Source organism: Enterococcus sp., assembly GCF_032555305.1.
Taxonomy (GTDB): Bacteria; Bacillota; Bacilli; order Lactobacillales; family Enterococcaceae; genus Enterococcus_A.
Genome location: NZ_JAWGOQ010000013.1, coordinates 1 through 57671 on the forward strand (window position 1 = coordinate 1; position 57671 = coordinate 57671).

Annotated in this window: 57 protein-coding genes (1 of these 57 running past the window's edge); 6 read left to right on the plus strand and 51 right to left on the minus strand. The window is 41.8% G+C overall.

Annotated features, from left to right (window positions below; genetic code table 11):
- Window positions 1-85: 85 nt before the first annotated feature.
- From E6139_RS10875 to E6139_RS10930, 12 genes are all read right to left on the minus strand, one after another.
- A complete protein-coding gene (locus E6139_RS10875) occupies window positions 86-283 on the minus strand; it encodes a hypothetical protein (RefSeq protein ID WP_316403098.1) in 198 nt (65 codons plus the stop codon).
- A 234-nt stretch (window positions 284-517) separates the two neighbouring features.
- On the minus strand, window positions 518-1270 hold the full coding sequence (map, locus tag E6139_RS10880) for a type I methionyl aminopeptidase (protein WP_316403099.1): 753 nt from the start codon (window positions 1268-1270) through the stop codon (window positions 518-520).
- A 107-nt stretch (window positions 1271-1377) separates the two neighbouring features.
- Window positions 1378-2031, minus strand: coding sequence for a deoxyribonuclease I (locus tag E6139_RS10885; RefSeq protein WP_316403100.1), 654 nt, complete (start codon window positions 2029-2031; stop codon window positions 1378-1380).
- 42 nt (window positions 2032-2073) lie between these two features.
- A complete protein-coding gene (locus tag E6139_RS10890; RefSeq protein WP_316403101.1) occupies window positions 2074-2703 on the minus strand; it encodes a CatA-like O-acetyltransferase in 630 nt (209 codons plus the stop codon).
- Window positions 2704-2829: 126 nt separating this feature from the next.
- Window positions 2830-3333, minus strand: coding sequence for a hypothetical protein (locus tag E6139_RS10895; RefSeq protein WP_316403102.1), 504 nt, complete (start codon window positions 3331-3333; stop codon window positions 2830-2832).
- A 195-nt stretch (window positions 3334-3528) separates the two neighbouring features.
- On the minus strand, window positions 3529-4401 hold the full coding sequence (locus tag E6139_RS10900) for a class II fructose-bisphosphate aldolase (protein WP_316403103.1): 873 nt from the start codon (window positions 4399-4401) through the stop codon (window positions 3529-3531).
- Window positions 4395-5453 carry a zinc-dependent alcohol dehydrogenase gene (locus E6139_RS10905; protein WP_316403104.1) on the minus strand — a complete coding sequence of 353 codons (1059 nt, stop codon included), beginning with the start codon at window positions 5451-5453 and terminating at the stop codon, window positions 4395-4397. The genes E6139_RS10900 and E6139_RS10905 overlap by 7 nt, the downstream gene beginning before the upstream one ends.
- A 76-nt stretch (window positions 5454-5529) precedes the next feature.
- Entirely contained in the window at window positions 5530-6387 is an 858-nt protein-coding gene (locus E6139_RS10910) for a PTS system mannose/fructose/sorbose family transporter subunit IID (RefSeq protein WP_316403105.1), read from the minus strand.
- Window positions 6387-7154 (minus strand): PTS mannose/fructose/sorbose/N-acetylgalactosamine transporter subunit IIC, encoded by a 768-nt coding sequence (locus E6139_RS10915; RefSeq protein WP_207110403.1) that lies wholly within the window; start codon window positions 7152-7154, stop codon window positions 6387-6389. Before E6139_RS10915 ends, E6139_RS10910 begins: the two co-directional genes overlap by 1 nt.
- Window positions 7155-7178: 24 nt before the next feature.
- Complete coding sequence (locus E6139_RS10920; protein ID WP_316403106.1) at window positions 7179-7652, minus strand: PTS sugar transporter subunit IIB; 474 nt, start codon at window positions 7650-7652, stop codon at window positions 7179-7181.
- 32 nt (window positions 7653-7684) lie between these two features.
- Entirely contained in the window at window positions 7685-8107 is a 423-nt protein-coding gene (locus tag E6139_RS10925; protein WP_316403107.1) for a PTS sugar transporter subunit IIA, read from the minus strand.
- 30 nt (window positions 8108-8137) lie between these two features.
- A complete protein-coding gene (locus E6139_RS10930; RefSeq protein WP_316403108.1) occupies window positions 8138-9211 on the minus strand; it encodes an alcohol dehydrogenase catalytic domain-containing protein in 1074 nt (357 codons plus the stop codon).
- Window positions 9212-9594: 383 nt separating this feature from the next.
- Between E6139_RS10930 and E6139_RS10935 the strand changes: the two genes are divergently transcribed.
- Window positions 9595-10368 (plus strand): DeoR/GlpR family DNA-binding transcription regulator, encoded by a 774-nt coding sequence (locus tag E6139_RS10935; protein ID WP_316403109.1) that lies wholly within the window; start codon window positions 9595-9597, stop codon window positions 10366-10368.
- Window positions 10369-10448: 80 nt separating this feature from the next.
- On the opposite strand, the gene E6139_RS10940 is transcribed toward E6139_RS10935, so the two are convergent.
- Window positions 10449-10955, minus strand: a complete 507-nt coding sequence (locus E6139_RS10940; RefSeq protein ID WP_316403110.1) for a DNA-3-methyladenine glycosylase I — start codon at window positions 10953-10955, stop codon at window positions 10449-10451.
- A gap of 160 nt (window positions 10956-11115) precedes the next feature.
- A complete protein-coding gene (locus tag E6139_RS10945; RefSeq protein ID WP_316403111.1) occupies window positions 11116-11472 on the minus strand; it encodes a VOC family protein in 357 nt (118 codons plus the stop codon).
- Window positions 11473-12046: 574 nt separating this feature from the next.
- Here E6139_RS10945 and E6139_RS10950 point away from each other — a divergent pair.
- Window positions 12047-13513, plus strand: a complete 1467-nt coding sequence (locus E6139_RS10950) for a helix-turn-helix domain-containing protein (protein WP_316403112.1) — start codon at window positions 12047-12049, stop codon at window positions 13511-13513.
- A gap of 39 nt (window positions 13514-13552) precedes the next feature.
- On the opposite strand, the gene E6139_RS10955 is transcribed toward E6139_RS10950, so the two are convergent.
- A complete protein-coding gene (locus E6139_RS10955; protein ID WP_316403113.1) occupies window positions 13553-14254 on the minus strand; it encodes a DUF975 family protein in 702 nt (233 codons plus the stop codon).
- Between the two features lie 83 nt (window positions 14255-14337).
- Window positions 14338-15204, minus strand: a complete 867-nt coding sequence (locus tag E6139_RS10960) for a LysR family transcriptional regulator (protein WP_316403114.1) — start codon at window positions 15202-15204, stop codon at window positions 14338-14340.
- 116 nt (window positions 15205-15320) lie between these two features.
- Here E6139_RS10960 and E6139_RS10965 point away from each other — a divergent pair, with 116 nt between their 5' ends.
- Window positions 15321-15881, plus strand: a complete 561-nt coding sequence (locus E6139_RS10965) for a chromate transporter (protein ID WP_316403115.1) — start codon at window positions 15321-15323, stop codon at window positions 15879-15881.
- Between the two features lie 2 nt (window positions 15882-15883).
- Complete coding sequence (locus E6139_RS10970; protein ID WP_316403116.1) at window positions 15884-16432, plus strand: chromate transporter; 549 nt, start codon at window positions 15884-15886, stop codon at window positions 16430-16432.
- Window positions 16433-16561: 129 nt separating this feature from the next.
- On the opposite strand, the gene E6139_RS10975 is transcribed toward E6139_RS10970, so the two are convergent.
- The 14 genes from E6139_RS10975 to E6139_RS11040 all read right to left on the minus strand — a co-directional run bounded on the left by E6139_RS10975 (window position 16562) and on the right by E6139_RS11040 (window position 33361).
- Complete coding sequence (locus E6139_RS10975; protein WP_316403117.1) at window positions 16562-17305, minus strand: ABC transporter permease; 744 nt, start codon at window positions 17303-17305, stop codon at window positions 16562-16564.
- Window positions 17292-18026, minus strand: a complete 735-nt coding sequence (locus E6139_RS10980) for an ABC transporter ATP-binding protein (RefSeq protein WP_316403118.1) — start codon at window positions 18024-18026, stop codon at window positions 17292-17294. Before E6139_RS10980 ends, E6139_RS10975 begins: the two co-directional genes overlap by 14 nt.
- 126 nt (window positions 18027-18152) lie before the next feature.
- Complete coding sequence (locus E6139_RS10985; RefSeq protein ID WP_316403119.1) at window positions 18153-18863, minus strand: helix-turn-helix domain-containing protein; 711 nt, start codon at window positions 18861-18863, stop codon at window positions 18153-18155.
- A gap of 31 nt (window positions 18864-18894) precedes the next feature.
- Window positions 18895-19314 carry a hypothetical protein gene (locus E6139_RS10990; RefSeq protein ID WP_316403120.1) on the minus strand — a complete coding sequence of 140 codons (420 nt, stop codon included), beginning with the start codon at window positions 19312-19314 and terminating at the stop codon, window positions 18895-18897.
- A 2-nt stretch (window positions 19315-19316) separates the two neighbouring features.
- Complete coding sequence (locus tag E6139_RS10995) at window positions 19317-19745, minus strand: LytTR family DNA-binding domain-containing protein (RefSeq protein ID WP_316403121.1); 429 nt, start codon at window positions 19743-19745, stop codon at window positions 19317-19319.
- Between the two features lie 69 nt (window positions 19746-19814).
- The gene (locus E6139_RS11000) at window positions 19815-20915 is read right to left on the minus strand and encodes a class C sortase (RefSeq protein WP_316403122.1); all 1101 of its coding nucleotides are present in this window, start codon (window positions 20913-20915) and stop codon (window positions 19815-19817) included.
- A gap of 83 nt (window positions 20916-20998) precedes the next feature.
- Window positions 20999-22711 carry a SpaH/EbpB family LPXTG-anchored major pilin gene (locus tag E6139_RS11005; RefSeq protein ID WP_316403123.1) on the minus strand — a complete coding sequence of 571 codons (1713 nt, stop codon included), beginning with the start codon at window positions 22709-22711 and terminating at the stop codon, window positions 20999-21001.
- A gap of 98 nt (window positions 22712-22809) precedes the next feature.
- Window positions 22810-24393, minus strand: coding sequence for a SpaA isopeptide-forming pilin-related protein (locus E6139_RS11010; protein ID WP_316403124.1), 1584 nt, complete (start codon window positions 24391-24393; stop codon window positions 22810-22812).
- A complete protein-coding gene (locus E6139_RS11015; RefSeq protein WP_316403125.1) occupies window positions 24390-27791 on the minus strand; it encodes a collagen binding domain-containing protein in 3402 nt (1133 codons plus the stop codon). The genes E6139_RS11010 and E6139_RS11015 overlap by 4 nt, the downstream gene beginning before the upstream one ends.
- 482 nt (window positions 27792-28273) lie before the next feature.
- Window positions 28274-29932, minus strand: a complete 1659-nt coding sequence (locus E6139_RS11020) for a MutS-related protein (protein ID WP_316403126.1) — start codon at window positions 29930-29932, stop codon at window positions 28274-28276.
- A 254-nt stretch (window positions 29933-30186) separates the two neighbouring features.
- Window positions 30187-30945, minus strand: coding sequence for a permease prefix domain 1-containing protein (locus E6139_RS11025; protein ID WP_316403127.1), 759 nt, complete (start codon window positions 30943-30945; stop codon window positions 30187-30189).
- Window positions 30935-31273, minus strand: coding sequence for a PadR family transcriptional regulator (locus E6139_RS11030; RefSeq protein ID WP_316403128.1), 339 nt, complete (start codon window positions 31271-31273; stop codon window positions 30935-30937). The genes E6139_RS11025 and E6139_RS11030 overlap by 11 nt, the downstream gene beginning before the upstream one ends.
- 170 nt (window positions 31274-31443) lie before the next feature.
- Window positions 31444-32385: an NAD(P)H-binding protein gene (locus E6139_RS11035; protein ID WP_316403129.1), complete on the minus strand. Its 942-nt coding sequence runs from the start codon at window positions 32383-32385 to the stop codon at window positions 31444-31446.
- A gap of 100 nt (window positions 32386-32485) precedes the next feature.
- On the minus strand, window positions 32486-33361 hold the full coding sequence (locus E6139_RS11040; RefSeq protein WP_316403130.1) for a LysR family transcriptional regulator: 876 nt from the start codon (window positions 33359-33361) through the stop codon (window positions 32486-32488).
- 174 nt (window positions 33362-33535) lie between these two features.
- Between E6139_RS11040 and E6139_RS11045 the strand changes: the two genes are divergently transcribed.
- Window positions 33536-34453 carry an ABC transporter ATP-binding protein gene (locus E6139_RS11045; RefSeq protein WP_316403131.1) on the plus strand — a complete coding sequence of 306 codons (918 nt, stop codon included), beginning with the start codon at window positions 33536-33538 and terminating at the stop codon, window positions 34451-34453.
- Window positions 34446-35216: an ABC transporter permease gene (locus E6139_RS11050; RefSeq protein ID WP_316403132.1), complete on the plus strand. Its 771-nt coding sequence runs from the start codon at window positions 34446-34448 to the stop codon at window positions 35214-35216. Before E6139_RS11045 ends, E6139_RS11050 begins: the two co-directional genes overlap by 8 nt.
- A 70-nt stretch (window positions 35217-35286) precedes the next feature.
- Here E6139_RS11050 and atzF read toward each other — a convergent pair whose 3' ends face one another.
- The 21 genes from atzF to E6139_RS11155 form a co-directional block, all read right to left on the minus strand.
- Window positions 35287-36978: an allophanate hydrolase gene (atzF, locus tag E6139_RS11055; protein ID WP_316403204.1), complete on the minus strand. Its 1692-nt coding sequence runs from the start codon at window positions 36976-36978 to the stop codon at window positions 35287-35289.
- Window positions 36979-36989: 11 nt separating this feature from the next.
- On the minus strand, window positions 36990-40616 hold the full coding sequence (uca, locus tag E6139_RS11060) for an urea carboxylase (RefSeq protein WP_316403133.1): 3627 nt from the start codon (window positions 40614-40616) through the stop codon (window positions 36990-36992).
- Between the two features lie 11 nt (window positions 40617-40627).
- Window positions 40628-41338: an urea amidolyase associated protein UAAP1 gene (locus tag E6139_RS11065; protein WP_316403134.1), complete on the minus strand. Its 711-nt coding sequence runs from the start codon at window positions 41336-41338 to the stop codon at window positions 40628-40630.
- The gene (locus E6139_RS11070; RefSeq protein WP_316403135.1) at window positions 41338-41997 is read right to left on the minus strand and encodes an urea amidolyase associated protein UAAP2; all 660 of its coding nucleotides are present in this window, start codon (window positions 41995-41997) and stop codon (window positions 41338-41340) included. Before E6139_RS11070 ends, E6139_RS11065 begins: the two co-directional genes overlap by 1 nt.
- A gap of 53 nt (window positions 41998-42050) precedes the next feature.
- Window positions 42051-42848 (minus strand): ABC transporter ATP-binding protein, encoded by a 798-nt coding sequence (locus E6139_RS11075; protein WP_316403136.1) that lies wholly within the window; start codon window positions 42846-42848, stop codon window positions 42051-42053.
- Window positions 42849-42862: 14 nt separating this feature from the next.
- A complete protein-coding gene (locus E6139_RS11080; RefSeq protein WP_316403137.1) occupies window positions 42863-43672 on the minus strand; it encodes an ABC transporter permease in 810 nt (269 codons plus the stop codon).
- A 15-nt stretch (window positions 43673-43687) separates the two neighbouring features.
- On the minus strand, window positions 43688-44749 hold the full coding sequence (locus E6139_RS11085) for an ABC transporter substrate-binding protein (protein ID WP_316403138.1): 1062 nt from the start codon (window positions 44747-44749) through the stop codon (window positions 43688-43690).
- A gap of 18 nt (window positions 44750-44767) precedes the next feature.
- Entirely contained in the window at window positions 44768-45121 is a 354-nt protein-coding gene (locus tag E6139_RS11090) for a P-II family nitrogen regulator (protein WP_316403139.1), read from the minus strand.
- 11 nt (window positions 45122-45132) lie between these two features.
- Window positions 45133-45459: a P-II family nitrogen regulator gene (locus E6139_RS11095; protein WP_316403140.1), complete on the minus strand. Its 327-nt coding sequence runs from the start codon at window positions 45457-45459 to the stop codon at window positions 45133-45135.
- 321 nt (window positions 45460-45780) lie between these two features.
- Window positions 45781-46521, minus strand: coding sequence for a 2-dehydro-3-deoxy-phosphogluconate aldolase (gene dagF / locus E6139_RS11100; RefSeq protein ID WP_316403141.1), 741 nt, complete (start codon window positions 46519-46521; stop codon window positions 45781-45783).
- Between the two features lie 12 nt (window positions 46522-46533).
- Window positions 46534-47625 (minus strand): DgaE family pyridoxal phosphate-dependent ammonia lyase, encoded by a 1092-nt coding sequence (locus tag E6139_RS11105; protein ID WP_316403142.1) that lies wholly within the window; start codon window positions 47623-47625, stop codon window positions 46534-46536.
- 16 nt (window positions 47626-47641) lie between these two features.
- Window positions 47642-48493 carry a PTS system mannose/fructose/sorbose family transporter subunit IID gene (locus tag E6139_RS11110; RefSeq protein WP_316403143.1) on the minus strand — a complete coding sequence of 284 codons (852 nt, stop codon included), beginning with the start codon at window positions 48491-48493 and terminating at the stop codon, window positions 47642-47644.
- Entirely contained in the window at window positions 48493-49245 is a 753-nt protein-coding gene (locus tag E6139_RS11115; protein ID WP_316403144.1) for a PTS sugar transporter subunit IIC, read from the minus strand. The genes E6139_RS11110 and E6139_RS11115 overlap by 1 nt, the downstream gene beginning before the upstream one ends.
- 173 nt (window positions 49246-49418) lie before the next feature.
- Complete coding sequence (locus tag E6139_RS11120; protein WP_316403145.1) at window positions 49419-49916, minus strand: PTS sugar transporter subunit IIB; 498 nt, start codon at window positions 49914-49916, stop codon at window positions 49419-49421.
- 12 nt (window positions 49917-49928) lie between these two features.
- Window positions 49929-50336: a PTS sugar transporter subunit IIA gene (locus tag E6139_RS11125; protein ID WP_316403205.1), complete on the minus strand. Its 408-nt coding sequence runs from the start codon at window positions 50334-50336 to the stop codon at window positions 49929-49931.
- 100 nt (window positions 50337-50436) lie between these two features.
- Window positions 50437-53256 carry a sigma 54-interacting transcriptional regulator gene (locus E6139_RS11130; protein WP_316403146.1) on the minus strand — a complete coding sequence of 940 codons (2820 nt, stop codon included), beginning with the start codon at window positions 53254-53256 and terminating at the stop codon, window positions 50437-50439.
- A 66-nt stretch (window positions 53257-53322) separates the two neighbouring features.
- Entirely contained in the window at window positions 53323-53934 is a 612-nt protein-coding gene (locus tag E6139_RS11135) for a Type 1 glutamine amidotransferase-like domain-containing protein (RefSeq protein ID WP_316403147.1), read from the minus strand.
- A gap of 105 nt (window positions 53935-54039) precedes the next feature.
- Entirely contained in the window at window positions 54040-54777 is a 738-nt protein-coding gene (gene truA / locus E6139_RS11140; RefSeq protein ID WP_316403148.1) for a tRNA pseudouridine(38-40) synthase TruA, read from the minus strand.
- Window positions 54778-54902: 125 nt separating this feature from the next.
- A complete protein-coding gene (locus tag E6139_RS11145; RefSeq protein ID WP_316403149.1) occupies window positions 54903-56090 on the minus strand; it encodes a MalY/PatB family protein in 1188 nt (395 codons plus the stop codon).
- The gene (locus E6139_RS11150; protein WP_316403150.1) at window positions 56083-57150 is read right to left on the minus strand and encodes an aminopeptidase P family protein; all 1068 of its coding nucleotides are present in this window, start codon (window positions 57148-57150) and stop codon (window positions 56083-56085) included. The genes E6139_RS11145 and E6139_RS11150 overlap by 8 nt, the downstream gene beginning before the upstream one ends.
- Window positions 57151-57163: 13 nt before the next feature.
- On the minus strand, window positions 57164-57671 hold the end of the coding sequence (locus E6139_RS11155; protein WP_316403151.1) for a PTS sugar transporter subunit IIC. 818 nt of this gene lie beyond the right edge of the window; the window shows 508 of its 1326 coding nt (coding positions 819-1326); its start codon lies off the right edge, out of view; it ends in the stop codon at window positions 57164-57166.

Consider the following 57671-nt stretch of genomic DNA (forward strand, 5'->3'; position numbering starts at 1 on the left):
TTTCGTCAATTTCACGAAAAGACCCTTGCACTTATTATACTAGAAATCCCTCTGAAACACTGAGGTTACAATAAAATTCAATGATTCAGTAGACATTAATTAAGTCAGGAAATGCCTTCATACAGAAAAAATTTCGCACGAGGATTGCAACTCCGTATTCGATCAATGAATCAACATCCTGAGTTCGATCGAAGTAAGCCCTTACACGTTTGCTTAAATTTTCGACTTTCATTAAGAACAGCTGCCTCTCAGCTAGCTTCGCAATACCAACGCCAACACCCATGATCCAAAACCCCCATCTATTTTTATGTAATCGCCACCGTGCTTTTATATTCATTATGATATAACTTTTTTGTATGCTTGTATATATAAAAACAGATATACCTTTATTTATTAATATTAGTAAAAACTTTGAATTAATAAGCTTTTAAAAACAACCCAAATTATTTAACCAAAAATATTCTATTGAATAAATAACAAAAAGAGGACTCGATTATCCGAGCCCTCTTTTTGTTGATTATGCTTCTTGTTCAGTCATGATTACTGGACCATTTTTAGTAATAGCAATGGAATGCTCATACTGTGCACAGTAACTGCCGTCTAATGTGCGAGCCGTCCAGCCATTGCCATCAATACCGGCTTCCCATGTTCCAGTGGTAATCATTGGTTCGATCGTGATGGTCATACCTTCTTTTAGTCGCGCTCCCTTGCCAGCCGTACCGAAATGGGGGAAGAAAGGTTCTTCATGGATTGTTGGACCAATGCCATGCGCAAGAAAATCCTGTACTACACCATAGCCCTTAGCTTCTGCATAGGTCTGAATCGCGTGACCGATATCGCCAACTCGATTGCCGACCTGTGCTTGAGCAATGCCAATCATCAGAGCCTCTTTCGTGACATCCATCAACGCCTGATGTTCAGGTGTGATCTCACCGACTGCATACGTCCAGCAACTGTCAGAAATAGCACCGTGATAGTCGACACAAAAATCAACCTTTAATACATCACCTGATTTCAAACGATAATTCGATGGAAACCCGTGACAGATTTCGTCGTTCACGCTGGTACACGTGGCGAATTCATAACCCTCAAAGCCGATTTGCGCAGCTGTTGCGCCTGCTGCCTCAACTTTTTCTTGTACAAACTGATTGATTTCTTTAGTGGTGATTCCCGGCTTGATGATATCCCGTAATTGTTGATGAATTCCAGCGAGAATCGCCCCAGATTCTTTCATCTGGTCGATTTCCCGTTTTGATTTTAATGTGACCATTTCATTACTCCCTATAGTAATAGTATTTTTTAACCTACGACGTTGAATACTTGAAAAGTTATAACACGAAATGTATTTGAAGGAAAGCTTAGACACTTTTTTGACGTCTAATCAACCTCAGAACTTAATCTCAACTTAAAGTTTTTCAAGGGACCACTTTGCCACAGCTCATCATTTTTCAAATAAACCTGCCCGTATTCAATGATCCAGCCATGAAGATTTTGGGCTTTGAGGGTATCCATCGTTTCCGGCCAACTGATTTTGCTTTTTAACTGTTTATATCCCTTAGAAACAAAACCAAATTTTTCAAACATCCGCTGCGCGTACTTATCCGCGATAAAGGTCGAATGGTCAAAGACATACACCAATAAAGCATCGGCGGTCTCTTCACCGATGCCCTTGATCGCTAATAATTCTTTGCGTAATTCGGCAAAATCTTTCCGAGACACTTGCGCTAGATCAAAGTGATAGCCCTCCAACCATGTCAGCAACCCAATGATCGTATTTGACTTCCCCTTATTAAAGCCGCTCGGTCGAATCAATTCCTGCAATTGCTCTTTATCTAAAGCCAAAATCTTTTCCGGCAAAAACTGCGTCGCTTCATTCAAATTAGCTAACGCATAATCAACATTGCGCCAATTTGTATTTTGAACCAGTACCGCACCAAGTAAAATTTCCCATTTATTATCCGTGTTCCACCAGCGTTTATGGTCCATAATTTGGCTAAACACCGTATATAATTCTTCAATATTTGTGATCATTTTTATTCCCCATCAGCAATTTTTTCTTTATAGCCAAGTATATTAGAAATCATCCAAATAAGCTTGCAAAGTATCTGCCAGCTTACCAATGTGCAGACCATCGACAAACGAGTGATGCGCCTGAACAGAGAAAGGCAACAGCGTTCGGCCGTCTCGTTGAAAATACTTGCCCCAATCAAATAATGGTGTGGCATTATCCGTTTTACCAGAATTCGTATGGGAAATATGAGTATAGGTCACCCATGGCATTGGCGAAAACTGAAACACATCGTTGCCTAATGGACCAGTGAAATACTCCTGTTGCTCCTCTGCTGTTTTAGCAGCTAACGCTACATATTCCTCCAGCGTTTCTGTTAATGGAACATTTACTACCTTGAACAGCTCGGTCTCTTTATTCAGATAAGTAAACGCAGTGTCGATCTGATCAAAGAGCACAATATCCCCATCCACAAAGCGATAGCGGAATTCTTCAATTTGGTTGGCACACACCGAGACACTGTAAACCATCGCAAACGTAAAGGAATACTTTCGCTCTCGCATCTTATTCAAAAAATTCGTGATATCCAGCTCAAAAGTTACACAAAAAGCTGGCTCTACGCTATTTCTAAATACCCGACAATGCATCGCTCGTTTCCAATTCTTCTCATCAATCCGCACAAATTGATTTCCCATTTCGACACCTTCCTCATTCTTTTCTAATGTTTCTTTTTACTATAAAGTAGAACGAAGGGAAAGGCAAAAAAGCGGATATGACGCTCTGATCGTCATATCCGCTGTAAATCTATTTTCAGATCTGTTTTAAAATTTCATGAAACTATCCTCTGTTTCTTCATTCTCTATTTTGCTGCTTTCTCCAATTATTTCTTCACTCTTAACAGCATGGCGATGCTTGATCCATTCAGTCCGTCCAGAGTACCTTAAGCGATTAACAAATAAAGAGGCTGAAAAAATAGCTAAATCAACACCAAAAGATTCTAGATGACTGCCGCTATCCCCCAATGATTCGATACTCAATCCTGATGTCACCAGTAAGTTGATATCATTGCCCGTTTTATTGAAGTAGACCACCCGAACAACCATCTGGACTATATGCAAGATGACAATAATTACAAAAGCCATCGCCATAGAATCAATCGTAACTTTTTTGACTAGCTCATCATTCTTCTTTCGAATCTCTCGAACAATAAACACGGTGCTTGAAAATAGTGCATAGATCATTAGAATACTTACTACATCAAACATCGTTCTAATAAATGGGTTTGTTTGCCCACTTAAATAGAAAAAACTAATTATCCCGATCACCTTTTCCATCTCCTAAGTAAAGATATATTTACCTATAGTATAGATTAATCTCATGGGAAGTAAAGATATATTTACATAAATCATGATAACAATGTTTTCTCTAAAGGTATATTGAGTTTTTCCATTCCTCTCTCTTTATACCCATAGTTTCTTAGAGACAAAAAAAGCGGCTAGCTGTTAAGCTAACCGGATCGATTATAAATGATTGAAAATTCTTAACGCACCACAGATATTTTCTTTGATCGCTGCTGTAGCTTTTAAGGCCAAAGCATCAAAAAATAGCTCTTTATTCTGTCTTTTACTCGCCTCCATTTTTACAGCTGTACCTGCCGCTAGATTCATGTACGTGTAGTAATTTATTTTACGAATTCCTGCATCAATTGCCAGTTTATAATCCTCATCTGAAACCCCTGATCCGCCATGCATCACTAATGGAAAGTTGTTGGTCGCCGATCGAATAGCCGAGATTCGTTGAAAATCTAATTCGGGTTCGGTGAAATATTTTCCGTGGACTGTTCCAAATGAAATAGCTAAGCTATCCACTTTGGTAGACGCAACGAAACTTCTCGCTTGATCTGGATTCGTAAATAGATCTTTATTTCCAAAAGCACCCAACTCAGATTCGCGTCCTTCACCGCTGCCTATCGCTGAATTCGTCATCTCTCCTAATTCAGCTTCAACAGAAACATCCACACTATGCGCAATTTTGACTAGTTCTGTTGTTTCCTTAACGTTTGTTTCGTAGTCCTTCAGCGACGCATCATACATGATCGAGGTGAACCCCATTCTAATAGCTTTTACACATGCGTCTAGGCTAGAACCATGATCCAAATGGACTGCGACAGGGACCTTAGCTAATTTCGCATAGTGAATCATCACTGGTCCAATCTCCTCTAGTCTAATTAGATTCTCGTGAACTTCAGCATGTTGAATGATTACCGGCACTTCCAGCATTTCTGCTGCTTGGATCACACCTCGTAAGGACTCTAAATTTGGTACATTAAAAGCTCCCACAGCGCACTTTCTTTTTTCAGCCTCCATCAGTAGTTCCTTAGCAGTTACTAGCATACATCTTCACTTCTTTCTTGTTCAAAATTAACTATGATACGAAAAGCTTCGGTATTTACTGCCTCCTCAAAGGCCGATTCGATCTGACTCAGCGGATAGATTTTCGTGATGAAAGGTTTCACATCAATGATTCCCTGACTGATCAAACGAGCAGCACGGAGGAAATCACGTTTATTGGAATTCGCCGTCCCTATGATCTGCTGTCCTGTTTTATGGATGTGATCAAATTTGATTCCCACCGGTTCATCCGGATAGTAGGAAGAATATAAAATCATTTTTCCCGTATTAGATAAGATGTCCAACAACTCAGGAATTAAATCGGACATCGGAGTCGTATTAAAAATGATTTGTGCGCCTAAGTTTTCCGTATAAGCCCGCACTTTTTCGACCAAATCTTCCTGTACAGGATTAACAACGTGGGCTGCACCCAACTGTTTCGCTAACTTCAGACGTGCTTCGTTCGGATCAGAAACAATCACGATCGCTCCTCTTTTTTGCGCCAACTGCAAATGAAGCATCCCCATGATCCCTGCCCCAACAACTAAAACATAATCACCAAAGTTCACCTCTGCAGTCTCAACACTGTGCAAGACACAAGATAATGGTTCGGTTAAGGAAGCTTCTTCGGAAGAAACATTTTGATAACTGAAAATATTCGCTGGGGCGACCACAAGGTATTCGGACAGCCCGCCCATCCCCCTATAAGGCAAACCCGGTTGCTGCTTGCTATGATCAAAGTTCAGACAATTTTGTTCTTCACCTACGCGGCAATAATGACAATGACCACAGGCTAAGTTCGTGCCAAAAACAACCTTGTCTCCTACTTGCCAAGTTCCAGCTGCCGCTTCACCTATTTTTACGAGCTCTCCTGCAATCTCATGACCGCCTATAAATGGATAGCTGACTTTTTTCACTCCAGTGTACACGCGCTGTTCCCAAGTACAAATGGCACAAGTTTCAACCTTCAGCAAAACTTTGTCCTTCGGTACTTCTGGTAAGGGTGTCTCTTCTACTACCAACTTTTTCACATCATAAAATACTGCTGTTTTCAAAATCATTCGCCCCTTCTTATCTATTCAAAAAACGACGTCAGATATATTACTCTTCCCTTCTAACGTCGTTTTTCACTTATATTGAGTTAACAATCAAACCAAGTGCGGCTAAAATCGCTCCGCCAATAATTTGAATAACTAGAACTTTTGTTGGAGTATATTTTTTATGTTTCAATAAATAATACGTCAGCAACGTCACTCCCAACGGCAAGATTCCTTTTACCAGCGCATCCAGCACATCTGTTTGGATAGATAGATTTTCTTTTCCGCTTAGATGGACACTTAATGGTGTGGCGATCTTGACGAAATTCGCAGCTAACGATCCAATGACGATTGCCCCCAATGTCTGTGAGAAGGTCATGATATAGGACAAGCGGCCGCCAGCCATCATTTTCTGAATTCCTTCTTTTCCTTGCTCATAACCTTGAATCCATAAGAAGTAAGCAATGACCGTCATAATGATCCAATGAAGGGCAAAGAATAAGACTGGACCCATAAAAATATTTCCATCCGCTCCAAACGGTAAGGTGAAGGACAACAAGATCGGGATCAAGGTTCCTTGCCATAAGGTATCACCGATCCCAGCTAACGGTCCCATCAATCCTGTTTTCAATCCATTGATAGTCTGATCATTGATGTCTGCTCCCAGCGCCCTCTCCTCTTCCATCGCGATGGTCATTGCCAATATCGGACCGCCAAAGGAAGGTTCTGTATTGAAAAACTGCATATGGCGTTCTAAGGCAGATTTCATTTCATCTTCGTCTTTGCCATATAATTTCTTCAAAATCGGGCTGAAGGCATGGACGACACCAGTTGCCTGCAGCCGTTCATAGTTATAATTCGCATGAGAAAAGAAGGTCCAACGCCAGAAAGCTTTCACAACATCCTTTTTCGTTAATAGCTTTTCTTTTTTTATTTCCGCTGCCTGTTCCATTATGCCAACCCTCCATTTTTATCTTTCAAATATAATTCAGTGAAGACATAGCCGATGATTCCGGCAAATACGGCGATCGGCACAGAAGGTAGTCCCGAATAGATCGCTAACATAAACCCAAAAGTAAAGAATAAAAGTGTGCCCTTGCCATTCATCGCCCGCAAATTCATGGCGATCCCTAGGGCTGGTAAAATACCGCCAATAGCCGAAAGAACATCCAGTGGCCGTCCACTCAAAGCATCCACGATTCCTTCAACTGCATCAGCCCCTAGATAGGCAGCTAGTGCAACAGGGACAACTGTGATCAAAAGTAAAAATAATTGCGGTGGAACGATATGAAGCCAGTTGATCCGATCAATTTTTCCCTCTTCGGCTGCTTTATCCGCCATATGCACAAATGTAATATCGACCGTCATGTGGGCTACCCAGATCAAAGTCCCTAACAAACCGATCGGTACGGCTAGGGTCACAGCGACAGCGGGTTCGACTTTAGCCGCCATCGCTAAAGCGGTTCCAAGAGTTCCCGCAAGTGCCGGATCCATCGCAACCGTTCCGCCTGCTGAGATAAAGGCTAGATAAGGCAGATTGATCGCAGCTCCAATGATACAGCCCTGTACCGGATCACCCAAGATCAACCCTACAACAGTCCCATTTACTAGTGGACGCATCCAACCATGTGTCCCGACTAGTGAAAGCCACGGTGTTCCATTGATTCCAAGATAATAAACGACACCGATTAAAATTGCTTGGATTAGACTAATTTTCATTTCTCCACTTCCCTCACGATTTTTTTATAGCAATCCTTCAATTGCTTGTGAACCTTGGTCTGGAATAACATGGATCTTCATTTTCACGTTTTGACTCACGATATTTTTGAAGGTTTCTTTTTCCTCTTCCGATGCCGAGATGTTTTTATGGAAGGTTTTGCGATCCTTGCGCGCACCCATCCCGCCAATAATGATCTCATCAAACTTCACGCCATTTTCGATCAGCTTCCAATAGGTCTGCGGCTCTTTTGCTAATACAATAATCCGATGACCCTCTGGAATATTCGCCAGCAATGCTGTCCCCTCCTCAATGGTTAAAATAGATAATTTTATTCCATTAGGTACAGCCATCGACATGATTGATTTTGTAAACTCATCACCTGCCGTCGCGTCGTCCACGATGACGATATGATTTCCTCCGGTAAATTGCAGCCAAGCAGTCATTACCTGCCCATGAATCAAACGATCATCAATTCGTGCTAATACGATTTCTCCCATTTTTAACACACTCCATTCAACTATTTATCAATTCACATTTTTTCTAACTTAGTCATTTCATCCAAAAACTCTTTGATGCCGTCTTTTCCGGCCGTCATCGCTGCTTGATACATCGTTTCTAAATCGGCACCAAGCATGCGCTGGTTAAAGGCTTCGATAATCATCGGTAAATTCACTCCTGAGACCAGCCGATAGCTATGATCCTTCAGTTTGTTAAATGACATCGCCGCTTGGTTGTAGGGACTGGCTGAAAACAGATCGACCAACACCAATACACCAGCCCCCTTATCCAGCTCACAAATACCTGCCTGAATTTTTTCACTAAATTCACCAATGTCGTCTCCGTGTTTTAGACCTAGAGTTTGGTATTCTTGTTGGTCGCCCATGATAAGGCTAAGGCTGTCCATGATCCCTGTTGCCATCTCACCATGAGTCACGATCAATATTCCTGTCACATTTCCACCTCTTTTTTTATTTTGCATAGCTTACCAGCTAAAACGCATCACTGTTTTGTTCCAGCCAGGATTTTCAACAAATTTTTCCATGGCCTTCCTAAAATCATCCCCAGTTGAAATCTCGATCACTTGATCAGGCAATATTTTACTTAAGGCTGTTCGATATTCCAGCCGTTTCATTCCAGCTACTACTGCTTCAAAATCTGCTGTGGATGAACGGCTGCTTCCATGCGCAGTGATCCCCTTTTCCAAAATATCGCGTGTATCAATCGGAACCAGCTCCTCTGTGACCCCCATAAAAATGATATCCGCTAGCGAATCCGCGATATCGATTGCTTGATTTAACGCGCTCTGGCTGAATTTCCCACCTGTGCATTCGATTAAGATATCAAATCTTTCTATTGAGTTTTTGAAATCATAAGTCAATACATTCTCCGTCCGTGCAAAGTCAAAATGGGCAAGCTTATCGTCCGCCGCACCGAAAACCACGAATCGTTCTGCATCAACGCCGTACAAGTATTTCAACATTACAGCCGTAAAGTATCCCACAGGGCCATCGCCAAAAAGGGCTACACGGGTATTCGCTTTTTTCAGCTTGTCCTCCACATGACTGATTGCATGATGGGAAACAGACGATAGTTCTGCTAAAACAGCAATTTCATTGGGAATCTCATCTGGAATTTGTACTAAACAGTCCTCTGGGTGAACTAACCGACTTTGTGCCATCCCGTCATAGCCGCTGCCTAAAAAAGCATTACCTTTCGAATAATTCACAGGAATATCTGGTTTTTGATCAATCTCTGGATGCAGGATTTGTCCCGGTATATTGGGAACGACTACCACTCGATCACCTACCGCAAATTTTTCCGAATGACTTTCCTTAACAATTCCGATACCTTCATGTAGCAGAGCCATCGGCAATTTTTTTGCTAAAGCCTCAGGACGTCGCAAACCTGCAAAATATCTTAAATCCGCATGACAGATACTCGCATATGTTGGTTCAACAGCCACCCAACCTTCGGGGATTCTTCTCGTTTTACTCACTTCGTCAATCATTCCTGGTTCAACCAGACTGAAAACCTTTGATTCAACCACTTGTTCCATTTATTTCCCTCCTCATTTACGAGCGCTCGTTATATCTCTTTATTGCTCGTTTACGAGTATAGCACCACAAAGTGCCTGTGTAAACGCTTTATTTTTAAAATATCATTCTCTTCTTGCAAAAAAAGCTACAGATAAGTTTTTCAAAACATCATAAAAAAACAAAAATATTTTCTAATTGCTGATTCAAATTCATTTAATCATCCAAAGTTCAAACCTAATTATAATTTTTATTGGATATTTAGCTCGAACAAGCTCATTATTGCTCGATTGATTAGCAAACATATTGACACCTTCCGCTATTTTCCATAGACTGTAGAGTGAGAAAGTTTTCAATGATGGGAATAGCTCATATATACACGGAAAAAGCGAGAGGATGAAACAGCATGTTAACAGGAGAGCGCAGAATAAAGTTACTAGAAGCAATCGAGAACAAGCAATTTATCTCCGTTTCCCAACTGTCAGAGATCTTTCAAGTTCATGAAACAACGATTCGCAGAGACCTTGATGAATTGGAATCACAGGGGCTTGTTGTTAGAATCCATGGTGGGGTGGTTCCTGCCAGTATCAAACAGGATGAACCAGTCTTTGAAGACCGTGCAACGGAAAATATACTTGAGAAGACACGTATTGGAAAATATGCGACCAAATATATAAAAAGCGGCGAAGCCATCATCTTAGATTCTGGTACCACTACTTTACAAATCGCTAAAACACTAAACGAAATGCCCCATCTGCAAGACATTACGATCATTACGAATGATGTCAATATTGCATCTGTTCTACGATCAAATCGTAGCATAACCACTATCGTTACTGGAGGGACACTGTTTCATGATAGTTTTATGCTGAATGGTCAGATCGCTAACGAATCCTTGCATCAGTTGAGCGTTGATAAAGCCTTTATCGCAACACCGGCTCTCAATGTTGAAAAGGGGCTGACCCATTTCAACGAACTGCTAATTGCTACCAAAAAAAATATGATCGATGCTTCCGCAAAACAAATCGTTGTTACTGATCACACAAAAATCGGGCGGCGTGCTTTGTACACCTTTCTTCCAATTGATCAAATCGACTTGCTTATCACTGATAATCAAACAGATAAGAAGCTAATAGATGAGATGTATAAAAATGGCATCAAGCGAATAGAGAGCATTTAATCATAGAAAAACGCAGTTGATTTTGTAGTAACTTACAAAATCAACTGCGTTTCTTTCGTTCAACGATTTTTACTTATCTATTATTCCATCACCCGATCCTGCATGATCCCCGCTGCTTTCAAAAACATACAGGTAATGATCGGTCCCACGAAGCTGAAGCCTCTTTTCTTCATATCCTTTGCGATCACCGTCGCTTCCGGCAAAGTGTTCGGGACCTCATCCGCCATTTCGTACTGATGAATGACAGGCACTCCCCCTACAAAATCCCACAAATAATCAGCAAAACTATCGTACTCCTCAAGCAGTTTGACGATCGCCCGCGCGTTTTGGACGACTGCTTTAATTTTCCGCGGATTGCGGATCATCTCTGGGTCTTTGGCGATCCGCTCGATATCATCTGGAAAGAAGGCGGCTACTTTGCGAAAATCCATCCCGCAAAAGTTTCGTTCGAATACGTCTCGTTTGCTGGCAGCCGCCTGCCAGCTTAATCCAGCTTGAAAAACACCAATCGTCAACAATAAAAAAAGCATTTGATCATCATGGGTCGGTTCGCCCCAGCGATCGCTGTACCATTGAGATTTATTCATTGTCGTTGCACCACCTTTAATTCATTCATCATACAGCTATCTTCGTTTAAAGGTACAATTATTAATCAAAAATCCGAAGAGGAGACTTATTTGCACTTTGTAAACTATTTTTAACGGGCTAAGCCAGATAGAAAAACCGGCTTTTCAGCCGGTTCGTTCACTATGCTTCTTTGTGACACACTGCTTCAATATTAGAGCCATCTGGATCAAAAACGAAGGCACCATAGTAATTCTCATGATAATGGGGTCGCAAACCTGGAGCACCGTTGTCCACTCCGCCAGCCTTCATCGCTGCTTCATAAAACTCATCAACCGTTGCCCGATCCTTCGCACTAAAAGCCAGATGGATCTTGTTAGGCTCCATTGCTCCGATCCATAAGTCCCCGCCATCGGCTCCGAAGCAAATGGCATTTTCCATCTCGATCTTAACCTGATAGCCTAACGGTTTTAATGCTGCTTCATAAAACGCTTTGCTTTTCGCTAAATCAGTAACACCAATACTCAAATGATCAATCATATACTGCACCTTCCTCTTCGTTAAATTACTTTCAGTATAGCGGAAAAAACGTTTGCAACCAAGAGAAGTTCCAGATAATGTATTTTCACACTCAATATGGGCTTCACTATCATTTTGACAACCCGCTTTGTTCGTATCGACGTCTCATTAAGTAAATCAGAATAAAAACCGATAGTCGTTTTTTCTGAAATCAAAAGTCACCCACTTTTTCCGATAGCAGGATAAAGTATTGCTGTTAACGCCTTTTTACTTAATCAATGGCTGTTTTTTTTTTGAAAAAATCAGAGCCCATAATTTGAACTGATTTTAAAAATTTTGGTGTCTCTATCCTAATGACGAACATTCGATGAAAAAAAGTGAATTTTTTTAGGAAAATCACTTTCGACTTGAAGACTAATTCACAAATCGGTCAACAATTAGTATTAATTGACGAATTTTTAATGTCAATAAGCTATTTCCATCAAGAATTAGGTCAATAAGGCTATGCTAAAATTAATTTATAAGCAACATTTAGTCTGTTTTAAATAATTATCGCTTCAAAATAACGGAATAATAATAGAAAGGCGTGGAAGTTATGTTTAGAGAACTGTTCTTAACCAATCAGCAGCAGAAAAAGATCCATTTTTTCAAGCTGATGGAAGGCTATCCAGAAGGAGAATACTCTGTCCACACACTTAGTCATAAATTTGAGTGCAACTACCAGTCCTTTTTACAGATGCTGCGAGAACTTAACGAATCACTCCTTGAACTAAATGAAGCGCCTCTGTTTATTGAAACTTCGAAGATTTATTGGAAGAGTGATCCCGGTCGTTCCAATCGATTTTTGATCTCACAGGTCAAACACTCCGTTCCGTATCGTTTTATCGTGAATTCTCTCTTTCAACCTGAAAAAAGTCTAGCGGATTTCAGCAAAGAAACTTATGTCAGCGAGTCCACGATTTTACGTAGAATGCACCCTTTAATCGATTATTTAACCGAATGCGGGATCCAGCTGAACTTTTCAAAAATGGAGCTCACTGGGCATGAAGCAGTGATTCGCCTGTTCTATATCAAGACGCTTTGGTCTGCATCATTTGGTGAAGATCTGGCGAAGTGCAAATTTGATTTTACAGCCGAAGACAATCTGATCAGAGATTTGATGTCCGTCTTCTCTTTACATATCCATCCGAAATTACTTCGTTTGATGCTTTGTGTCTGCCGCCTGCGCAATGAACAAAAAAAATACTTAAACGAAGCTCCTTTTGACGATCTCTTATTTTCTCAATCGACCCAAATGCTTGAAATCTACCTTTCTAAGATTTTAGATTCTTCGGTCCAGGTCAAAAGAAATATCGAGTTTTTTAACTATCTGATTTACTACTATCCTTACTGTGTGAAAAAAGAACCTCACTTGGTCAACCCGTTAATGATTTACTACAATCGAAATGTTGAGGAGCGGGATCCTTTGTGTTTGGCGATCGACAGCTTTTATCGCTATTGCTCTGGGGAGCTGCTGCAAAATGTATTAGGCGAACAAGAAGAAAAAATATTGTTGAACAACATTGCCCGAACCTTCCTGGGCTATTCGATTCAAAAGAAAAAAATCCCGCTGCTTTTTGAAACAGGCAATAAGGAACAGTTTGTACAATCCGAGCTATACGGCAGGCTCTATCCAGCAATCAAAAAAGCGATCAAAAAACTAAGCCGCCGCAGGAAACTGGAGTGGCTGGCAAGAGTAAATGACTCGCTTTCAAAAACGCTATGCCTAAGTCTCTTACCGCTTTTTATCGCCAATGATGAAAAAATCCGTGTCGGATTAGTCTCCATACCTAACTATCTTTACTTACAGCATGTCGTCAAATTTCTAAATAATTTAAATTTCATCGAAATTGTTTTCCAACCACAGCCAGACGAACCGATCGACCTATTTATTACGACGTTCAAGGAATTACTACCATCCCAAAACAGCGATTATTATTTGATCAATGTTTTGAATGCTGATTATACATCCGACCTGCTGCCGCAGCTGTTGGCGATCCAAAATGAAAAAAGATTTGCATAAAAAAATCGTCTGGCTCGATTTCGAGTCAAACGATTTTTTTTAGCTATTTTTTTGCAGGTCTTCATAAAACGCTGCTTTTGTAGCAGACATATACGGTGCCAACCATAAATAGGCGATTCCTAAAGTCAGGGCTGTCACGAAATACCAGCCGATAAAGGTCACATCCAGCCAGAACAATCGGCCTTTATGTCCATCCATCAATCGGCGACTCGCCGTGATCGTATCCAGTACTTTTGGTTTCTCACCCGTTTGCTGGATGTGATCGTAATAGATGAAAAAGCTTTGCGAATACGCATAGGATTTTACGATCCCTGGAATAACGAACAAGATCATCCATAAAGAAGTAAAGATATTTGTAAGGATCGCTAGTAGGACTACGCCGCCGATAAATACACCTTGGAACCCGCGAAACGCGTCTTTAAACGGTTCGATCCCTGCACGTTCTCCTCTTAATAGATCCAAGTACGTCCAAGAAATTCCGCTCATAAACAATGCGCTAATAATTGACGAGACAAGGCTGGTTCCCCCGCCGCCAGTATTATTTTGCTGATACTCGGTAACAGAAGAAACGATATTGTCTCCTGACCCATTAATAAAAAACCAAATGATACCTGATACTACGATGAAAAAGGTCACAGCCAATCCCAATAATGTCGGAATCAAATTTAATATTACTGCTTGTCCCCATTTGCCTCTCAATGCGGCTTTCGCTTCTGCTTTTAGCTCAGCAGTCGTTTTCATAAAAAATCCCCCTCTCTTTCCCCTCATTTTAGTATATCAGAGCGGACTTAGAAAGCTTTTTGCTGAAACAAAATGAAAGAAGCCTACTCTATTTGATTCAGCATTTGCCAAAAACTAGCAAGTAGACGAGATTGGTATCGGCTTTTACGAACCAGGGCAGAAATATCATTCGTCAGCTTCCAGTCTGCTACCTTGATTTCTTTCAGTTTTCCCAGTGCGATCTCGCCCTTCACTAAGCGATAAGGCAGAACAGACAGTCCAAAACCAGCTTTGACTGCTGAAATGAGTGTCTGGGAATCCACACTTTCCCAGATTGGAAAAAGCTTAAATCCTTGAAGTACCGCCGCTGATTCAAAAGTTTCCCGCACAGCACTCCCTCTTTCCCGCAGCAATAGCGGCTGCTGCAAAAGCTCCGCGAAGCTTAATTTTGCTTGAGTAAATGCCGGCCCAGCAATTACACATAAGCGATAATCTGCAATTTTTTTTGCATCGAAAGAAGGCTGCAGGATATGGCCTTCAATAAAAGCCAAATCCACTTCCCCTGCTTCTAAACGCGCAATTGATTCTGAAGCAGGAAAAACCTGCACATTGAAATGCGCCTCTGGGTATTCCGCATTGAATGTTTGCAGCAGCTGCGGCAACTCGGTCTGTGCGTAAGTAATGCAGGAAGCGATTTTTAACGGCGGTTGTTTGTCCAAATTCGGCAAATGCGCTTCGACAGCCTCAAATTCTTCCAATATCGGCTGTATCTCCCGCAAAAATAATTCGCCAGCCGGTGTCAGCTTGACGCTGCGATGCAGACGCTCGAAAAGCTGCGTACCTGCTTCCTCCTCCAGATCCTTAATTGCATGAGAAACGGCTGATTGGGTCAAAAATAAATGATTTGCTGCTTTAGTAAAATTATTCGTCTTCGCGATCTCACGAAAAATGACGCACTGTTTGAAGTTCATACTAGCTCCTTTATGATGAATTGAATTCATATCTACCTATTAATATTATCATTTCACACATGGCAAACCAAGCCTTATACTAGAAAGATAGTAGTAAGAGAAGAAAGGTTGTTTACATGTCGAAAATCAGATTTTACTCATGGTTAGCCGGGATTAATCTATTCATTAGTACCTTCACCTTTGGCGGCGGCTACGTGGTCGTTCCCATGATCCGAAAATATTTTGTCGAGAAAAAGGGCCTGTTTACCAACGACGAGCTCATCCAAATGGCCGCTGTTGCCCAATCCTCACCCGGTGCCATCGCCATCAATCTAAGTGTATTAGCCGGGAAGAAGGTCGCTGGGACACTCGGGGTCTTCATCAGTGCGATCTGTGCGGTCATCCCGCCGTTAGTGATCATCGGCTTGATCTCAAATTGGTATGCGGCTTTTGCGGCGAATCAAGCCGTCATGGCCGTCTTAAAAGGAATGCAGGCATGTGTGGCAGCGCTGATTATCGATATCGTAATCGATATGTATCAGCTGATCCGCCAAGAAAACTCTAAATTGTTGAGTGCCTTGGTTCCCATCGCATTTATCGGAAATGCCTTTTTCAATCTTAATGTCATTTACATTTTATTATTCAGTGTTGGAATCTGCCTGCTCCATACGTATTTCCAACAAACAAGGGAGGCATGATGATGCAATTATTTTGGACATTTCTAAAAATCGGCTTGTTCAGTATTGGCGGCGGCTATGCCATCATTCCGGTGATTCAGGAACAGGTTGTTCATCAACAAGGTTGGTTAAGCGAACGCGTCTTTAGCGATATTATCACCATTTCCCAGATGACTCCCGGTCCAATCGCCGTGAACACCTCCACCTTTGTGGGGATGCAGATCAATGGAGTCACTGGCGCAATTGTCGCGACTGTTGGTTGTATTTTAGGCGGCGCCGTTATTTCCATTAGTCTATATCAGTTTTTCCAAAAGCATAATGAATCACTTTACGTCTCCACTGCTCTGGAAAGCTTGAAAGCTTCTTCGGTTGGTCTGATCATGTCGGCTGGCTTTACGATCCTGCTGCTGACCTTTTTCGAGACCTCGGAATTCTCCAGCAGTATTCTCTCGCAGTTTGACTGGAAGGCCGCTATTTTATTCGTTGTCTCTCTAGTAATCCTGCGTAAATTCAAACCAAATCCGATCCTTTTGATGTGTTTAGCCGGTGTCGTAGGGTTCTTTATCTATTAAAAGCGCCAGATAAAAATCTCTTAATAAATAACTCTAGCGATCAGACAGCTAGCACAAATAAAAAATGCAATCCGGTTCGATTCTTCTAAACCGGATTGCATTTCTATTTATACTTGAAATACTTTGCAGCTACTCCCAACGGAAGAATCGTAAGCTGAAGATCACTCCTGTCACAGTCACGACCCCTAATACTAGAATGGGAATCCACACCGAATCAAGCGGGCTATTCAAGGAAGCAGCCTTCATCAACTTGATTCCTTGTGTGAGAGGCAGAAAGTCCATCACTGACTGCGCCGTCTTGGGCATGATCTCGTAAGGAATCGTAGCTCCGGAAAAGAACAGCATCGGAAAATACACCAGCGTACATAGCAGGTCTGCTCGCTTTGCGTCTGGTGCGATACTGGCCAGCAACATGCCTAAGCTGTATATCGCCAGCGTGACAAACAGAAAGCACAGTAGGAACAATCCCACATTGCCCGGCATACGATAGCCCCACAGCAACTTGCAAATCACAAATAATGAAGCCAAAGAAATCAGCGACATCACAAAATTAATGACAAATTGCACCAACAATAGCATGATTGGACTAATCGGCGTGACCATATACCGTTTCAAAACTTTTTTAGCGCGATAGTCAGACAACTGCAACGGCATCCCCATTAGGCCCGTAGCACAGATGGAAATAGCCGAAAACGCCCCAAAGGATTCAGCAATCCCGCTATAAACAGATCCGCCATAAACTGTGCCGCTTCTCATCACCAGTCCTATCACGACCGCTACAATAATTGGAAACGCGATCCCGAATACGGGAATATTCATATCCCTGATACAAAGCTTGAACTCCGATTTAAAAATAGTCCTAAAGACTTTCAACTTCTTCCAGCTCCTCTCCTGTGTGCCATAAATAAGCTTCTTCCAACGTACTACAGGGGCTTTGATCGATGATACTTTGTACTGTATCCAAAGCAGTAATCTCTCCTTGCTTCAAAATACAGATTCGATCACAGAGCGCCTGCACCTCATCCATGTAGTGTGAAGTTAAAAAAATGGTGAGTCCGCGACGTTTCAGCTCAGTCAATATTTTCCATACATCCCGCCGAGCCTTCGAATCAAGCCCAGTCGTCAGTTCGTCCAGAAAGACGAAATCCGGATCTGGAATAAGCGCCAGCAAAACAGACAGCTTTTGCCGCTCGCCGCCAGACAGCTCAGCTACTATCCGCTTCTCCATTCCGGCGAGGCCAAACAGTTTCAACAGGTCCCGCCAATCAGCTGGCTTCTCATAAAGCGCCGCTGTCACTTCGCAAATCTCCGATACGCGAATCTTACTATGATACCCAGTCTGCTGAAATTGAACTCCTACTCGTTCAAATACCTGCTTCCGCTCTTCCGCCGGGTCCATCCCCAATAATCGAATCTTTCCAGTATCCGGTTTTCTGACATCCAGTATGCATTCGATTGTGGTTGTTTTCCCCGCGCCGTTATGTCCAAGCAAGCTAAACACCCCTCCTTTTTCCACACGAATGTCCAAATCATGGACTGCCGTCACGCCCTTGTAGCTTTTACTAAGACCCTCTACAATCAATGGTACTTCCATATGATGACCCCCTTCTTATATTCATCATACCGTTGTACCAAATACGTTTCTTGACCCTCCTTGCGAAAATAAAAAATGCCCAAAAGTCGATGAACAACTTTTGAACATATACTATTATTTGACGTTTTAAGACAACAGCGCTTCTTGTTCCCGCTCCTGTTCATAATATTCCAATGCGGTACTAGTTAAGAGATAACCTTCACCCCAAGAAGTTTGAACCGTTTCTCCCGCCACGCCGTCTTTTTTGAAGGCGATGCGCAATTTCTTGATTAGAATCGAAAGCTGCGCTAAACGTGATTTCGTTGCGCCGTCCTTCCACAGACACTCGCATAATTCTTCTCGTGAGATAACTTTGCCATTCGCTTGATAAAGCTGCTCTAACGCACGCCGTTCTAATTTTGATAAGGACAACGAACCAGTCGGAGTAGTTTCATTCCCGTCACTGATCCGACTTCCCACCAATGATAAAATGACTTCCTGTGAGGTTGGACATTTTTCCCACTGACAAAGATTTTCCCGTAGTTCTTCAACAGTCGCCTCCTCGCTGATCCAGCCATGAATTCCTTCTAACTGCTTCTCTGGCTCTCTCTCCAGCTTCCGCAAAATAATCTTTGATTCCGGCAGCAGCGTCAAAAGCTGCTGCAGCTCGTTTTCTGAGATAGTTTCACTGAGAATGATATAGTCGAAATAATTAATCATCGGCAGCCTTTTAGCCTGCTGAGTCATTAAATAGAACATGTTTGAGCAACAAAAGACTTCATAATTCAATCGCTGCAGCTTCGCTTGGAGTTTCTGCTCCACTAAAATATTTTTTGTTAAAAGCAATACAGATCCCATTTTCTTCACCTCTCTTTATCGATCGTTTGATTTACTCATCATCTCGTCGCTGAAATTTTTTCTTAAGTTGTTTGTTCATTTGTTCGGTCATTTTGGTGCTGACACTAAATAGAATGCCCTTTCCGATAAAGAAACCAGCAAGTATTACTACAAAGGCAAAAACCATGGTTTTTGCCGGAACATTCCAGACAAAAAACTGACTGCAGCCGATGAATGCTGAAAAAAGAATGAAAAGATAAGCTACTTGAATCCAAAGAATTCCAAGAAAATCTACCAGCGGATCGATGTAAAAGATGCCGCAGCCAACCCCGGCGATCAAAGAAAAAATCAGGATGGAAAAAACATTTTCGTTCGTTAAATTTGCGCCCGTAAAGAGAGCAAAAACGATACTCAAGGTAAATATGAATGAAAAAATAATCGTTAAATCACGGACAACAACCCATTTATTCATACTCACTCCTCCATCCCTAATTGATTTTTTAAGTTTCGAACATAATTTCTAGAGATAGAAATTTTTTCATCATTCTTCAACTTTACGATCAAACGTCCGTTGAAGGTTGGACTGATTAATTCAATTTTTTCAATATTCAGAATGACCGACTTAGAGACGCGTATATATTGTGTGTCTTTATATTTTTCTTCTAATTGGTAGAGTTTTTCTTTGATCTCAAAGACTTCATCTTTCGTGTATAAAAAAACTTTTTTCTCCACTGCTTCAAAGTAATAAACGTCCTTCAATTTTATCTTTTGCAGATGTTCATCTTTAGTTACCCACAAAAAAGCATTTTTTACCTGCAGAGAATTGATCAAGCGCAGTAAATCATCATCTAATGATTTTACCTTTAGGACGAGTTCTTCCTCTCCTTCGTCAATGATATCCACTTTAATTTTGATAGAAAAAACCTCCCAACCTTACCAGAATATTATACATAAAAAACAAATATAATTGTTTTAATTCCTTTTGTTATTTATTTTATATGAAAAGTCTGTTTGATTGATTTTATCTATCCAAAGGAAATACTGTTGTTTTTTCCCGATCAACACGTATTTCCCTCCTCTTACATCAACCTTTTTCATCAATTCTTCAGAATCCGGCTGTAATACAACAGGTTCACCTGCCTCAAACACAGGCTTATTACTTTTTTTATAACACAGTTTATAATTGTCATTTTCAGTATTAACAATTGAAATAGTATAGCAATGGTGTGCGATGATCTGCTTTTTGATTCGCCGCCAAAATAGATACAGGATACCCAAGAGAGCAAGGATGCCCAAGGCGATCACCAAGAATAATAGCCACTTTTGTTTTTGCTTGAGAGCGGCTAATTCTTGTTTGGCTTTAGCCGGCAGCTTCGTTCGTTCACCTGTCACTAATAAGCGATGGGAATTGACCATATAGGGCGTACAGGTAAGCAGCGTTACTAAATCTTTATCGGGCTCAATTCGCAGCTGCTCGGTTTCTTCCGGTTTGACCACTTGAATTTTTTTCACCTTGTACGCAAAAGTATTCCCGCCTATCTCGATGTAAAAGAGGTCCTTCTTTTTTAACTCGGGCAAATCGCTAAAAAATTTCGCCTTTGACAACCCGCGATGGGCAGAGATTACCGCGTGGGTATTTTTTCCGCCGATCGGATAAGAGGTTCCCTCTAATAAGGAAGATCCTCGTTCAAGAAAAAAATCACTGGTCCGATCGAAAATTGGCAAGCTGACATCGATCTTAGGGATCGAGATAGTGCCAATCGTATGATCCGATAAATAATCAGGATTTTTCGAAAAATCCTTTTCATCCTCTTTGCCGGAAAAAGGATCTCCGCCAGCATTGATACCTTCTAACGCCAGCTTGGCATTTTCTTCTAGCATCATTTTTTGCGAAGCTGCCATATTTTTTTGATCCTCGCGATTGGCTTTTTCCTGCGCGTCCTCAATAATCCGCTGATCAAGATACGACATGACTGTATTTCCCACAAAAGGATAGGCAATGGCCCCAATCCCAAATATCAAAATCAGCATCATGAGGACATCGATGACGATCTTTCTTTGCCATTTTTTCATTGAGCCACTCCCTTTAATACAAAGGCCGAGATTCAAATCACAAGTGATTGATATCCCGGCCTATGATTGATCATTTGTTTGTCTTAATCTTCAGCTGTTTCTTTGTTGCGTAAGAAGTATGCGCCAACCGCTAGGACTGCTACCACACCAACTGCGATAATCGCATAGATGCCGTTGCCGCCAGTACCTGGCAAAGTACCTTTACGTTTGTTCTCTACTTCAGTTTGGACTACGATTGTTGATGTGTAAGTACCATAGTCAACTGTAAATGGAATATCTGCTGTTAATGCTACATAATTATTATTTGGTGCTTTTGTTTCTTCTAACCAATATTGAACTAATTCTTCGCCCACTGTTGCTGGGTGTGACGGGTCACCGATTGAAGAGCTTCCTGGTACTGTTTCTAAAGGTAAAGCTGTTCCACTTGCATCGTGACTCACTGTTCCTTCAAGACCTGAAACAGTGAATAACCCGCCGCCTGCAGAAGTCAAAACTAAAGCGTCTGTCTTAGTTGTTGACCAACGAGAAGGGCTAGTTGGTGTTGCTTTAGCGATCATGTACTCAGTCACGCCATTGTTTTTACGTTTAACGATAAATTCTGCGCCATCTAAAGATGATCCATTGTCTTGGTCAACTTTTTTGAATTGACGTCCGTAAGTAATTACGTTATCGCCTGTCCAAGGTAAGGTTTGTAACCCATTCGTTGGATTATTTTCATATTGTAACGTTGCTTGGTTATCGATCCATGTATCTGGAACTGTATTTTCATCTAAATACATGCGGTATTTGAAGACTAATTTTTTCCCAGCGTAAGCACCAAGTTTTGTAACATCCGGTGTTTGATTTGCCAAACTATCTTTATCATTAAAGAATACGTGGAAGATATTGTCATAACCTGTTTTGATCGGTGTTCCACTTGGATCTGCGACTACTGAGAAGTCCACATCACTGATTGCTGTTAAAGTAACTCCATCTGCTTCTACTACATAAAGTCCTTGATTATCTAAATAGTGCAAGTTTGGTTGTGACTCATCACGTAAGAAGAACTGCGTATAACGATAAACTGGATTCAATGGATCGTTATTTGCTAATCCATCGATGCCTACTGGTACATCAAACGTGATTTTAAATTCGATTGGTTCGCCAACAGTGAAATCATCTTTGATTTCTTTTTCTTTTTCTACATCAATATCATCTGTTTGAACGTTTTTTGGATATAAGAAAATTTCAGAAAGCTTGTCATTGGTAGGTGTTCCATCTGCATTCATCTTGTAGACTGGGAAAATCACTACCATGTTGTCTGCTTTATTTGCATTAGAAACGTTGCTTGGACGAGACGTTTCAACGAATAGATACACAGCATCTTTTTCTACAGAATTTACGTTTACTTTATCTGGCAATGTAAATTTAGTATGACCTGTCGCATCCGTGATTTGCTCGGCAGCTGCTACAGATAGTCCAGCTTCTCCAGCCGCTGCAATCTCATCACGCAAATCATTAACTGACTTAGATGGATCTGCCGCTGCTAGTGTGTAGAATTTTTCTGTTGCATCATAAACCGTGAAACCAACATCTTTTAATGGACGTCCGCCATTATTCGTATGCCAGTCTTCGTCTTTTTCCCCGGTATTTTGAATATCCGTTGGTTTGGTATCATAAGCACCCTTATAAATATTTACATCTACATCCGTTGGTGCCGCTTCAGCTACCAGCCCGCTGCCTAATAATCCAGTAAAGCTGCTTGCCATGAAGATAATAACGCCCAATAATCCCCAAATCTTTCTCTTAATTTTCATGCCTAATACTCCTTTTTCATTTTAATGTATTTATTTTTCTTTCAGAAAAATCAGTTTGATGTTCAAGCCGTATACCATTCCTCTAAGGTGTTAAAGCATCAAGTGGAACTGGCATCCTTTTTCATTTTTCTTAAAATAATCACTGTGAGAACACAGATAAAACCAATAACTAATAAATAAATCGATTGAGTCATCCCGGTTTGCGGCAATCGTCGGTCAGGCAACCGATACGTTAATCGCTCGAATGTCCCTGGTGTACCGTCGTTCGGACTGCCAGTTGGCGGTAATTCCTTATTTTCACCCTTCTTATTAACGATCTTCAGCGGTTCTTTGGTTTCGCCGCTGGCTTCATTAATCTCAAAATCAATAAAGTGATTTTCTGGTAAAAAGTAGCCATCTGGTGCTTTGACCTCTAACAAGGAATAGTTGCCATATTCCATTCCGTCTAGCTCAAAGAACCCTTGCTCGTTTGAGGTCAAAATCAATAGCTCATCCGTGTGTTCATTGCCATACTCGGCTGTGACCCATTCTTTTTTCTTCGTTAGATAAAGCGTGTCCTTATTCGCAACGACAAAGCTTGCATCTTTTAACGCATCGCCGGATTTCTCATCGACTTTCTGGAATTTTTTCTTTCCAATTACGCGATTGTTGTAAACAACTGGCAGCTTATCCTTTTGCGATAAAGCGCCGACTTCGATTCCATTGATTAAGATCAGTTGCCGCTGATCTTGTGGAATCTCCACCGAAATTTTGCGTGCTTGGTCTGATATTTCGTATCCATCAACTGTTGCGACTTCTTCAAACTGATACGTGCCGCTTTTCAGTCCCAGATCGGGGCGGACGATTCCGTCTTGATCAGAAACCATTTTTTTCACACGCTCATCTTTTAAAGGCGAGTCGGTGACATCTTTTTCAGAAAGCCAGTCGCTGACTGAGCCGGCGGTGGTCCTTAAATAGAACTTTTCACCCTTCTCATTCTTCGATAAAACAAAGCTTGCGCCAGCTAACGGTTTCGTCGATCCGTCATCTTCTTTCGCCATTTTGACAAAATAAGGTTCACGAATATACGCTCTGTTTTTGGTATAGACATGTGTTGCACCTGATGCGAATAATTCGCTGTCTAAAACTAAATAGCTGGATAATCCGTCATGATCGACGGGTAAACTATCGCCACTGTCTAATTCGACGATCAGATAGATTTGCTTGTTGCCTGTTTCCAACGAAACGGAAAGCAACCCATCTTCAGTTACATTATTTCCGCTGCTATCAGTAAAGCTGCCCTTTGCTGTTTCTTTGGTTTGAAGGAATTTGATTCCTTGATAACGAGACTGGATAGTTGCAAGTTCTGCATGATTCGGTGTTGCTAACACTTCCAACTCGTTGCGTAGGACGTTGACCTCGTCAGCGATAAATTCTTTGGCTTGATCCAAAGGAGTATTTAAGCTGTTGAGGTAATCACTAACTTCAAAGATGGCAAAGGTCGAACCGTTGACGCCATATGAATCCTTCAACAGATCCGCATTCCCCAGCTCGCCGCTTTGATTGATTTGGCTAGGTGCTTCTTGATTTACAAATAATCGTTTATGGAGATGGACCTGTGATTCGGCTGCGTTCGTTGATTGAGTCCAGAAAAGACCAACCAGGCAGACCATCAACAGAGAAAAAATATGCTTCATTTTCATCGTCCATCACCTGCCTTTTTTTGCTTGAATTGTTCATTCGCAAAATAGAGGAGCACGATCATCAAGGAAACGACTGCCATTCCAATAATCAATGAATGACCATTGCCGCCAGTTTCAGGCATTGTGCCCTTCGGATGATTTTCAACCGTTACGATATTTGCTGAAGCTAATTGCCCGCCGGTGATCGTGAATGTTACGGGTTTAGAAAGCTGTACATAGCCAGTCGGTGCTTGGGTTTCTACAAAATAGAAGGTTCCTTCCGGCATGCCAGTAATCACTAATTCCCCTGCTGGTGTCACGACATTTTCTAATTGGAAATTCCAAGTCGAGCCCGTTTTGACCGCCTTGTAGGTTCCTTTATCATTTGTTCCATCGCCAACTTCCAATTCTTCCGGAGCAAAGAAAGTCGTACCTGCACTACCAGTAGCTACTTTAAATTTCGCGCCCTTCAAGTTCTTATCATTCGTGGCATCTTTCTTCTCCAGCGTTACGCCGCCTTCTGCACGATCATTGGTTATATCATAGGTAATCGTTACACCCTCATCAGTAATCTCGCTGACAGCGGTCTTGCCGTCACCGACAATTTTGTACCCATCTGGTGCTTTGGTTTCCAACAGGTAGTACTTCCCTAAAGGCAACCCGGTGATGTTGATCTCGCCTTTCGTCCCAGTACTTTCAATAAATTCATATTTTTTGCTGGTCGTATTGTATTTGTACTCATAGTCCTTACCAGTAACAAATTTCGTCCCCATTTTGGTTTCCGAAGTATCTGGATTGACTAAATACAATTCAAATTCAGCACCATTTAACAGTTCGTTATCCGGATTCTTTTTCGTCAGTTTCAGCTTGCCGGCTTTTTGTCGATTCTCTCTCGTTACACTGACCTCGTCACCATCAGCGGTGATTTCAGCTGAATCAGACTTGCCATTGTCGTCATACGTATAACCGTCTGGTGCTGCTTCCTCTTGGAAATAATACTCATCAATTGGCAACCCTGAGACAGTGATTTCTCCTTTTATACCAGTTGATCCGCCATCTTCTACCAATTCATAAGCTTTACTTGTATCGTTGTATTGATACTTATAATTTTTACCCGTTTCCAATAAAACCTGCGGTGTAACCAGCTCACTGCCATCTTTCTTGCGCAGAGTGAACTTGGCGCCATTCAGTTTTTCGCCAGTATCCGCATCTTTTTTGACTAAGGTAATTTTCCCTTTTGCCAGCACATTGTAGGCACTTACCGCAACGCCTTCTGCGGCGCTTTTATCGATCGTAAAATAATATTTACCAGACTCATTTTTTCCATCTGGTGGAACGATCTCCAACTTATCCGTGTATCCTGGATTAGGATTGTTCAGCTCGACCAAACAATAATTTCCATCTGTCAAATTCTCGTAAAGCAAGACACCGTTGCTATCTGTTTTCTTCTTTCCACCTGTAATCGCGACATAGGTATTTGAACCAGGGGTAGTTTCTTTTCTTAACTCAAATTCGACATTTTTTAGGATAACTTGAGTGTCCTTATCCATCTTCTTCAAACGGAACGTGGTCGGCGGCACACGGGTTGCACCACCACCCCAGTTACTGACAGTGACTTTGCTTGCATCACTCTCTTCACCAGTAGAATTAGTTTCCCAGTAGACTGTTGCTTTGTTCTCGATGATTGATCCTTCACCTAGAGTGGTTTTAGCGTAAATTCGAGCAACAATATTGAAAGGATAGTTATCGTAGGTCTGCCCGCTATCATGACTAAAATATTTCTCGTAGGCTTCTTTGGTTTTATCCCCACGTGACGCACTCATTTTTCCGCTATCCACAGCTGCTTGGATAATATCCCAAATCCGTTCTTTGGCATCTTTCGTTCCATTACCGAATAGAAGCAACCCATTACTTTTATCATTAGTCAGATTCGGTAAATCTTTGAAGTTCATAATTAATTTGTTCCCAGAAGTCACGCCGTAACAGGGATAATTATTACTTTCAATCAACGCTTCAAACTCACTATCAGATTCAGCACCTTGTGTCAGTAGTTTCAGAGGCATCGTAGTTGGTGCATTGTCTTGTCCCACCATTTGCACTTGTCCAATTGGATCCTTCGTCATTTCGCCATTATCATTCACAGCATAAATGTTCATATAGATACTATAGCTGGACAAGGTGAGGGATGAATCGAGCTGATCTTTCAAGACAACTTTTTGGTACAAAGTAGGTGTATCACCTTCAAGTGCCTTTTTGTAGTTATCCATCATAAGCGGCATATTCCAATAAACTTCATTACTATTGTTTGTGGCAGAACCGTTTTTGGTGATCGTTTTTTGATCACCGATCGGTGTATCAGAGATAGATTCAGATGGCTTTGGATCAATCACAATCGGATAACTTCCACTTTGATTGTCACCAATTGAACCACTGCTGTCTTCCTTACTCGCGGTCCCAAAAGCAGTTGCATAGCAGTCGTCCAATCCATTCCAGCCCGTTTCGACGACCTCATTAAAAGTAATTTTTAAACGTTTTTTTGTACCTGTCGTTTCTAACGTTATTTCACCAATTTTATCGCCACCGCTCTCATAAAATGGAACGCTGTTGCTGACTGTAGAAAAATTGAAATATTCTTCCGGTAGTTCAATAAAAATGAAATCATCCTTTTTCAAATTCACACTGGAGTCAACTGTAAACGTATAATCAAAGTAGACACCATCACCGACCTTGATTGTCGGTTGTGGACTTTGTACTACCGTGTCCTTCACGATGTAAATGTTTTCACTACTGTTTCTCTTGATATAAATATTGTTTAACAACATATCAGTAATTAAAGTTGTTTTGTCACTTCCAGAAAGTGGTGTGATGCCCCCACCTAAGGGTTTTATTGTCTGACTGCTTTCACTCGTCTTCTTTTTGGTGGTACTTTTCTTACTCGTTGTTTCTTTGGTTGGCTGCTCTTGCTTCAGAGCCAGATAAAATTCGTACGCGTTAAAGAAATTCAATGTTACCTGCGACTGCGAACGTACCTGATCAGCTAACTTAAAGTCAAAACTCACTCCTTCAACCGAAGCCTGTTGGTTGCTTTCATTAGTGATCTTTAGTTGATTATCTTCAATTAAGACAGTGACATCTTCGTGTTGATAAAGCTTCTGATCATTTGTCGTGATTTCTGCTGGAAGTCCGTAAGTGCCCTCTTCGTTTTCCCCAATGACCAGATCAAATTGCGCAACAATTGAAGTATCTAGCTCTACTTCTTGCGAAAGACCTTTCCCTTCAAGATCCGTCAGCTGTAGATTCTTTACAAAAGGTTCTTCTGACGGCTGCAGGTTCTCAGCGATCGTTTGAAGCGGAAAACTAGATAAGACGATCAGCAGGATTGAAAGTATCGCCCACCAATGGCTTTTGTATTTGTTCATGATACCCTCCTTTCCCTTATGACTTTTCTAACCCCTTTTTCCATTGATCCCCTCCACTCCATCTTTTGATGTACTTATTTCCCAAGCAAAATTTAAGTAAATAATTATGTTCATTCATTATTATGATTACTTAAACTTATGGGCTTATAAAATAAATACAGAAAATCATTTTAAAATCATTTTTATTATATTCATACTATTTTTATAAGACAATATTTCCGGAATAAGATGCGTTTAATTAGAACAAGAGGTTAAAATTAAGTCATAAAACTCATTCTTTCGTGCGAAAATTAAGATAATAATCTAAAAATATTATTCAAAACTCTAAAAATATTTTTAGATGGATTAATTTTTAATTACTTTAATACAATTAAAGAAGTCCCCAGTTTTCTCAAATATATATAAACAAGATAATAGGAAATAAATATATTTTTATGCGCAAAAAAGAAGCCGTATCCTTCCACTTGGATACGACTTCGTGATTAGAGCTTTTCCCATTCTCCTGATTCTCGATAGCTGTCCGCATAGGCTTCAGCCTGTTCAACGATTTCCTGGTCATAATGACAATAGGCCAACAGTTTGATCGCATTGCTACCAGTCGTCACACCCTCTCGCAAGGTATAATCGAACAAAATATCATCCGCTGTGATCACTTCTCGGAAATGATAATTTTCATAGCGGGTACCTAAAATCTGACTCAGCTCCACATCATGAGTCGCTAAGCAAATAAAGCAATTCAGCTCGGCGAACTTTTTCAGAATGATCGAAGCGGCAGCGATTCGTTCGATCATGTTGGTTCCTTTAAACATTTCATCCATGAAGATCATGGCGTAGTCATTGGATTCTGCGATCTTTATCAAACGCTTCAATGATTTTATTTCCGCCATATAAAAACTGTCTCCAGTAACAATGTCATCCTTCAAATTCATCGAACTATAAACGTGACAAGGTTTAAAAGTGTAACTTTTCGCCAGACACGTATTGAAGAGCTGTCCGAAGATCGTATTTATCGCTAACGTTCGAGCAAACGTTGATTTTCCGCTGGCATTTGAACCTGTGATCAATATCTTATTTCCAATACTGCGGGAATTAGGAACGGGCTCTCTCAATAGCGGGTGGATGATTTCCTCAAAAGTCACCTCATTTGTATCGCTGAAATACGGCTGACAATAATAAGGCAAGCTTTCCCGATAGGAAGCTAGAGAAATACACAATTCGACATACCCAATCGTCTCATATAATTTCAATGCCTCCTTGCGATATTTCTGAAACATTCGGACCATCGCATAATACGCATAGCCATACAAAGAAAAGTACGAAGTAATGATCATCATCAGGCTATTGGATGAGCCAGAAACTTGAACAAGATAATCCGCTAATCCCGTGATATTTTTGAAGACCTTTAGATTCTTACGCAATTGTTCCGTTTCTGCTTTAAAAGCAGGCAAATCGAGCTTCACCATCACCTTAGCAGCCCGAACCATTCTGGTAAACATCCCCATCGCTTCAAAGGCTTGATAGATTTTCCGCAAAACAATCGAAAACAAAATCAATCCCAAGCAAAAGCTCAAACAAACGGCCAAGACACCATAATCAATATCGATCGCCAGCCAAATCAAACTCCCGACCCCGATCACTGTTACTAAAACAATCGGCAGCATCGAGATTTTTGGAAACTTGCTGGGCTCTAATAATAAATCAACCAATTGATTATTCGTCTTCCGTCCAATGCGATAAAAAGCAAATTGCAGCCGTTCACGTGCCTCAGCACTCTCACTCATGCACTGAACAGCTTCTTCAAAATGAGCCAAATCTGGATTTTTCTGTTTTCTGAAGAAATAATAGCTATATTCATCACCAATGCTGGACTGTGTATTTTTTATCTGTTTGAAGATCTGATCCATATTCAGATCATTAAAGGTGATATCATCAATCGCCGACTCGTCTGTTTTCTTGTGCTGATAATACTTTTTCATACTGGCATAGTCCCGTTCATCCAACTTCCATTCAGGCTGCTTGCCGTATTCCTCCTTGATTCTCGCTTTGATTTTTAGATTCCGGCGATACAAGAAGTAAAAATAAAATAGAAAGAAAATCCCAACAATCCCTAAAGCAATTCCGTAATACCCGATAACTCCCAATAACTTACCCTCGCATTCCTTTTAGAATATCTTACCATTCAAACCGTGTAATCAAAATCCGTCCTCAACAGAATTTTGCTCACGCAGCTAGCTCAGAGGTATGGTATTCATTTCTCGTTTCGCATACGATTTCACTAAAGCGCTCAGCACCTTGGATCACTTAAATTTCTAGTAAAATTAGACTGCGGTAGATACTGCGAAAAGTGAAACTCGCAAAAAGACCAATCATTTTCTGACTGGTCTCAGCTTATCAGTTATATCGCCATCGCAACTGGCTTAAAGCCCTCTAAACCAATGATCACAAACGGCGAACCCTTCTTGATCGCAGCTTCCTTGCACTTTATCCGAATCCTCTTGCCATCAACGATTCCCTGACCTTTGTAAGAAATATCCGTGGCGGCTACGCCGATCTCCCAAAGTAATTTTTGTTCCTTGCGATCTCTCAACACAGCGATCGAATACCGTTCGATAGTCATCAGCACACCGAGTAAAATGATCAAAAAAATTTTCAATTGGATAGTTCCAACTGCTGGCACGATCGCGATGGCGAGGATCAGTCCGCTATTCACAAGACCGCCGCCGTCCCAATTATCGGCCCACGCATAAAACAGCGAAGCATCCGTATATTTTTCAAGAAAGCAGATAAAAAATCCAGCTAACGCAAGGATTCCGGCAATACCGTAAAGAATAAATACGGGTGCAGAGTTCGTGATTAGGCTGCCGCCCCACAGGAAAGGAACCAAATTCAACCCCACTGCCCACACAAGATAATAAATCGTCATTCCCCACTCGATCCCTGTGCGATGGACTTGATTCAATTTAGTCCCAATACTAATTGGATCGCCTAGCTGGTTCAACGCTTCCTCTGCGGCTTCTTCTTCACTGAAACCTCGGCTGACCAAAGCTGCTTTATGATCTTCAATATGCTCCTCGTATTCGCGAATGATTTCTTTGCGAGCACTGGTCACTTTGATACATTTCGCAAGCGTTCGTAAATATTCATTAGTGTCCATAACTCACACCACCTAAAATATCTGAAACGGTGCTGGAGTATGTATCCCATTCTTTGATTTTGGCTTCTAAGTAGAGTTTCCCTGTTTTGGTCAATTGATAATATTTGCGCTTTTTGCCATTCACTTCATTCTCATAGCTTTTAAGATATTTCGTCTTTACTAATTGGTGCAGGAGTGGATACAAGGTGCCGGTCTTCAACTCGAAAACATTTTGAGAACGCAGGGCTAAAAGCTCGATCATTTCATACCCATACATATCCCTTTCAGAGAGCAAACTTAAAATCAACATCGTCGTACTGCCAGAAACCAAACCTTTGTCGATCATCATTTCCACCTCCATATGTAGATTATCTACCTATATTATATGTCGATGATCTACATATGTCAAAGGACTCTTACTCTTTCTTAAATTTATACTTTTATTACGTTGTTCGCCGAAATCCGTGCCAAAAAATAGACCACAGATTTTAAAATCTGTGGCCTGTTTTACCTTATAAATTAAACATCTTTCGAATGGCGTTCACCAACTTGGAACTCAGCGGCATGCTCAAACATATAGCGAACGGTGATAGGTGTATCGCCAGTCAGTTTTTCAAAATCATCGGTATGCTCCGCCATCTTATTTTCACGAATCGCTTGAGCAAAAGTGACCATCCCTTCAGAAGAGAATGGCGCTTCGGAATCTTCCTTGAACGTTCCTTCAGTCGTGCGTGGAACCCCCATCGCATCGAATACCGCATAATTTTCTTCATCTGAGATTTCTTTATAACTAACTTTATTGCCAGTAACGTCATTCCCCACAGCAATAAAATCACTGATTGTCATCAAATCTTTTCCATTGATATTCAAAATTTGATGATGCAATGCTTCATTGATTAAGGCATACGCGACAGCTTTGGCACAATCCTTTCTAGAAATATACGCCATCTTCCCTTCACCTTGACTGTTAGTCAACACACCATCGCCTTTTACATAGGTGAAGTAATTTGTAACCATTGCTTCAGCATATTGGGAGTTGCGCAAGAAGATATAATCAAGTCCGCTTTCTTGGATATACTTTTCCGTAAATGCATGATCTATTTTTTCAATACTAGGATTTTCAGGGTCAGCCGCATTGACCAGCGAAGTATAAATAATCTTTTTCACTCCCGCTGCTTTCGCTGCGTCAACCACATTTTTATGAGCGGCTTGCCGTTTTGCACCCACAAAAGGCATTGAAATAAGTGCTAAGGTTTCTCCCCCAGCAAATTTTTCAGTTAATCCTTCCAGATGATTAAAATTCGTTTCACGTGTCTCTACTCCCTGTGATGAAAATCGCTCTAAAGAAGCTGGATCATATCCGCAAAAAACCAAACGGTTCTTTTCTGCCATTTCCAATAGATACTCGGCTGCCTGTCCGCCTAGGTTGCCATCTACGCCTGTCAAAATCAATTTATTCATTGAATAAGCCTCCTCATCTTTGATAAGTTAAGCTTATGTGATTTACTGATCAAATGCCAATACATCTATTTAATAGCCTATAAGCAAAACTTATCAACGCTTACTTCAACAAATTAAGTAAGCGCTGGACAGGAGCATTTTGTGTTGTATCTAAATAGGCCAGAACGATCTCGAATCGATGATGAGAATCCTCAATTGGCAACAGCTTAAGATCCATCTCTTCGCCGATCAAGGGATAGTTTTCAGGAAAAAAGCCCACCATTTCACTATTTTGAATCAGAAAGATTTCTGTTTCGATATCATCCGTTACTTTAGCGATATTCGGCGCATAACCATCCTGCAAGGCATGATCCAGCATCAGATAGTAAGATTTTCCAATGGTTTCTGGCGATAGCATAATAATTGATTGTTCATACAGCTCTTCAAGCGATAACGACTCTTTGTTGAAGAAAGGGTGCTTCTTGCCGACGACTGCACAGTAGTCTCCATAATACAAAGGGAGTGTTTTGATTTGATTTTCTTCAAAAAAATCTGAGTCAAAACTAATCGCTAAATCGTAGCGATGATTCAAAAGATTTTCAGCGACACCTTTCAGTGGAACCTTCTCCACATCAAGTAAAATATTTTCTTCCTCAAGCTTTTTGTCCTGTACTACTTGAGAAAACAATTGAATATCCATGATGGAGGTATATTCGATTCGAATCCGATTTCTTTGTTCATTATAATCAGACATGCGCTGCGTCAACCGATCATATTGCTGCATTAGCTGAAGTGATTCCTGATAGAGAATTTTTCCAGCTTCAGTCGGTTTGACTGGAATTGTTGAACGATCAATTAACTGACAAGCAAAGTGTGTCTCCAAGAAACGAATTTGTTGAGTAATACTTGCTTGAGAGACGAAATTCTTTTTTCCCGCCTTCGTAAAGCTGCCTGTCTGGACTAAATCAATGAAGTATTTCAACTTTTCTAAATACATAATCTTTCCCCCGCTTCCTCTACTCCATTTTACCAAACACGGTTCCGGCTCTCCAAAAGGATGATAGAATTTTTTTGTCAAAAAAATTCAGAAAGTAATTAAGCTTTTCGGGTTTGTGATCACGAAAATGAATGATAGAATAGAGAATCATACTAAACAAGGAGAAACTTACTAATGACCAATGCACTTGAAATAAAAGATTTAAAAAAAGTCTACGCCACTGGTGTTGAGGCTTTAAAAGGAATTGATCTGACGGTTGAGGAAGGCGATTTTTATGCCTTGCTGGGTCCGAACGGTGCTGGAAAATCAACGACCATCGGAATCATCACTTCTTTAGTCAATAAAACCGCCGGCAAAGTAAAAGTTTTCGACTATGATTTGGACACAGAGCTAGTCATGGCGAAGCAGCAAATCGGCTTAGTCCCGCAGGAATTCAACTTCAATCCGTTTGAGACTGTCCAACAGATCGTTGTCAATCAAGCCGGCTATTATGGGGTTCCCCGTAAAGAAGCCCTGATCCGCAGTGAAAAATATTTGAAGCAATCTGATCTATGGGAAAAACGCAACGTCAGAGCCCGGATGCTATCCGGTGGGATGAAACGCCGCTTAATGATTGCCCGTGCGTTGATGCATGAACCGCGCTTGCTGATCTTGGATGAACCAACAGCTGGTGTCGATATTGAATTGCGCCGTGAAATGTGGACATTCTTAAGAGAGTTGAATGCCAATGGAACCACGATCATTTTGACCACTCACTATTTAGAAGAAGCCGAGATGCTTTGCCGCAATATTGGGATCATCCAATCTGGTGAACTGATCGAAAACACCAGCATGAAATCTTTACTATCGAAATTACAGTTTGAAACCTTTATTTTTGACCTTGAACCTTATGACAAGCAACCAGTAATCACTGGCTTCAAACATACCTTTGAAGACGATCAAACCTTAGAAGTGGAAGTCGTACGGGATCAAGGGATCAATGAATTGTTCGAACAATTAACAAGTCAAGGAATCAAAGTCCTGTCTATGCGGAACAAATCCAACCGCTTAGAAGAACTATTCCTGAAAATCACGGAGGAAAATCATGTCTAATCTCTATTTTACTGCCCTTAAAAGTCTGGCAGTCAAAGAAACCAATCGCTATCTGCGGATCTGGGTACAGACTTTAGTTCCGCCAGTCATCACCACCTCGCTGTACTTTGTCATTTTCGGCAATTTGATCGGTGGACGAATCGGTGATATGGCCGGCTTCTCTTATATGGAATTTATTGTTCCCGGACTGATCATGATGTCGGCGATCACCAGCTCATACGCCAATGTCTCGTCTTCCTTCTTCTCGCAAAAATTCCAGAAGAATATTGAAGAAATCTTGGTTGCACCTGTTCCTACTCATATCATCATTTGGGGCTTCGTAACTGGTGGTGTTGGCCGAAGCGTTCTAGTCGGATCATTAGTCACGGTCATTTCATTGTTCTTCGTACCGCTGCATGTCTATTCATGGGCGATCGTTGTTGTTACCTTATTGATGACCGCTATCCTGTTTTCATTGGCGGGATTATTGAACGGGATTTTCGCTCAATCCTTTGATGATGTATCCATCGTACCGACCTTTGTTTTACAGCCATTGACTTATCTTGGTGGAGTGTTCTATGCTATCTCGATGCTGCCGCCATTTTGGCAAGCTGTCTCAAAAATCAATCCGATCGTTTATATGATCTCCGGTTTCCGTTATGGCTTCCTTGGCGTAATGGATGTCTCGATCGTCGTATCAATGTCGATCTTAGTATTATTCATCGTGGTTCTTTACAGCGTTTGCTGGTATTTAATTGATCGCGGGCGTGGGTTAAGAAGTTAAATTAAAACAGCAGAATTTGAGTCAATCATAGTTGCTCAGATTCTGCTGTTTCGTTGTTATTCGCGTATACTCAATGCAGTTTTACGTTCTCTTCTGATTGATAAGTTCTCCAAGAACCATAATGCGTAATATCTTTTCGTTTATCTTTTGGTACTTCTTGGCAAATAAACCCTAATTTTTCTATCCCATTCTCTAATTTAACTTTTCCGATCCCTAGCGGAAAGGGAATGGTTTGTACAAAATCGCTGAGAGAATTATTCGGCAACCGCCAGACTTCAACCGCGATTTTTTCCCCGTTGCCTTTGTCTTTAATCAATCCTGGTTTACAAGGTTCTGTCGCTAATTCGTACAGACGATAATCTGCCGAAGTTTTTGTTTGATAACAAAATTCTCCACCGATTGCTCGCAAATCATTTTCTAAAGGGAATCCTCTCATGTGCAGCCCACAGACAACCAATTCCACCTTTTGCTTGTCATACTCAATTTCTTCCGCAAAATTCTTTAGCATCCGCTCCTCTTCTGGTAATGAAAACAAAGTAATTCCGAACGGTAGTCTACTTTTTACCGGAGCGGGCAACGCCATAGCACTCAAGTTCAGTAAATTACAATGATTGGTATAAAGCCCCATTTGACTATTAGTCGCAATAGGATCTGCTAAGACCTGATCGATTGTCCAAGTGCCCGTGCAGGTCGGTAAAATCAATAAACGATTCATCAAGCTTTTTTTAGTCGCTTTTTCTACTTTTTTACAAAAATGCAGCGATTCAAACAAAGAATTTGCGGAGTAATTTTTCTTTCTAGCTTCTTGCAGAATTTCCATTAAGGGTTGTTCCAAATCTTTTTCATGAGTAGCAGCAAAATTTCCAATCGCAACTTCTCGTTCGACGACAAATGGTCCCTCATATAATAATCTGGAAACAGCTTGGAGGTCCGTCATATCAAAAACCTCAACATTGATTCTTTCTCTAAGGTATGAGAGCATTTGCCCCCAGGCTTCCTCATAGTCTTTGGCGAAAGGACCGAAAAAAGTGAGCTTATTAGGTAGTAGAATGGTTTCTGGCATTGCTTTGCCTGATCCTTCCGCTGAATCTGATTTCGATAATACGTGATCGATTTGGTGAATGTCCTCCATAGAATTCGCAAAAAGTGATACACAATCAATTGATTCGCATGCGGGAACTACCCCTACTGTTGAATATCTGCCAACAGCAGCTTTATAGCCGATAATCTCATTTAGCGCCGCGGGTACTCGGCCTGAACCGGCAGTATCAGTCCCTAATGAGAAACAGACTTGACCCAAAGCCACCGAAACTGCCGACCCTGAACTGGAGCCCCCACTGATCATTTCAGGATTCAGTGCATTTTTGGTCACACCATAGGGAGAACGCGTCCCTACCAAGCCAGTCGCAAATTGATCTAGATTGGTTTTTCCAATGGGGATTGCGCCAGCTTGGATCAGTGCTTCCACCACTTCTGCCGATTTTTCGGGAATATAGGAAAACGCTGGACAGGCAGCCGTAGTGGGAACACCACGCAAATCAATATTGTCCTTGATGGCAAAAGGAATCCCCCATAAAGGCTTCTCAATCAGAGAGAACCTTCCTAACTTTTTCACATACTGCATAATCTCTTCTTTAGTCAGCAGATGAATCCAAACATGGTAGTCAGAGAATTTCTCGGCAGAAAGCAGTGCTTGGTCAACAACTTCCTCTACCGTCAAACTCTTTTTCAAATATCTTTCGTGCAACTGTCGGATGGTCATTTTTTTCAAAATTACACCCCCTCAATGAAAGCCAAGGATTCACCTGATTGTAAAACATCGCCTTGCTTGATTAAGATTTCCGAAATTTTCCCATCACATGGGGCATTGTAGGCAACTTCTGTTTTCATACTTTCAGTAACAACTATCGGATCCCCGCTTCTGACAAAATCGCCCTCATCCACTAATATTTTCCAGACACTTCCTGGAATCGAACATTTCAACACTTCGCTGTTTTCTGGAACCTCTAATTCGGGCATCGCTTTGTTATCCACTACCTCTGGGATAAACTCTAGTAATCCCTTCGCTTGCCAAGCTTCACGTTCCGCGTTGAAGGCCCGTTGCTGTCGCTCTTTTACACGACGAATCGCCGCTTCCTGTTCCGTGACCGTTTCTAAATAGTCCTTAATTGAAAATTCTGTTTCCTCAATTTCGATCGAATAGTTTCCTTGAACAAAATCCTTTCGATAGCGTTCCAGCTCTTCTGGTGCGACTAAGAAAAACTGCAGTTGATCAAAATAATCTAACAGCCATGGTTTTTCTGCGCTGAAGAAGGGCGTCTCCTTTTGCAGATTCCACATTTGGATCGTGCGTCCAAACAGCTGGTAACCTCCCGGACCCTCCATCCCATAAACGCAGAGATAAGCACCGCCGATCCCTACCGCATTTTCTGGGGTCCATGTTCTAGCAGGATTATACTTTGTTGTCACTAAGCGATGGGTTGGATTGATGGGAACCGCCACTGGCGCACCCAAGTAAACATCGCCCAAGCCCAAAACCATATACCGCGCGGATAGAATTGTTTCTTGAACCTTTGACTTCTCCGGCAGCCCATTGATTCTGCGAATGAACTCAATGTTGTCTGGACACCAAGGAGCATCGCCACGGACATTGTCCTGATAACGTCCCATGGCCTTCACTACCTCAGGATCATTCCAAGAAAGCGGTAATTTAACCACGCGTGAAGGAAATACAGCATTTTCCAGATCTGGCAAGTCATTGTCAAAACGCACGATGTCTTGTATCACCTCTTTTAACGATCGCTTACTGGTGTCGACCTGTATTTGTAGACTGCGAATCCCTGGCGTTAGATTGATGGCTGGCAACGTACTTTTCTTTATCTCGCGATACAGTGCATGAATCCTGACTCGTAAAAGAAAATCCAAATCCATCTCGCCATACTCCACTAACAAATAGCGATCACCTGATAAGCGGATCGTCAGCTCAATACCACTTGCATTTTTTTGTTGATAAAAAATCGGATACTCCGGTCTTTTTTTCAAATAATCCGTCTGTTCTTCTTTTTCATTTCGATATAGCTGCTTTAATATTTGTCTGCTCAGCGGCTGCTCTAACAACGCCTCTTGTTCCTGATTCAAGGCATTAGCTGTATCGATATCCACTAAACAAAATTGAAGCGTATCGCCCGGCTTCAGCTGGCCAATCTTCCACAAATCACTGGTAATGACCGTTGCTGGACAAACAAAGCCTCCTAGGCTGGGACCATCCGGCCCAAGTATGATCGGCATGTCTCCTGTAAAATCAATCGTTCCAACAGCATACGCATTGTCATGAATATTAGAAGGATGCAGCCCAGCTTCCCCACCATCTTCTCGTGCCCAATTTGGGGATGGTCCAATCATTCTTACCCCTGTTCGCGAACTATTAAAGTGGACCTCCCATTCTGCCGCACAAAACTCTTCTAAAAAGCCGGGATCAAGAAATTCATTCGTACAATGAGGACCAGGAGTCGCATAAAGCTTCCAATTTTGGTTCTCTCTAGTTATTTCAAAAGCTTCATTTAATGGTGCTGGTTTATTTTCAGAGGATTTCTTTGCCAAAGGATGCAGTATGTCTCCTGTTCGCAGCGTTCGCCCATTTTTCCCACCAAAATTTCCAAGCGTAAAGCATGAAGCACTTCCTAGCACCTTGGAAACATCAAAGCCTTGTTCAATCGCTAAGTAGGTTCTCATTCCTGATACCATTTCACCAAAGCTCAAAATCTGTCCGGCTTTTACTTGAATAGGCTGAAACATCGGGATTGGACGACCATCCAACTTTGGCTGCAGATCTGCCCCGGTTAGAGCGATCTGCATTGCTCCTCGAAACAACCATTTCCCACCAGACAAGGTAAGCTCTATGACTGGCGCCTCCATTGAATTGCCTAATAGTTTATTAGCCAAGCGACTCGATAAAGCATCCATCGCCCCTGATGGAGGAACGCCAACGCCCCAATAGCCGATTCGTCCAGGAAAATCCTGAATTGTACTATGAAATCCGCCATCCAATACTTCTAAAGCTGGAATATCAATTGATAGATTCTCCAGTGTTTTTGTCGTTGACCAACTATTTGTTTCGTTTAAATAAGCATAAACCTCTCGTAGAAAAGGGAGATTGGTTTCAATTCCGTAGATGTTCGTCTCTGCCAGACTCTGCCCTAATTTTTCTAACGCCTCTTTTCTAGTTGTCCCATGACAAATTATTTTCGCCAGCATGGGATCATAAAAGGAACTGATGTCTGAATGATTCGAAATAAACGTCTCTGTCCGCGCGGCTTCACTCCACACGACTTCATCAATATGCCCGACACTTGGACGAAAATCATGATAATAGTCCTCCGCATATAATCGCGCTTCAAAGCTGCTTCCATGAGGAACAAGCTTAACCTCAGACAGTTCCGAAAATCCATCAGCCGCCTCTTTGATCATCCACTCTACCAAATCGATCTGAAAGACCTCTTCAGTAATCCCATGTTCTACTTGAAGTCTCGTATTAACCTCCAAAAAATAGAACTTTTCAGTAGCGACATCATAAAGAAACTCGACCGTTCCGACATTTCGATACCCTACCGATTCTCCAAGCTTCTTAGCCGCCTGCTGCAGCTCATGACGTGTAGCAGCCGATATCCCATAAGCAGGGCATTCTTCAATCACTTTTTGGTTGCGGCGCTGCAGGGAACAATCTCTTTCCCCAATCGTCACCAATTTTCCTGTAGCATTTCCAAATATCTGTACTTCAATATGCCGAGCGTCAGCGATATACTTTTCTAGAAATACACCACTATCACCAAAGTTAGTCTTTGCCTGATTTACCACACTCTCATAGGAATTTAGCAGCTCCTCTTGATCAATGCAGACCTTCATTCCAATCCCGCCGCCTCCAGCAGTACTTTTCAGCATCACCGGGTAGCCTATTCGGTCGGCTGCTGCTTTCAACTCTTTTTTTCCAGTTAAAAGCTCCGTGCCAGAAATCATTGGTACCCCGACCTTCGACGCATAGTCTCTTGCCAAATGCTTCAACCCGAACTCTCGAATATGTTGCGCCTCAGGACCAATAAAGGTTATTCCCTCAGCCATACATTCCTCTACAAAATCAGCATTTTCACTCAGAAAGCCATATCCAGGAATAATCGCGTCGGCTTGGCATTTCTTCGCCACTCTCAAGATCTGTTGACTGTCTAAATACGTTTCATCAACCGTTCGCCCTTCGAGCAGATAACTTTCATCGGCCAATTCAACATGCAGGCTCTTCTCGTCTGCCTCTGCATAAATCGCAACGGATGAGATCGTCATTTTTTTTAACGTTCGGATGATTCGAACGGCTATTTCTCCACGATTTGCAACCAATACTTTGTTAAACATCTGATCATCCTTTATTTTATTTGGTCTTCAGCCAAATTATTTTCAAAAGCTCTTGTATTTTCAGCACAAGCAGTAACTACCGGATCTAATAAATCTGCGGACCAGCCTTCATATATTTCCAGTTGAAATTCCCCTCTTGGATATTCACTCGCTGAATCTAAGGGATGGGGGGTATTTGAAAGGATAAGTAATACCGATGAATCTGCCCTGAGAACCACTTCTTTATCCAATGTCTTTTCAGGGATATAACTCAGCTTGCCATCATCGTCTGAAACAACTTTTGAGAACAGGTTGACTACTGACGATAAATCACGACGATCCAGCCCTCGGCGAAACAGCTCAATCGAGAAGTTGTCATAGCTATTTCGCTGCCTCTCATTCCGTTCAAGCTGATAGGTTGATTCACCAAACTTTTCTGAGATTTTAGTCTTAGTGGTATGACCACAAACGGTATCATGCCAGCCAAAAGTATCCTTCATTACACTCAACAGCATCTTTCCGTTATCACTCATCAGCAGATTGTCTTTCGAAAGAAAAAAAGTGTGCTGCGCCTTTAACGAATCCGGCATATTGTATTTTTCTTCTGGATGCTCCCCATGGTACGCTCCCATCACTAGATTACAATTCTCCTCTTTAGCGACTATTCGAACATACTTGCCAGCGCCTACATATTCCGACCATTTCTCACCAGGCAACAGTCTTTTCGTATACAACAGCTTCATTACGCTTCTCCTTTCCAAATCAACACCTCTATCGGCGTGGGGTTATAAGCATTACAGGGATTATTTAATTGCGGACAATTACTGATCAACACAACGACATCCTCCAAAGCTTCCAGCTCGACATAGAATCCTGCTCCAGATACACCATCCTTAAAATCTAAGCATCCTTCTGGGGCTACCGGTACATTCATAAAGAAATTGATGTTTGGTGCTAAATCTCTTTTTGAAAATGGATATCCTGACGCAAAGCGGCTCATTTCCAGCATGAATGTATCGCGACAAGCATGCATAGATACCTTTTCTCTTTGATAGCGCACAGTATTACTTTGACAAGAACAAGCCCCGCCGATCGTATCGTGCTGACCACAGGTATCCGCCGTAATTTTCAACATTTTTTTCCCAGATTCGCTTACTAAAATCGTTCCCGTACTCAAATAGAGACTCTCTTGCTCTTGGATTGTCATCGAAGCACTATAATGATCGGCTGGATCATCTGCTAAAAAGAAGAGGGTATCTGCTGCCTGATTTCCTGCCTGATCGACAATGCGCAGTGTATCGCCTTTGTTTATCCTCTTCATAAATCCGTCCCCGGCTAAAATTTCTTTTTTATAATCAGAATTTTCTGACTTTTTTTCGCTTAACGTAGGGATGAAAACCATCGTGAATCACTCCATTCTTCTATAGTTAATCGTTCCATCAACGGCCACTTTGGCTACCGATGAATAATTTCGTCGATCTCTTTTTTAATCGAGATAAATTGCGGATCATCCTTTAAAGCTAATCCTCTTTGGTAAGGTAAATAGATCGGTATCGTTTCTTTGATTTCACCTGGACCGCTGCTCATAATCACCACTCGTTGCCCTAAAAAGGCGGCTTCTTCAATGTCATGGGTAATGAAAAGAATCGTGGGACGTTCGACTTCCCAGATTTCTCGCATCAGTAATTGCATCGAGCTTTTCGTCTCTGGGTCCAAAGCGCCAAACGGCTCATCCATCAATAAAACCTCCGGACTATTTGCCAACGAACGGGCAATCGCTACTCGCTGCTTCATCCCGCCTGAAAGTTCTTTGGGTAAGCTTTTACGAAATTTTTCCAACCCAATAGCTTCTATATAACGATCAACGATCTCTTTGATCTTTTCCTTTGGCTTTTTAGCGATTTTCAGTCCAAAAGCAATGTTTTCCTCCACATTCAACCAAGGAAATAAGGAATACCCTTGAAACACCATTCCGCGATCTGCTCCAGGACCAACCAATTCTCGGTCATTTAACACAATACTTCCCGAAGTCATATCATCTAGTCCGCCCAAAATTTTCAACAAGGTTGATTTTCCGCAGCCTGAAGGCCCAACGACACATAGGAACTCATTATCCAAGATGTCTAAATTAATATTTTTTAAAGCGACGACCTCATTTTTCTTTGAACGATAGATTTTATTGACCCGTTCAAAGGAAATTTTACTGCTGGCAATTTTTGCTTCTAATCCAAATTCTCCAGTTATTGCTGCCATCTTTTCCACACTCCCTACTCTTCAACCCAGCGAAACAGCACTTTGTTCAATAAAGCGAAGGCTCGGTCCGTAATTAATCCCAATAGTCCAATCACTAAAATCCCCATAAAGATAGATGAAGTATCCAGGAAACGCTGTGCTTTCAAAATGTTGTAGCCCAGTCCGGAATTCGCTGCGACTAATTCAGCGACAACTAAGTACGTCCATGCCCACCCCATGATCATCCGTAAACTTTCCATTAGCTTCGGCAGCATCGCAGGCAGGATTACTTTAAAGATCACAGTTGTTGATTTCCCGCCGAGTGTGTAGGCAGCATTGATCAAATTGGATGGCACACTTTTTACATTGTCCGCCACCATTGGAATGAGCTGAAATAGAATCCCTAACAGGATGACAGCCACTTTCGCATTCTCACCGATACCGATCCAAACCATAATCAGCGGAACAAAAGCAGGCACCGGCAAATACCTGAAAAACTCTGTTAACGGTAAGATGAACGCTTCAATTTTTGAAAAGGAGCCTACTAAAATCCCTAATGGAACTCCAATTAGTGTCGCCAGCAAAAAACCTTTAATGATTCGAGAAAAGCTTACCCAGGTGTCTGCCGCCAGCGAACCGTCCTTCACTCCATTGATAAACGCTTCGATGACTAACGCGGGTGCTGGCAAGAAGATTTGACTAACGACTCCGCTGCTGCTCAAAAGCTGCCATAATGCCAATACTAAGATAAAAGCTGCCGCTGCAATTACTGTATAGTTTTGTTTGGAGATTACTTTTCTGAGTTTGATTTTACTTCCCGTTCTCGGCAAAGTTTTTATATCCATCCTATCTCCCCCTGTCTATTGCTTCTTAGTATCTGGAACGTTTTTATCGGGAGATTCTTTATACAGCTTATCGATGTATGTCGAATCAAAAATACTCGCTGGATCAGATAGTTCCGTCGATACCATTTTCTGCTTCAGTAAAAAGTCTGCGGTTTTTTCTGCCGTGTAAGGCAAGTAGGAATAATCCTCGGCCTTCGTATTAAAGGCTTCGTAATTGTCCTTGATTGAAAACAGTCGCGCTCCCGCCATGGCAGTTGCCATTTCCTCAGTGCTTATATCCGCCTGCTTCGCCATGAAAGCCAATGCTTCATCTGGCTTCTCTACATAATCCTCCATCCCGTCAAAATAAGCATTGACGATTTTTTGAACATCGTTGGACCGATTCTTTAATAGGTCACCGCTGACCATCAATGTATCTGGTATCAGTCCTGGCGTTTTTGATGAATCAAACAACAAGTTAGTGTCGCCATCAGAAGCTGCGTAGCTTAAAGACGGTTCCCATAGACTAGCCGCATCGACTTTTCCCGAAATTACCGCAGGTCCGGCATTTTCTACTGTCATATTCGTCAACTTGATGTCCGATTCCTTTAAACCGGCCGTCTCCAAAGCATTCAGTAAAAAGAAATGCTCAATCGTTCCAATTTCGGTAGCTACCGTCTTCCCCTTTAACCCTTCTAGAGAAGTAATGCTAGATTGGGCAACGATCCCATCTGCCCCGGATGAGTTATCATTCACTAAAACTACCTTAAAATCGACTCCCTTGAGTGCTGGTGAAATCGTATCGCTCAAAGCCGCACAAACGCCATCAATCTGTCCACTGTTGAAGGCCTGAAGGGAATCGCTATAGGTGTTGAACCAAACAAGTTCCACATCTACATCATTTTTTTCAAACTGCTTAAAGCCTTCCACGGCATACCATGTATACCAACCTGGAAAAGCACTGACACCAATCTTAATTTCCTTATCCGCTGATTTCTTAGCGGCGGTTTTAGCATCACCGCTACTATCATTCCCACAACCGACCAATATTACGATTGCTAAAACGGCCATTACCAAATAACCAACAATTTTTTTCATTTACCATACACGCTCCTTTTAGACTAAAGCTTCCTTACCTGTCTCGTTTGTTCGAATTCGAATCGCTGAATCCAATGGTGTTACAAAAATTTTCCCGTCACCTTTGTTTCCTGTCTTATTGACCTTTAGGATTGTCTCAATCAAATGATCTAAGTATTTTTCTTCAATATAGATATCAATCATTCGTTTGCTTACGAACGGATATTCTTTGACAAGTTTTCTAACATCAGAATCATTGATATCAAAATTCTGTTGTTCTTTTCCCCTGCCTAAAACACGATAGGTATTCAGCGAAAAAAAGTTTTCCTTTATCAACGCTGCTTTTGTCTCGTAATACTTGTTATCCCGTATAATCACCGTGACTAGCTTCATTCACTCAACTCCTATAATTTTTCTAGACCACTACTGACTGTAATAGCTCTTTCAACCGGCAACACGAATATTTTTCCATCGCCAAATGATCCTTCTGCACCTGATCGACAGACTTTTTGAACTAAATCGATAACCGCTATTTCATCCTCATCCTCGACAACAAGCACGATGGTCTCTTTAGGGATTTCGTCATAATAAACATCTCCCAACTTGAGCCCACGTTGTTTTCCTCTTCCCAATACACTGTACCTAGTTGCCGAAATAAACCCTTTTTCAGCAAGCTCACTCAACACCTCATCTGCTTTTTCTGGTCTTACAATCGCTCGAATCATTTTCATACTTCTCATCCCTTCTAAAAAAAATACACTGTTCGACCTCTTGCACTCAGAGGCCTAACAGTGCTAAGCATTTTCCATATAAATCACCGACCCCGGCAGGTAAATGATTCTGGATATTTATCAACATCATAAAGAATATCCAATGATATTTCAATAGCGTATGTTACATTATCTAACATGAAAAACAAGTTTTTTTAAAAAAAGAACATTTAACGTGATGTTTCATAACACGAAAATGTTTAATTCATCTATTTTAGTCCAGAAAAAAGCAGATAATGAGTTTTTGACAACTCACTATCTGCTTTATTAACAATAAGAAGCCTAAGTCAAAATTGCCTGACTCATCTGCAACAACTTCTCCACATCTTCCGGACTTGTATTTCCTGTCTTAGGATCAATAATCGAACTATAGACATGAGGAATAATTTTCTTAACTCCAGCGTCGATCGCGATTTGCACGATTTCCGCAAAATTATTCAAATCTATCCCGCCGGTTGGCTCCAAGTAGAAATCATATTTAGCGCAAGCTTCAGCAACTGCTTGATACTCCTCTTTATGAGACAAGCCCTTCATCGGGAAGTATTTCACCGAGCTGCCCCCCATATCCTGCAGCAGTTTAATTGCTGTTTCGATCGGTACGATGGCTTCTGGTGCCTGCGAACTTAATGGTCCAGTCGCAATATTGACGTAGCCGACTTTTCCAGTTGGTGAGACTAAACCGTTAATGATTGTTTTCTTCTGTCCTAATAGTGCGCGAGAAGTTCCCACTCCAGTAAACACTTGATTGACATGTTGCGGCTGTAAAACAGCGGAGACACGCGAGACCATTTGGCTTTGATTAGGATCACCGGCCCCTAACCCAACAGATAAGGCATTATCCGTTGCCGCTTGATATAACTTCATATCTGCGATCGCTGCTTCATCGGTAGCATAATTCTTCGACAATACCCCTAGTACAACATGCCCTTCTGCAGCATCATAACAATCTTTGGCATTCTCTACGGAATTGGCTAAGACATTTATACATATCCGATCATTTAAATAATTGGGACTTAATGACATTGTTCATATTCCTCATTTCATAATTTCTTGCAAACGTTGAACGATTTTCTCCATTTCTTGCTCATTAACCGAACGAACATCAAACTCAATAATTCCGTTATTCGCTTGGTATTCTCGCGTATAAATTGCCGGATTTTCTTCTTTCAGTTCAGCAATAACTTCCTTGGCTGATTTTGATCCGCTGACTTTAAGACTCCCTCGATAAATATCGCGTCCAGCGCCATCTTGTACAATCTTCGCTTCTAATCCAGCAATTTGATTGACTGCTGCGATAAATGGTTCCAAGCGCTGCTTCATCGCGTTACCAGATTCGCTGCCATGAGCCAAATAATCTTCTACCGCTTGCGTAAACCCCAACACATTATCCTTGCCGATCTTCATTGAACGGCCGATTCCTTTGCTCTGCAATCTCACCCATTCCACATACTGCTGCTTGCCGATAACTAATCCAGCGCTGGGGCCTTCGATCGCCTTAGCTCCTGAATAAATCACTAGATCGGCACCTGCTTGAGTATAGTTGAAAAGATCCTCTTCCGCAGCGGCATCTACAATCAAAGGGAGATCGTATTTTCTAGCTACTCCGACTGCTTCTTCTACACTCAGCATACTTTTTTGAACTGTATGATGGCTTTTTATATACAAAATCGCCGCTGTTTCAGCCGTTACCATCATTTCTAAATGTTCCGCTGAACACATATTGGCATAACCAGCCTCAATGACTTTTCCGCCGCCCTGCTGAACCATGACCTCCACCGGGGTTCCATAATCCACATTGTGTCCTTTTGGAAGGATGATCTCACGCTTTGTTATCTTAGAAGTATAAGGATGGTACACGTGATAGAGACTGCCTTCGCCAATCACCGCGGCAACAGACTGAGCGATGCCTGCCGAAGCAGAAGAAACGATTTGGGCATCTTCTGTTTTCAGCAAGCCAGCCAGATACTTCCCTGTTTGAACCATTAAATCACTCATCTCAAAGAAATGTTCGCCGCCAAAGCGCTGGGCTTCCATTACTTTTTTCGATACCTTCGACACGCCTAAAATCGTCATTCGTCCAGACGCGTTGATGACTTCTTTTAGACCAAATTTTTCATAGCTGATCATGTTTACACCTTCATTTTTATAATAGTCCGAAGAACGATGCGACGATACTGATTATGACGATCGTGCCAATAATGATACCGTAGCGCGGACCTTTTTTAACCATAAAATAGTAAATCGCGAACACCGCAGTCAGCGGCAACAAGCCTCTCACGATCTGATCAAAAATATCCTGTAAAATAATCGTGGCGCCACCGGGAACTTTGAATTTCATTGGGCTGGTAATATTTACATAGCTGGCACTCAGAGCCCCCATCATCATCATTCCTAAAACATTAGCAGCATAGATCACTTGCTTGATCTTGCCGTCCTTCAGCAAGCTCAAAATCGAATTACGTCCTAGCGTATAGGATTTATTGATTAACAACCAGCTGATATACATCGTTACTGCTGTATAAATCACAATTGGTCCAATCCCGCCGATCGCATTCCCATTCGAAGCCATTGGAATAAAGATCGAGATGATCAGCGGCATAACAGCCGCCCAAATAATTGAGTCGCCGATCCCAGCCAACGGTCCCATCAAACCAGTTTTGATCGAAGTGATCGCCGTATCCGTGATCGCTGCGCCGTTGGATTTTTCTTCCTCCATCGCAATAACTATCCCTTGAATAGAAGAACCGATCGTTCCCTCTGTGTTAAAGAAATTCAAATGGCGTTTCAAGGCTTCTCTTTGCGCATCCTCATCATCAGCATACAGCTTTTTGACCGCCGGAATCATTGAAGCACAAAAGACCAAACTTTGCAGACGCTCATAGGAATTGGATAGCTCACAACCTAATTGATAGATCCAGAATGAACGAGATAATTCTTTCTTCGTAATTTTCTTTTGCTCTAATTGCTGTTCGTTTTTTTCTGTCATTTGTTCCATTATGCTGCCGCCTCCTCATCTAACGCTTTGTTTCTAACCAAGAATGCTATACAGATACCAATAATTGCTACAGCCATGACCTCCGCACCAAAGTAAACAACGGCCACAAAACCGATCAAGAAATAAGGAATCAAATGCTTCTTCCCGATTACCATAATCGTTAAAGCAAATCCAAGGGCTGGCAAAATTCCACCCATAACTTCAAAGCCATGCATCAGCCATTTCGGAATCACATCTAAAATCTGATTGACGATCGATTGACCAAAGAAATTCGCAGCGAACACAAGCGGAAAACGAATAACAAAACCAGCCATTGCAGGATAAAGAAATGCTGCCCGATAAATCCCTGAATAATTTAAATCCTCCGCATATTTGTCTGCCATGTGAACCCAAGTCGCATTGATCGTCCGGCGAAGCTGATCCATGAATACGCCCAATACACCAAACGGCACCGCCAACGCAATCGCCGCTTCCGCATTCATCCCAACACCTAAAGCAATCGGAATCGCAATAGCAGATGCAAGCGCCGGATCACTCGGAACATTTCCGCCAGGTGTCGAGGTTACACCCAAGTAAACCAGCTGAATCCCTGCACCAATCACCATCGCCTCTGCCAATTTGCCCGTCGCAACTCCCGCGATCAACGCCGCCGAAAGTGGCTGGGACAGCATTCCTGAGAAGGTGTAGCCAAAACGCAGACGCGCAAACCAATAGTACAACCCCATCACGATTGAAATACCTAGAACAGCCATAATTCAAACACTCCTTTTTCATATTAATGTATTTATTTTTCCTTCAGAAAAATAAGTTCGATTTTCAAGCCGTATACCATCTAACTAGATTTTGTTCATTGATTTGTTCTGAACTTTCGTTTTCATTTCGTATCAAGTAAACTGTGAAAAGTTAGACTGGCATCCTTTTTCTTTTATAGTGATTTGTATTTTTCGATTAATTTTTGGATCGGTACTGGTGTTTCTTCTGGAATGGCTTGGAAGTATACGTCCATTTCCTTCGCTAATAGTCCTTCTAAGATTTCGACATCTTCTTCGGATAGATTAATATTTTTCACGACGTTTTTACGACTAGGTCCGCCGCCTAATCCGCCGACCTGAATCGCTTCGGTCACGATCCCAGCTTCGACCATTTCCTTTAAGGTGGTTAAATCAGGAACTAAAAATAATACCTTCGTATTTTTTTCTGACGCTTCATTCTCCCAATAATTTTTAACTGATCCTGTTCCTTTGATGATGACTTCCACTCCCGGAGGTGCCGCCATCAAGTAAATACTTTGCAGAAATTCATCCTGCTCCAATTCATCACTCACTACAATGATTTCATTCGCTGCTGATTGCTGCAGCCATTTAGTAACAACTTGACCATGAATCAAGCGGCTATCTACTCTTGCTAACACGATTTTTGACATTTCACTCATCCTTTACTGTTTAATTGGTAATTCCAATATCTGACAACTATCAACGACTGTCCTGTGAATCTCCTGCGCCAACTCCCTTGTAAACCCGCCAGCCTCTTGCTTCATAACTGCCTCCAATAACATGGATGCACACAATCCTGAAATTGCCACAACTTCATAATCCTTTGACAAGCGCAACGCGACATTACTCGGTGTTCCACCCTTGATATCTGTTAGAATCAACAGTTTATCAGTCCATTTCAATTGATCGATCTGCGCTTTGACCCGCTCCAAATAATCTGGCAAAGAATCTTCTGCGTTTAAAGCAACCTCATGAACATTGCTGATTTCTCCAACAATCATTTGAACACTTTTTAAAAGCTCTAGTCCCCAACCATTATGTGTCAAAATTAAAATCGGCTCTTTTTCCATACCCTCAATCCTCGCTTCCACTAACATTGTTTTCACTTTCCTATAAAGCAAGTGCTGTGCCAAAAAAATAACCCTTTAGAAAAGGGCTATTTCTTGCGGTTTAGACATTGACTTCAAACAACAATTCATAAATATATTTCACTTCAAGCGGCGGAATGATGACATTGTATGACACTTCGATTGGTCGGAAGGCCATTTTTATGACAGATGCCAATTCTGGCAGCTCCCGATATGACAGTTCATAAGACGTATGATCGTATTCCGGATGTTGGATCTGCCGTTCGATCATACAAGCACAGTGAATGATGAAGCGCAGAAGTCGTTTTTCATCACTTTTCTTTTTCGTTTGCATGCAGATATCCGAATAAATCTTGGATAACTCGATCGTAATACTTTTCGGATTCAAAATAACCAATAAATCAGTGATGGCTTCAATCGACAAGCCCTGAATGTATTTTGCCGAGACTTTTTTCAGTACCGCCTGGTTCTCATCTTTGGTTAAATCAAAGCCGAGCATTTGGAAAACTAGTCGAATTCCTTGATCCGATAATAAATTATCTAATGAAACAAACGGAATATCTGGAATTTCCGTCTTCACAGTCCCGATAATTCCAACTAGCTTCTCATCCTCGTGAACGAAGGATAGTAGTCCGCTAAGGTCCTCCAGCTCTTTTTTCTCTAACGTAATAATTCTCACATTGGTCAATAATTCTTGCGGGAACGTATTCAGCAGCAGCTTTTCGATCTTTAGTGCTGTACCTAAACCCGTCAGACATGAAATGACCAAAACTTTGGAATCCTCAAAATTTCCTTTGCGGCAAATCAAGGCTTTATGATTCTTTTCTTTTAGAACAGGTAATAGGTATTCAAAGTTGGTTGACTCATAAATCACTTCACGCGCCACCTCAAGCAAGGTCAGCAGATTAATATTGCTGATCAAGAGTACCTCGATTTGGAACTCCTTACTGATCACATTACCAAAATAGACGAGTGAACCGATGTCTACCATCAGAATCAATTTACTGTAGCCGTTATCTCTGACGACATTTCGCACCTTGTCCAGCGTTTCCTCCACCGACTGATTGATCGGCATATTGACCGAATTTATCAGACTCGTTGAAAACAAAACGTTGGTATATTCCACCATGCTGGAGGCTGTGGCACTGCCATGAGCAACCACCACGATCCCGCATTTTTCATCCAGCTCATAGCGGCGATCCGTCGCCTTGGTTTTCCGAATAAACAAATCATAAAAAATGATTTCGGTATTCGGCAGCTTTAAAGCAAAGTAATCTTCAATATACAAAACAATCTTTTCCGCCAGTTGATAGTTTTCGATTTTTCCTGAATAAATATTTTTCGTCAGATCAAAAAAATCTTCATTGATCTGAGCCGAATAAAAGACGCTGGAATAAATGTGGGCCGCCAAAACATCCTTCAAATTCTCCGGCAGCAGAATCGCCAGCTCCTGTTCGATGTATTGAATGATTTGATTGATTTGTCCATAGAACTGCTCGTCAATCTCATGGTCTTCTGATACGGTCTGACTAAAAAGATCCATGTCGTAAAGCTGATCCAGCTTGTTTTGCATCATCGCGACGGCATCCTTCGACGAAATATTGACGTTCTTAAGATCGGCGTATTCCTTCAATAAGAAATTATAAAACCGATCGTTCTGCTTATCCTTCACCTGCAGGAGCTGCTCCACATGCGGATAAAAATAATCATGCTGAATGTTGATTCCGCGGCTGGGAACATACTCATTCAACACCACGATATCCTTCGTATCGACTGTATTCTCATCTAGCATCCCTAGCGGCAAATCGATTTTCAATTCATGTATTTCATAATCAATCGCATCGAGATAGGCCTGGGCACAAATAAATTGAATCTCTGACTTCAATTCTCCAACATTGGCCTTATATTTAGAGAACACCAAATACTTCAAGGTATTATAAGAAATGAAAATATCCTTCTGAATTCCCTGACTTTCCTCCATAAAAAAGGTCAGGATCAATTGGATTTTTTCTTTGATCGAACGCTCAGACAAGCTGGGAATATGTAGATTGACCGGTATCCGCCGCAAAAAGGTTTTCAGAAAGGTTTTTTCCAGCTCTTCTGTTGTTGCGAAAATAAACTTGATCGAAACATGCCGCTGCTTCTCCGCTTCTCCCATCCGTGTAAAATAGCCTTTGTCTAATAGAGTAAAGAGCTTCTCCTGTCCTTCGTTAGTCAGCCGATGAACTTCGTCTAAAAAGAAAAATCCACCGTCTGCTAGTTCCACTAAACCTTGATGGTCATTGTCTGCTCCGGTAAAGCTGCCTTTTTTGTACCCAAATAAATGGGAAGTTAACAGCTCTGGATTATTAAAGTATTCTGCACAGTTAAAGTAAATGAATGGTACTTCGATCCCCGTTTTTGCTTCGAAAAACTCATGCAGGTGTTCAGCTAACAAGGTTTTCCCAACTCCCGATTCACCTGTCAACATAATATTCAGCCCTTTAGGCGGATATAAAACAGCCGCTTTCAGCTTTTTGATGCTGTCAGCCAGACTGCCATCATGACCAATCACTTTTGAAAATGGATTTTTTCGCAGCTCCTGCGTTAATAGCTCCTTTTTATCTAGCTCTTGCTGAATTTCCTTTTTCAGCTCATCTAATGAAGCGTATTCATCCTTTCGCGGAGAAAAAAAGAACGTTTTTTCCAAAACTGAACGTGCGAAAAACAGGACTGGACGTGATTTCACCTTGATTACTTGCTGATCGCCAGTTAATTTTGTTAAATCTTCACTGACCGCCGTCCGGGCATAGCCCGTTACTCCACAGATATCCTTTACCCTACAACCGATTAAGTTGTTGGCAGTCACTTCATGCTGTTGATGGAATTCGTAAAGACATTCAAATATCGTATCAATCCTCATAGGCTTCTCCTTCAAAGAGTCGTTAGCTTGTTTTTATCATCTAGCGCGTTAGAAAGCAATACATTTTTACCTTTCAAGCACTTCATATTGCTCATCATGAACCCAAACCACCTGATTATCATTGATCACTGCTAGCTCTTTCTGATCCTGATTTTCCTGTACCATCTGCTCTGATGACGCCTTAAATTCTCGGCTTTGATAATGAGGAACGACATAAAAGTCCACCAATCCTAAACCTGTATAATCTGTCAGATCAGTGGCTTTTGCCGGATCGTCCATGATTGAGGAATAACCGATATCGGGACAAGCGACAATCGCTCCGGCTGATTCGCCAATGTAGAGCTTACCCTGATTCACCTCATCAATAATCAGCTGATCGGCTCCCGTTCTACGTAGTTCTTGAAGCAGGAAAAAGGTATTGCCGCCTGCCACAAAAATGATGTCATTCTTGGCTAATGTAGCTTTGATCTGTTGATGATCCGCCTGCGAAATCTCCAGCTCTTCCACCTTCATTCCGCTGAAGCGCAGAGCCCATTTACCGATTCGAATAAAGAAGCCAAGCTTCTCAACTTTGCTGGCGGTGGGGATATAGGTCACCGTTTTGCCCTTCACGTCTTCAATCGATTTAAGTAATCCCGCCACATTTTGAAACACTGAAACAAAAAACAGCTTTTTCATTTTCGCTCCCTCTCTTTCTGCAGCTTCTTCTATTCATTATAAGTGAGCGTAAAGGACAAAAAAACTGATTTCGAACGTGTTGTCGTTCAAAACCAGTTTTTGGTTTTAATAATAAACTTCATCTAAAAAAAGTCCTTGTGCTGGTGCTGTTTCGCCGGCATTTTCGCGAACTTTGTTTTCTAATACCTCGTCAATAATCTCCATCGGTAATTTTCCGGCTCCGATCTCTAAAATCGTTCCCATTAAAATTCGCACCATCTTGTGCAGGAAGCCGTCACCGACGAAGGTAAAGTGCAGCATGCTGCCTTCTCGTTCGATCGAGATTTTTTCAATCGTTCGTGTCGTCGATTTTTTGGTCTTTTTCAATGCGGAAAAGCCAATGAAGTCGTGCTGGCCGATCAGCTTCTTGCAGGCTTCATTCATTTTTTCCATGTCTAATTTTTGCGGCACATAAAAGCTGTGATAGCGTTCAAAGGCGGTTGGAATCGGATCGTTCCAAACATAATAGCTGTATTGCTTGCCCTTCACATTATAACGAGCATGGAAGCGTTCCGGCATCTCTTCAACTTTTTTTACGACGATGTCCCCGGGTAAGTAACGATTAAAGAACACCATCATTTCATTGCGCGCCATTTCTGAATTCGTTTTAAAGTTCGCCACTTGTCCTCTTGCATGAGTCCCTGCATCTGTTCGTCCAGAACCAATGATCTCTATTTTTTCACCCGTCATTTGCGCGATCACACTTTCGATTTTCCCTTGGATCGTCTTTTCTGAATCCCCTAAACGCTGCCAGCCCAGGTAACGTTTGCCATCATATTCGATGGTTAATTTAATATTTCGCATAGGATGATATCCTCCTCTATAGTTTCCACTGACTCACTGTACCACAGAAGTCTGAGATGCTCTAGTGGATAGGATAAAAAGGAAACCAGAACAATGGTAAAAACTGTCCTGGCTTCCTTTTGAAATTAGACATATTCCATATTCTTGCTATACTCTTTTTTGATCCGACTTAATGCCTCCAGCAACAGTTCACGCGGCATGCCGATGCTCAAGCGGACAAAGCCCTCGCCATCTTGAACAAAATAACTGCCGACGACCATCGTGAGATTCGCTCGGCGGAAAAATTCCTGCATCTCCGCTTCATCCTTGAACCAATCATGGACATCGATCCAAGCTAAAAATGACGATTCGGCCGGCATCACTTTGGCTTCTGGTATTTCCGCGAAGAAATCGTAAATGATCTGCATATTCTTTTCCACATAGTCGATCATCTCATCCAGCCAGGCTTCACTTTCATTGTACGCCGCCACGATTGCCGGCACAGCGAATACATGGGGTGAGGTAATGGAATTTTTTTGCAGCTGATTCAGCAAGGTTTCTCTAATTGCTGGATTGGGAATCACCACATAAGAAGTTTTCAATCCGCCTAAGTTGAAGCCTTTGTTTGGTGATAGACACAACACACTGTGCTGCGAAATTTCCGGATGGGCATTCCAGATTGAAGTGAAGGTTTGATTTTTATAGACGATATCACGATGGATCTCATCGCAGACCAGCAAAACATTATGGCGGATACATAATTCTGCTAATTGGAACAATTCCTCCTTGGTCCACACCCGACCAGATGGATTTTGCGGACTGCAGAAAATGAAGAGTTTGATATCATTTTCCACCATCTGCCGTTCCATATCTGCAAAATCGAGATAGTAGCGATTGTCACGATTAATCAATGAACTGCAATAGAGTTTCCGATCATTGTGTTCGACTGCTTCCGCAAACGGATCGTAAGCCGGCGTATTAATCAAAACGCCCTCGCCCTTTTCTGTATAAGCTTGGACGACATAATGCAAGGTCGAGACCGTTCCAAAGGTCAGCTTGATCCATTCTTTTTCGATATAGGTATCATAGCGCCGCTGATTCCAGTCAATCACCGCATCATAAAATTCATCCGGCACATAAGAATAGCTATAGTCGCCGATACTCGCTCGCTTCATCAAGGCGGCTTGGATCGCCGGAGCGACTTCAAAATCAATGTCCGCCAAATCCATCGGGATTGCGTCTTCATTCAGACCAAATTTTTCCTTCAACACTTGATTGCTCCACTTGCGGGCATTTCCTTGTTTGCGGTCGATAACCTTATCCAAGTTATACATAGCATTCACCTACGCTCAATAATTCTTTCGTCGTCTGGTTTAGAGCGACACCGACACCGTTTTGGAGCACGACATCGTCTTCGATCCGGACACCGCCAATATTCGGCAGATAGATTCCCGGCTCAACACTCATCACCATATTTTCCTTCAAGACCATTTGGCTCTTCGGATTCAAGATCGGCACATCGCCGCCCATGCCGATACCATGTCCCAAGCCATGACTGAAATACTCACCATACCCAGCCTCAGTAATGATCTTGCGAGCCACCGCATCCACTTCCTGCCCAGTCACACCTTCGCGAATGAAGTCCGACGCTGCCTGCTGCGCTTCCTTTACTACTTGGTAAATCGTCTGCAGTTCTTGGCTAGACTCGCCTAGTGTAACCGTCCGAGTCATATCTGATTGGTAATCATCCAAAACGATCCCAAAATCAATCGTAATAAAATCGCCCTGTTCAAACGCTCGTTTGGTTGGACGACCATGAGGCAGCGCACTGCGAGGTCCACTAGCAACAATTGGATCGAAGGCCATCGCCGTAGCACCTTTTTTCAATGAAAGGTAATGAATCAAGGCACCTAGTTCATTTTCCTGCATGCCGACTTTGATTTCCGGTAATAATTCTGCGAAAATCTCGTCGGTCATAGCACAAGCATTTTTGATCAATTGAATTTCTTCAGTTGATTTGATTGCGCGTAATTCTTGCAGCTGACTTGACCAAATCTCGACGTCAAATGCTTCAGAAAAACTGCGATATTCTTGGATCGACAGTCCATTCGGCTCAATCGCCAATCGTTTGATCCCCTGCTTACGCAGCCAATCGAAGATCATCGGCAGGTAGCTGCCCTGTGGGACTTCAACATTTTCAAAACCGTCTGTTAATTCTTTTATTTCTTGTCGGTAACGCCCATCAAAAAACTGCACTTGAGAAGAAGGCGTGACAACTAAATAGATGCCACTGCCTCCTAATGAACCAAAATATTTTTTGTTTTCGCGGTTTTTGATGATGATTGCGTCCTTCTCCAACTCAGTCAAAAGCTGTTGGATTTTTTCAATTCTCATCTATTACACTCCTCTAGAAATCGAGATCCAAACCATCCAAAATATCGGTATCGCCTTGGTCGAAGATATTTTTCTCTTCTTTTTTCTTCGCTTCATCCTTCAATTCATTGCGCTCCATGACCTTAAAGAAAGGGACGTAGATCGCAACTGCTAGAACTAATTGCAGCGCATTTGCAAATATTGTCCGCCAATCACCATTGGTCAGGAAACCTTCCAAAAAGACCCCGACATACGGCGGGTCAAAGATCGGTTTGTTCAACCAGCCCCAGTGCATAAAGAACATTGGCAAAGTTCCAATGATCGCCCCGCCAAATACGTGGGGAATGAACATCAATGGATTCAAAATTATCGGTGCACCAAACAAGATCGGTTCATTGATACCAAACAACGCTGGAAACAGCGAAACCTTTCCGATTTGACGATAACGTTTTGACTTCGAGATTAAACACGCAACAACGCAACCAATCGAGATTCCGCAGCCAGTAAATCCGAAGAAGGCACTTGAAGCTCCCGCAGTATAG

What these genes read in the sequence shown, in the direction of transcription:
- E6139_RS10875 (WP_316403098.1), bottom strand. Translation starts at nt 283, where the DNA reads ATGGGTGTTGGCGTTGGTATTGCGAAGCTAGCTGAGAGGCAGCTGTTC.
- map (WP_316403099.1), bottom strand. Translation starts at nt 1,270, where the DNA reads ATGGTCACATTAAAATCAAAACGGGAAATCGACCAGATGAAAGAATCT.
- E6139_RS10885 (WP_316403100.1), bottom strand. Translation starts at nt 2,031, where the DNA reads ATGATCACAAATATTGAAGAATTATATACGGTGTTTAGCCAAATTATG.
- E6139_RS10890 (WP_316403101.1), bottom strand. Translation starts at nt 2,703, where the DNA reads ATGGGAAATCAATTTGTGCGGATTGATGAGAAGAATTGGAAACGAGCG.
- E6139_RS10900 (WP_316403103.1), bottom strand. Translation starts at nt 4,401, where the DNA reads ATGCTAGTAACTGCTAAGGAACTACTGATGGAGGCTGAAAAAAGAAAG.
- E6139_RS10910 (WP_316403105.1), bottom strand. Translation starts at nt 6,387, where the DNA reads ATGGAACAGGCAGCGGAAATAAAAAAAGAAAAGCTATTAACGAAAAAG.
- E6139_RS10915 (WP_207110403.1), bottom strand. Translation starts at nt 7,154, where the DNA reads ATGAAAATTAGTCTAATCCAAGCAATTTTAATCGGTGTCGTTTATTAT.
- E6139_RS10920 (WP_316403106.1), bottom strand. Translation starts at nt 7,652, where the DNA reads ATGGGAGAAATCGTATTAGCACGAATTGATGATCGTTTGATTCATGGG.
- E6139_RS10930 (WP_316403108.1), bottom strand. Translation starts at nt 9,211, where the DNA reads ATGGAACAAGTGGTTGAATCAAAGGTTTTCAGTCTGGTTGAACCAGGA.
- E6139_RS10935 (WP_316403109.1), top strand. Translation starts at nt 9,595, where the DNA reads ATGTTAACAGGAGAGCGCAGAATAAAGTTACTAGAAGCAATCGAGAAC.
- E6139_RS10940 (WP_316403110.1), bottom strand. Translation starts at nt 10,955, where the DNA reads ATGAATAAATCTCAATGGTACAGCGATCGCTGGGGCGAACCGACCCAT.
- E6139_RS10945 (WP_316403111.1), bottom strand. Translation starts at nt 11,472, where the DNA reads ATGATTGATCATTTGAGTATTGGTGTTACTGATTTAGCGAAAAGCAAA.
- E6139_RS10950 (WP_316403112.1), top strand. Translation starts at nt 12,047, where the DNA reads ATGTTTAGAGAACTGTTCTTAACCAATCAGCAGCAGAAAAAGATCCAT.
- E6139_RS10955 (WP_316403113.1), bottom strand. Translation starts at nt 14,254, where the DNA reads ATGAAAACGACTGCTGAGCTAAAAGCAGAAGCGAAAGCCGCATTGAGA.
- E6139_RS10960 (WP_316403114.1), bottom strand. Translation starts at nt 15,204, where the DNA reads ATGAACTTCAAACAGTGCGTCATTTTTCGTGAGATCGCGAAGACGAAT.
- E6139_RS10965 (WP_316403115.1), top strand. Translation starts at nt 15,321, where the DNA reads ATGTCGAAAATCAGATTTTACTCATGGTTAGCCGGGATTAATCTATTC.
- E6139_RS10970 (WP_316403116.1), top strand. Translation starts at nt 15,884, where the DNA reads ATGCAATTATTTTGGACATTTCTAAAAATCGGCTTGTTCAGTATTGGC.
- E6139_RS10980 (WP_316403118.1), bottom strand. Translation starts at nt 18,026, where the DNA reads ATGGAAGTACCATTGATTGTAGAGGGTCTTAGTAAAAGCTACAAGGGC.
- E6139_RS10985 (WP_316403119.1), bottom strand. Translation starts at nt 18,863, where the DNA reads ATGGGATCTGTATTGCTTTTAACAAAAAATATTTTAGTGGAGCAGAAA.
- E6139_RS10990 (WP_316403120.1), bottom strand. Translation starts at nt 19,314, where the DNA reads ATGAATAAATGGGTTGTTGTCCGTGATTTAACGATTATTTTTTCATTC.
- E6139_RS11000 (WP_316403122.1), bottom strand. Translation starts at nt 20,915, where the DNA reads ATGAAAAAATGGCAAAGAAAGATCGTCATCGATGTCCTCATGATGCTG.
- E6139_RS11005 (WP_316403123.1), bottom strand. Translation starts at nt 22,711, where the DNA reads ATGAAAATTAAGAGAAAGATTTGGGGATTATTGGGCGTTATTATCTTC.
- E6139_RS11010 (WP_316403124.1), bottom strand. Translation starts at nt 24,393, where the DNA reads ATGAAAATGAAGCATATTTTTTCTCTGTTGATGGTCTGCCTGGTTGGT.
- E6139_RS11015 (WP_316403125.1), bottom strand. Translation starts at nt 27,791, where the DNA reads ATGAACAAATACAAAAGCCATTGGTGGGCGATACTTTCAATCCTGCTG.
- E6139_RS11025 (WP_316403127.1), bottom strand. Translation starts at nt 30,945, where the DNA reads ATGGACACTAATGAATATTTACGAACGCTTGCGAAATGTATCAAAGTG.
- E6139_RS11030 (WP_316403128.1), bottom strand. Translation starts at nt 31,273, where the DNA reads ATGATGATCGACAAAGGTTTGGTTTCTGGCAGTACGACGATGTTGATT.
- E6139_RS11035 (WP_316403129.1), bottom strand. Translation starts at nt 32,385, where the DNA reads ATGAATAAATTGATTTTGACAGGCGTAGATGGCAACCTAGGCGGACAG.
- E6139_RS11040 (WP_316403130.1), bottom strand. Translation starts at nt 33,361, where the DNA reads ATGTATTTAGAAAAGTTGAAATACTTCATTGATTTAGTCCAGACAGGC.
- E6139_RS11045 (WP_316403131.1), top strand. Translation starts at nt 33,536, where the DNA reads ATGACCAATGCACTTGAAATAAAAGATTTAAAAAAAGTCTACGCCACT.
- E6139_RS11050 (WP_316403132.1), top strand. Translation starts at nt 34,446, where the DNA reads ATGTCTAATCTCTATTTTACTGCCCTTAAAAGTCTGGCAGTCAAAGAA.
- atzF (WP_316403204.1), bottom strand. Translation starts at nt 36,978, where the DNA reads ATGACCATCCGACAGTTGCACGAAAGATATTTGAAAAAGAGTTTGACG.
- uca (WP_316403133.1), bottom strand. Translation starts at nt 40,616, where the DNA reads ATGTTTAACAAAGTATTGGTTGCAAATCGTGGAGAAATAGCCGTTCGA.
- E6139_RS11065 (WP_316403134.1), bottom strand. Translation starts at nt 41,338, where the DNA reads ATGAAGCTGTTGTATACGAAAAGACTGTTGCCTGGTGAGAAATGGTCG.
- E6139_RS11070 (WP_316403135.1), bottom strand. Translation starts at nt 41,997, where the DNA reads ATGGTTTTCATCCCTACGTTAAGCGAAAAAAAGTCAGAAAATTCTGAT.
- E6139_RS11075 (WP_316403136.1), bottom strand. Translation starts at nt 42,848, where the DNA reads ATGGCAGCAATAACTGGAGAATTTGGATTAGAAGCAAAAATTGCCAGC.
- E6139_RS11080 (WP_316403137.1), bottom strand. Translation starts at nt 43,672, where the DNA reads ATGGATATAAAAACTTTGCCGAGAACGGGAAGTAAAATCAAACTCAGA.
- E6139_RS11085 (WP_316403138.1), bottom strand. Translation starts at nt 44,749, where the DNA reads ATGAAAAAAATTGTTGGTTATTTGGTAATGGCCGTTTTAGCAATCGTA.
- E6139_RS11090 (WP_316403139.1), bottom strand. Translation starts at nt 45,121, where the DNA reads ATGAAGCTAGTCACGGTGATTATACGGGATAACAAGTATTACGAGACA.
- E6139_RS11095 (WP_316403140.1), bottom strand. Translation starts at nt 45,459, where the DNA reads ATGAAAATGATTCGAGCGATTGTAAGACCAGAAAAAGCAGATGAGGTG.
- dagF (WP_316403141.1), bottom strand. Translation starts at nt 46,521, where the DNA reads ATGTCATTAAGTCCCAATTATTTAAATGATCGGATATGTATAAATGTC.
- E6139_RS11105 (WP_316403142.1), bottom strand. Translation starts at nt 47,625, where the DNA reads ATGATCAGCTATGAAAAATTTGGTCTAAAAGAAGTCATCAACGCGTCT.
- E6139_RS11110 (WP_316403143.1), bottom strand. Translation starts at nt 48,493, where the DNA reads ATGGAACAAATGACAGAAAAAAACGAACAGCAATTAGAGCAAAAGAAA.
- E6139_RS11115 (WP_316403144.1), bottom strand. Translation starts at nt 49,245, where the DNA reads ATGGCTGTTCTAGGTATTTCAATCGTGATGGGGTTGTACTATTGGTTT.
- E6139_RS11120 (WP_316403145.1), bottom strand. Translation starts at nt 49,916, where the DNA reads ATGTCAAAAATCGTGTTAGCAAGAGTAGATAGCCGCTTGATTCATGGT.
- E6139_RS11125 (WP_316403205.1), bottom strand. Translation starts at nt 50,336, where the DNA reads ATGGAAAAAGAGCCGATTTTAATTTTGACACATAATGGTTGGGGACTA.
- E6139_RS11130 (WP_316403146.1), bottom strand. Translation starts at nt 53,256, where the DNA reads ATGAGGATTGATACGATATTTGAATGTCTTTACGAATTCCATCAACAG.
- E6139_RS11135 (WP_316403147.1), bottom strand. Translation starts at nt 53,934, where the DNA reads ATGAAAAAGCTGTTTTTTGTTTCAGTGTTTCAAAATGTGGCGGGATTA.
- truA (WP_316403148.1), bottom strand. Translation starts at nt 54,777, where the DNA reads ATGCGAAATATTAAATTAACCATCGAATATGATGGCAAACGTTACCTG.
- E6139_RS11145 (WP_316403149.1), bottom strand. Translation starts at nt 56,090, where the DNA reads ATGTATAACTTGGATAAGGTTATCGACCGCAAACAAGGAAATGCCCGC.
- E6139_RS11150 (WP_316403150.1), bottom strand. Translation starts at nt 57,150, where the DNA reads ATGAGAATTGAAAAAATCCAACAGCTTTTGACTGAGTTGGAGAAGGAC.